The organism is Escherichia sp. KTE52 (assembly GCF_000408325.1).
Lineage (GTDB): Bacteria > Pseudomonadota > Gammaproteobacteria > Enterobacterales > Enterobacteriaceae > Escherichia > Escherichia marmotae.
On record NZ_KE138680.1, the window covers coordinates 1,717,220 to 1,774,890 of the forward strand.

Sequence of the window (57,671 nt, forward strand, 5' to 3'; positions counted from 1 at the left end):
GTGTAGGTCGGATAAGGCGTTCACGCCGCATCCGGCAAGAACAATAATTCTTGATGCAATCACTCTTCGCCGTTAAACCCGGCGCGGTTCAACAGGAACTGTGCCAGCAACGCCACCGGACGGCCGGTGGCGCCTTTTGCTTTACCAGAACGCCACGCAGTACCCGCGATATCCAGGTGTGCCCAGTTGTACTTACGCGTAAAGCGCGACAGGAAACAGCCTGCGGTAATCGCCCCGCCAGGACGCCCGCCAATGTTCGCCATATCGGCAAAATTGGACTCCAACTGTTCCTGGTACTCGTCACCCAGCGGTAAACGCCATGCGCGGTCGCCAGACTGTTCAGACGCGGCAATCAGCTCATGAGCCAGCGGGTTGTGGTTCGCCATCAGGCCAGTGATATGATGGCCCAGCGCGATCACACAAGCACCCGTCAACGTCGCCACGTCAATCACCGCCTCTGGCTCAAAACGCTCAACATAAGTTAACACATCGCACAGCACCAGACGGCCTTCAGCGTCGGTATTCAGCACTTCAACGGTTTGACCGGACATGGTGGTTAACACATCGCCCGGACGATAGGCACGACCGCCAGGCATGTTTTCGCAGCCTGCCAGCACGCCGATAACATTAATCGGCAGTTGCAGCTCCGCGACCATACGCATCACGCCGTAAACTGCCGCCGCGCCGCACATATCGTACTTCATCTCATCCATGCCTTCGGAAGGCTTGATCGAGATACCGCCGGAGTCGAAGGTTAAGCCTTTACCGACCAGCACGATTGGGCGCGCATCTTCCGACGCGTTGCCTTTGTACTCAATCACCGACATCAGCGATTCGTTCTGCGAACCCTGACCAACCGCCAGATAGGAGTGCATCCCCAGCTCTTTCATCTGCTGTTCACCGATAACGCGGGTGATGACATTTTTGCTGTAGCTGTCAGCCAACTGGCGTGCCTGGGAGGCGAGGTAGGCGGCGTTACAGATATTTGGCGGCATATTGCCGAGATCTTTCGCCGCTTTGATCCCTGCGGCAATCGCCAGACCGTGCTGGATCGCACGCTCACCACTGGTAAGTTCACGGCGAGTCGGTACGTTGAACACCATTTTACGCAGCGGACGACGCGGCTCGGTCTTATTCGTTTTTAGTTGATCAAAACTGTATAGCGTCTCTTTTGCCGTCTCGACAGCCTGACGCACTTTCCAGTAGTTATTGCGGCCTTTGACGTGCAGTTCAGTCAGGAAGCAGACCGCTTCCATTGAGCCAGTATCATTCAGTGTATTAATGGTTTTCTGAATAACCTGCTTATACTGGCGCTCATCCAGCTCACGTTCTTTGCCACAACCAATAAGGAGGATGCGCTCGGAGAGCACATTTGGCACATGGTGCAGCAACAGGGTCTGCCCCGGTTTTCCTTCCAGTTCGCCCCGGCGTAGCAGGGCGCTGATGTACCCATCACTGATCTTATCGAGCTGTTCTGCAATCGGAGAAAGGCGACGTGGTTCGAAGACGCCCACGACGATGCAGGCACTCCGCTGTTTCTCCGGGCTACCGCTTTTTACACTAAACTCCATGCACTACGCTCCTGAATCTTAAAGACAACGGCGGTGGCTACAGATAGAATTGCAAGCTTTCGTAACTCATGTCCGCTGTTGCGATGACTTCGTGTTAATCTTAACGTTATTACGGCATTGGCACGTCAGAACAAAATCTGAGGGGCGAATCCGTTGAGTATAATTATCTTAGCGACGATTTCGACGACTCAAGAGAATAAATGACGTTTAAGCCATGAAACAAGCTAAAATCCTGCAAAAGACGAGTTTTTACGGGCGTATTTAAAGTGATAATCATAAGATATCTGGTTCGGGAGACGCTCAAAAGCCAGTTGGCGATACTCTTCATCTTGCTTTTGATCTTCTTCTGTCAAAAGTTAGTGAGGATCCTCGGCGCGGCGGTTGACGGCGACATTCCGGCGAACCTGGTGCTCTCCCTTCTTGGGTTGGGCGTGCCGGAAATGGCGCAGCTTATCCTGCCATTAAGCCTGTTCCTCGGGCTGCTGATGACGTTGGGTAAACTGTATACCGAAAGTGAAATTACGGTAATGCATGCCTGTGGCCTGAGCAAAGCGGTTCTGGTCAAAGCGGCGATGGTTCTCGCGGTATTCACGGCGATTGTCGCGGCGGTTAACGTTATGTGGGCAGGACCGTGGTCATCGCGCCATCAGGATGAAGTGTTAGCGGAAGCGAAAGCTAACCCCGGCATGGCGGCGCTGGCGCAAGGTCAGTTCCAGCAAGCGACGAATGGCAGCTCGGTGCTGTTCATCGAAAGTGTTGACGGTAGCGATTTCAAAGATGTGTTCCTCGCGCAAATTCGACCAAAAGGTAATGCGCGTCCTTCCGTGGTGGTGGCCGATTCCGGACATTTAACTCAGTTGCGAGATGGCTCTCAGGTCGTGACCCTCAATCAGGGAACGCGCTTCGAAGGCACTGCACTGCTGCGTGATTTCCGCATTACGGACTTCCAGGATTATCAGGCGATCATCGGTCATCAGGCGGTAGCGCTGGACCCGAACGATACTGACCAGATGGACATGCGCACACTGTGGAACACTGACACCGATCGTGCCCGCGCGGAACTGAACTGGCGTATCACTTTGGTATTCACCGTGTTTATGATGGCGCTCATGGTTGTGCCTCTGAGCGTGGTTAACCCGCGTCAGGGGCGTGTCCTGTCGATGCTACCGGCCATGTTGCTGTATCTGCTTTTCTTCCTGATCCAGACCTCGCTGAAATCGAACGGCGGTAAAGGTAAGTTGGACCCGACGCTGTGGATGTGGACCGTAAACCTGATTTATCTGGCTTTGGCGATTGTTCTCAACCTTTGGGATACGGTGCCGGTCCGCCGTCTGCGCGCCAGTTTTACGCGTAAAGGAGCGGTATAATGCAACCCTTTGGTGTACTTGACCGCTATATCGGTAAAACTATTTTCACCACCATCATGATGACGCTGTTCATGCTGGTGTCGCTTTCCGGCATTATCAAGTTTGTCGATCAGTTGAAAAAAGCCGGGCAGGGGAGCTACGACGCGTTAGGCGCGGGGATGTATACCCTGCTGAGCGTGCCGAAAGATGTGCAAATCTTCTTCCCGATGGCGGCCTTGCTGGGCGCGTTGCTCGGACTGGGGATGCTGGCACAACGCAGCGAACTGGTGGTAATGCAGGCTTCTGGTTTTACCCGCATGCAGGTGGCGCTGTCAGTGATGAAAACCGCCATTCCACTGGTCTTGTTGACCATGGCGATTGGCGAGTGGGTCGCGCCGCAGGGCGAACAGATGGCGCGTAACTACCGTGCGCAGGCGATGTACGGCGGCTCGTTGCTCTCTACCCAGCAAGGTTTATGGGCGAAAGATGGCGACAACTTTGTCTATATTGAACGAGTAAAAGGCGATGAAGAGTTAGGTGGCATCAGTATTTATGCCTTCAACGAGAATCGTCGTCTGCAATCCGTTCGCTATGCTGCTTCCGCGAAGTTTGACCCGGAACATAAAGTCTGGCGTCTCTCGCAGGTTGATGAATCTGACCTGACCAATCCCAAACAGATAACCGGTTCGCAGACCGTGAGCGGTACCTGGAAAACCAACCTCACGCCGGACAAACTGGGCGTTGTAGCGCTGGATCCGGATGCTCTCTCCATTAGTGGTTTACACAACTACGTGAAGTATCTGAAGTCGAGTGGCCAGGACGCCGGACGTTATCAGCTCAATATGTGGAGCAAAATCTTCCAGCCGCTTTCTGTCGCGGTGATGATGTTGATGGCGCTGTCGTTCATCTTCGGTCCACTGCGCAGCGTGCCGATGGGCGTGCGCGTGGTCACCGGTATCAGCTTTGGCTTTGTGTTCTACGTGCTGGATCAGATCTTCGGCCCACTGACGCTGGTTTACGGTATCCCGCCGATCATCGGCGCACTGTTGCCAAGCGCCAGCTTCTTCTTAATCAGCCTGTGGCTGTTAATGAGAAAATCGTAACTTGATGAACGAATAAAGGGAGCATAAGCTCCCTTTATTATTGTCAGCAAAGTGTGTTTCGTTCATGCCTGAAAAATCAATATATTGCAGTGGTGTAGGCCTGATAAGACCCGCCAGCGCCGCATCAGGCGAAGATAAATCGCACCTGACTTACCTTCTTCTTCCCCCCAGCAAACTCCCCAGCACCCCGCGTATAATCTGGTTCGTCACCTGACGGGCGGCGCTTTTCGCCATAGTCTGTACCACGCCATCTTTCTTTCCGCCGCGCGGTCCGGTAGTGCCAAACAAAATATCCTTCAACCCACCCAGAATACCGTCATCTTCACTTATCTCTTTCCCTTTGGCAGGAGGGTTATTTTGCTGTTCGGTACTGGCCTGCACGCCTTTTTGCAGCATCTCATAGGCGGATTCCCGGTCTACGTCATCTTCATACTTGCCATACACCGGAGAGTGATTAATCAGGCCGTTACGCTCATCTTCCGTTACCGGCCCCATCCGTGAACAAGGCGCGATCACCATCGCACGCTCTACCACAGAAGGACTTCCTTTCGCATCCAGAAAAGAGATCAACGCTTCGCCGGTTCCTAGTTCCTGAATCGCCTTTTCCGTATCAAATGCCGGATTGGGACGCATGGTTTGCGCCGCCGTCTTCACCGCTTTCTGGTCTTTCGGCGTGAAGGCGCGCAGAGCGTGCTGAACGCGATTTCCCAACTGCCCAAGCACGTTGTCAGGGATATCAGACGGGTTTTGCGAAACAAACCAGACGCCCACACCTTTCGAGCGGATAAGTCTTATTACCTGTTCAATCTTATCCAACAACACCTGCGGTGCATCGTTGAACAGCAGATGCGCTTCGTCGAAGAAAAATACCAGTTTCGGTTTATCCAAATCGCCTGCTTCTGGCAGTTGCTCATACAACTCAGAAAGCATCCACAGCAGGCTGGCGGCGTACAGTTTTGGCATCTGGTAGAGCTTTTCGGCGCTAAGAATATTGATAACACCTTTACCGTTGGCATCGGTACGCATCCAGTCTTTGATATCCAGCATCGGCTCACCAAAGAAATGCGTCGCCCCTTGCTGTTCCAGTGTCAGTAATCCGCGCTGGATGGCGCCAACCGATGCGCTACTGATATTACCGTACTGATTCTGGAATGATTTGGCGTTATCACCGATATATTGGGTAATCGCCCGGAGATCTTTAAAGTCGAGTAACAATAGTCCCTGATCGTCGGCAATACGGAAGATGATATTCAGCACGCCGGATTGCACGTCGTTGAGATTTAACAGCCGTGCAAGCAACAGCGGTCCCAGATCCGAGACCGTTGCCCGTACTGGATGACCTTTCTCACCAAAAATATCCCACACAACGACTGGATTCGCATGTGGCTGCCAGTCGTTGACGCCGATATTTTTCAACCGAGCGAGCAGTTTTTCCGAGGTAGTACCTTCTGCCGCAACCCCGGTCAAATCACCTTTTACATCGGCCATAAATACCGGAACGCCTATTTCTGACAGAGATTCCGCCAGTTTTTGCAGCGTGACAGTTTTACCTGTCCCTGTTGCGCCAGTAATCAGTCCGTGACGGTTAGCCATAGCGGGTAGTAAAAACAGTTCTGTGTCCGGCGTGCGGGCAATTAAACGCGGTTCGCTCATGAGATTTCCTCCAGTTCCCTGCCTGGAGTATAGACACGGTTGAGCGCTTTTCACCACTAAATTCAGCCGATTGCGAGATATCTTAAAGGCCGGTAGAAGTGACCCGGCAGAGCGATCAGAGGTCGACACGCTGACTGATTTGCAAACCTTTATCTTACGCGGCGCTACCCAGCGCAACCACGCGACCAATCACTTCATGACAGGCAACCAGTGGGTACTGTGAGAATCCCCACTTGTTGTCGAGCATCGACAGGCCAGAATGGCAAATCCCGCAGTAATCCACCTGTACTTCGCCGTCTTGTGGCTTCAGTTCACCGGGATCGTACTCATAGAGCTCCAGTTCCCCGCCAGCCTCTTTTGCAGCATAGCTTTTTATCATCGACATGCTTTTGCCCTTCTCTGGTATTGCCCGGGAAGTGTAGAGTATGGTCGGGCGGGAGGCCTGGAGTGTGACAAAGGTTACACATTACTGAGAATGGTGCTGAAATTTTCAGCACTTAGCAAAGTGGGTGCAAGCTGACGCTTGCATGGCGGCGCGTGACAGGTATAATCCACAACGTTTTCCGCATACCTCTTCAGTGCCGAAGTGGCGAAATCGGTAGACGCAGTTGATTCAAAATCAACCGTAGAAATACGTGCCGGTTCGAGTCCGGCCTTCGGCACCATTAGTACTTCCAAGATCATCCGAGAAAGTCAAAATATCCTTTTAAAATCAATGCTTGCAGCGATCTTTACGTCCTGCGTCTTCCGAGGTTGTCCGTTGAAATCCGGATGTCATTGGGGGCATCTTAACTTCGATTAGAAATGTGCCCCCAAAATGAAGCTCAACGCCAGACAAGTCGAGACCGCAAAGCTAAAAGACAAAACCTACAAAATGGCTGATGGTGGCGGTTTGTATCTTGAGGTTTCTATCAAAGGCTCTAAATATTGGCGTATGAAATACAGACGCCCCTCCGACAAAAAAGAGGATCGTCTTGCTTTTGGTGTTTGGCCGACCGTGACGCTTGCTGAAGCTAGAACGAGAAGGGATGAAGCGAAAAAGTTGCTGGCACACGGCATAGATCCAAAAGCAGTACGAAAAGAGGCCCAAGCAGAGAATGCTGGTACTTATAATTTTGAAACTATTACCCGTGAATGGCATGCCAGCAACAAACGTTGGAGCGAGGATCATCGGGGGCGCGTTCTTCGCTATCTAGAGCTTTATATCTTCCCTTATATTGGCTCGTCTGATATCCGACAGCTTAAAACTAGTCATCTTCTAGCTCCGATAAAAAAGTTGATGCCAGTGGTAAGCATGATGTAGCGCAGCGTCTTCAGCAACGTGTCACTACTATTATGCGCTATGCCGTACAGAACGATTATATAGACTCGAATCCTGCAAGTGATATGGCTGGAGCGTTATCGACATCTAAAATGCGGCACTATCCGGCGCTACCCTCACATCGTTTCCCTGAGTTCTTGGCGCGTCTTGCTGCATATCGTGGTCGTATGATGACGAAAATTGCGGTTGAGCTTTCTTTACTAACTTTTGTTCGTTCAAGCGAATTGCGTTTTGCTCGTTGGAAAGAATTTGATTTTGATAACGCTATTTGGCGTATTCCGGCAAAACGTGAAGAAATTAAAGGTGTGCGTTACTCGTATCGCGGCATGAAAATGAAAGAGGAGCATATAGTTCCACTTAGCCAGCAGGCGATGATGTTGTTAGTACAGCTTGAGCAGATTAGGGGTGATAAAGAGCTTCTTTTCCCGGGAGATCATGACGCAGCTAAGGTTATGAGTGAAAATACGGTAAACAATGCATTGCGTGCGATGGGATATGACACAAAAACGGAAGTCTGTGGTCATGGTTTTAGGAATATGGCACGTGGTGCGTTGGGGGAGTCGGGGCTATGGAGTGATGACGCGATAGAACGTCAGTTGAGTCATTCTGAGCGTAATAGTGTTAGGGCAGCTTATATTCATACCCCTGAACATTTGGATGAAAGGCGATTAATGGTTCAATGGTGGGCTGATTATCTTGATGCAAACAAGATTAAACCTATTAGTCCATTTGACTACGCAAAACTTCATGCTTAATTATTTATGCAGATAGAAAGCCAATCTGACTCTATGACTGGCTTTCTTTACGAATTAGCTAACTACGATTTGACCTTATTTCTCTTTGGCGCATAAATCGAGTGTGTTTCCATTTAATATAGTGTCATACATCTCTTGAAGTATATCTTGACTTGTATTTTTATCTGTAAATCTAAATACAGATGCGGCTACATATTCAGGTAATATTTCAAATGAAAGCCATTTGCGTTTTAATCGTTCAGCAACACTTCCAGTTGTATTTGAACCGCCAAAAATATCTACAACAAGATCACCCGGCTCTGTTAACATTGTAATGAAAAACTCCGGCAATTTAGATGGGAATCGTGCTGGATGCCCCTTAACGCCAATTTTTTTACAACTCGATAAATATCCACCGTTAGATTCGGAGTTGGGAATTTGCAATAAATTTGGAGGTATAGCACCGCCATTATCTTTGCCAAAGCTGCTGCTTATATCATGCCCTGATGGACGCATTTTGGGGGAATAATATTTATTAGGGTCTTCAATAAGTTTTTTCATCCTATCACTATAGGGAACAAGAACTTTAGTTATATCTGACTTTGGCCATTCGGTTTTGCTAAACCACCAAATTGTGTTAACAGAATCTTTAACACGCAGCTTTCTTTTGTTAACCCACTCAATAGGACTTGGTAGTTTTGAAGGGTTAAACCAATAGAAGTCCTCAGCCAGATGGAACCCAACCTCATCAATCATCCTGATCAAAACCCGGAAGTTGTAGACACTTCTAACAGGCACTCCTTTCATGTAAGCACCACCAAAATCGACGACAAAGCTACCATCATCTTTTAGCTTTTTAAAAATCAGCTCGCCGAATTTTAAAAACCAATCGATGTACTGCTCTTGATCGTGATTACCATATTCTTTCTTACGCTGTAATGCGAAAGGTGGGCTTGTCATCACTAAATTTAAGCTGTTGTCTGGCATCGATTTAAGCATTTCAAGCGAGTCAGCAATGTACATTGCACCCAAATCTGTTTTGTACGCAGGTTTTTTATTGTCAAATGTCATAACTGCTACTCATAGTCTGTAGATCTATTGTCATCAAGGCTGCATTGTCTCGCGAATGGAACGAAAGATAAACCCCTCAAGAGCAAGAGTGATTTTTGCCCATAACATCAGAAAGTTAAGGGAGAGACAAGGGTTGTCTCAAGAAGCCTTGGCTGACTTAGCAGGCTTGCATAGAACTTACATCGGATCAGTAGAGCGATGTGAAAGAAATATTTCCATTGATAATATCGACCGAATTGCTTCAGCCCTTGGCGTCTCTCCCAGTTCCCTGTTGGAGAATAATCAGGTATGAAATTTGAGTTGCATCAAGATTGGTCAAATTTAATTGCGCTTTGGCCTCAGGTTGAAGAATATCAACGGTTAGCTAATAAGCACGGAATCAATGATATATTCCAAGATAACGGAGGGAAACTCCTGCAAGTTCTTTTACTTCTCAGTCTTAAAGTTCTTCCTGGGCGAGAAGGTAATGATGCAGTAGATGTTACTGGTACTGAGTTTGAATTAAAATCAGTTAATGTTGAGTTAACTAAAAGTTTTTCAACTCACCATCATATGAATCCAACAATAATTGCGAAATATAGGCAGGTTCCATGGGTGTTCGCAATTTATAGTAATATCACTATCCGTTCAGTTTATTTACTCATGCCCGGTGATTTGGAAGTCTTCTATGATAAATGGGAGAGACAATGGCATGAAAGAGATGGTAAAGACATAAACAATCCTAAAATACCGGTTAAGTATGTTATCGAGAATGGTAAATTGCTTTGGTCAAACGCTACGCCAGAAGAATTACTTTGGACTCCTGAAATCGAAGAGCAAATCGATCTTGGCGGATTTGAAGCGGATGCTTAATAAGCTAGTATTAATTTGCAGCGCGCAGTGCTTTCCCCGCCTCGCCCGCCCGCTTTGCGGAGCGGTTTTAATGCAGTTGCACTGACACGCTCAGGCTGCGCCGGGTGCGGCGTGATCTGCAGGAAATGAGGCGGGAAAACGCATGCAAAGCCATGCACCTTATCGATGCATGGCTTTTTTCAGTAAAAACAGGCGGATTTTCGGGGAATTTTACACAGACTGACGTGATGCCAGTTCTGCACTTTTACGGGAAAAAATTATGTTCTGCGCAGGAGTGAATTTTTCACGGCTGTCATCCACCGAAGCCTCGTCAGGCCTGAATCCGATAGCCGTTAAAATGTCGCTATCCTGTGCGGAATAATTAATTTTTTCACCCTTCGCAAGCCAGGACAGGAGGGCTTCACGCAGGGCATCTGTGGCACGCTGTATGGCTCAGTTTCGGGCAACGGCCGTCAGCTCACTGTAGCCCATCAGCTCCGGTGCCAGTGCGGCCGCCAGTGCTGTGCCGTGCTGCTGCATAAAATCATTCAGCCGGTCGCAGATGCTGATGTGCTGAACGGCTTCATGCGAACGAATATAACGACCGGCGGCCTGATTCACCAGCCATTTTCTGACTTCGATAATATTGCGTAATTCGTCCAGCCGGCTGACATTCCTGCCTTCCCCGGACAGAAGCCGCAGATATTCCTGTTCGGCTGCCGCTAGTTCATTTTTGCGCTGAAGCCATGCCGCTTTATTATTCTGGCAGACCTCAAAAGCCTGCTGTAATGACATTGTAGTCACACCCCGTCTCCTGATTAATGGTTGAATGGTGAGCTGTAACAGCCTTTAACTTTTCGGACAACAGCCGGTGCTGTGCTTGCCGGTGCGGGTATGCGCAGAATGACGACAGAAATGGCAGCGCATCATGACAGCAGTCCTCTGGCCTTAAGCTCTGCTGCCTGCTGGTCTATTTTGTCCTGCCACACCTTGCGCTGTGCCGGTGTGCCTGCCACCTCATAATCCATGTGCGGGAGTGTTGCCGCTGACAGTCCGGTTGTAAATAGACCCGTTTTAGTTCCATGCATTTTTTGAGATCCCGGCCAAATTGACCCTGGCCCAAAATCAGTGCAGTGCTAAATCAGAGATCTTCGTCTTACAAAGATTGTTTGGCTGAAATTTTGATGCCACTGGTATCACCTTTTTGCCTATTGATTGGCAGATATTAATAGGTGGCGATAGCAGTAGCATTAATATAGAGGCAAACATTAACGACCTGATGATGCTCTTTCTGCATTGTAAGATTTTACAAAATGCTCTGCCTTTTCAAAGGCAAAAAACTCCATTGTTATTGCATGAATGAAGAATGCAAAGCACATGATAAAAATCGCACCTGCTATTATCGATGAAATATTTATAGCCATTAATATGACATCATGATGATGTGTTATCAGAGATATTACAGAGGATACCATCCAGGCAATTAATATGAAGAAAATGATCATGAATGATATGAACAAAAAGAGGAATGTATTCTTTTTCGTTTCTTTATATCTATCGGATAGTTTGCATTCTCCACTATCAATAAATTCCACTGTACGGGCAATGTAATTAATGCCTTTAGCCATATACAATATTTTTGATGGGTCGGATGAGATCATTATAAAAACAATATCCTGGTACTTTGCGTAACGCCATCCTGTGAGCTGACAAAACCAATATTCTACCAAACGATGGTTGCAGTTTTCTTTCGTATATTCATTTAAAAAATTAATATGTGCTTCCTCCTGACCTTTGTGTTTCCCTAAAAATGCTTCAAGCAATATAATTAATACTTTCCCAAATGACTCTAGCAATGACATGGCTGTCTCCTGACTTCATCTCTATTGTTAAGATAATGAATGGTGTTCTCATTTGATTGTAAAAGCAATGGATATATAGGAATTGATATAAACATGAAATGCCATATTAGAAACTATAATTAAAGCCAATGTTTCCAGTCCATGGCGATTCCACCCCATCACCTTTCTCATAATTTATGCTGGCGTAAATATGTGTGTGCGGCGTGGTAGCCGCGCTGATGCCAGCCTGGCAACTTCCTCTTGTTCCGGCAATATCGTTATTGAAATTATCATCATTAACTTTGGCCGGATTGTTATGTACAAACTCTTGCTCCAGTGTGACTCTCAGCCATGGAACGAACTGCATACCATGATGAGTTGCCATCTTCTGGCGCAACCTAAACCCAACTTGCCCCAGCGCGGATTTAGCAGTGCCGGGAGCTCAAAAAATGCATGGAACTAAAACGGGTCTATTTACAGCAAACCTCACCCCCTAAAAACCTCTTTCCGATGCCACTCCACAAACCCCTCAAAAGGGTAATTTTTACGCACCTGCGGCAACGCAATAGTTTTCCCGTCAAAATCCCAGAATAGTTTCTCAACGATCCCTCCGCCGTTTACCGCATCCGAGACCAGTACCCGCATATTTTCATCCAGGCCAATCGATCCTTTATCAAAGGCTTTATGGTGAATTGCGCAAAGCGCCAGACCATTGGGGATTTCACAAGGGCCGCCGTGCTGTTTCCATTTTATATGCGCCGCTTCCAGCGCGACGGTGGTGTCATCGTGGCGCATATTAAAGCCACCTTTCGCACCAATACCGTAAAATAGCTTCAACAAATTTGTCAGAAATAATCCCCCGACGGGCTGCTGAGCTGAAATGACTGCTGCGTAGCACCGTCGTCCAGTTTTCTGGTGTTCGGTACGCTGAACCGTAATATCCCGTGCTAAAATCGTCCGGATCTTCATCTGGCTCGTTCGTCAGCCCTCTTTCAGCTTGTTGCTGGAAGCCGACGAAAATAATATTGGCTAAGGCATTATTTTTATAATTGCCATAAATCGTTTCATACGCATGAGAGTAATTTTCTTTCCAGTACCAGGTGGTATCGCCGCAAAACCACGGAGCGGCAGCAATATTATTAAGCTGAGAACGATACTGTTTCAAATCCTCACGAAAGGCCTCAACCATATGATTAAAGTATTGAGGATGTAACGCGTAGTCACTGGTCATTAAGTCAAATTCGCCCTGCATCCAGCATACGCCGAGGAATTTATTCTGCGGATTCTTTGACAGTGCCGTTCGTGTTCTGTTGACTAAATCCTGATACAGCGGAGTATCTGCTCCCCAACGACATGAATCATGGCTGGCTCCGTGCTGTTCTGAATATGCCCCTTCGCTGCCCGTGGTAAAAGCCGATCCACCGCGGCAACAGGGAACGATAAGAACGCCTGCATTATCAGGAATGAAGGGCAGTAATTTCCGCGCAATATGTAGTGTCTGGCCAACGGTGCCGTACTGTGTTTGATGATTCGTTGCCAGAGGATGGTGATAACCCTGCATATCCTGGACATCGTGTGGGCAGTGAGTCAGTGGAATAATGTCATTAAATTGACATAACGGGCCACCGGGATGCGTCTGAGTGAATCTCGCCAGTTGTTTTATTCTGGGATGAGGCGCATCTTCACTGTCTGGTAACGGGAGTCCTTCGCCATACGCCATAGCATTAGACTGACCGGCAACGGTAAGAACATAGTAATAATCGGGCGATATTATTGCGTTCATATAAATGTCGCGTAATTAAAATGATGAATTGATATCAGGGCTCCTTTACTGGAGCCCTGAAAAGTTAGTTTTGCACAGTCACTTTATTATCTTTCACAGAGAGTAACACTGAATCCGCCACAGCTTTGCCGCCCGTAGTTTCACCGCCAATAATCAATAAGCTATTATTCCAGGGTAATGATACTCCGTAGGCCCGACCTTGCGACAGTTCGCCAGATTTCTCCCATTTCCCGTTATGCCAAAGATGGATATCAGCGCTATACGATTTTTTCAGGCCTTCATGCGCATAGTTCTTACCGTTCTGGTAATTTTCCCGTGAACCTTTAAATCCGGCTCCTCCGGCAAATATAAGAGAGTCATTGCTAATACCAGCAAAACCGCCAGCTACGCCATCCGGTGAGGAGACGGGAGAAAGTTTATTCCATTTTATGTTATTGCCGGTGAAATCAAGCTCAAATACAGCATCAGTTCGCAATCCTGGTTTTGCCTCGCCATTAATAAGCCAGGTTTTATCACCTTTATTTGCTACCGCCGCTCCAGCCGTACCGTACCAGGGAGATTCACCAGCATAACTCCATTGCTGTGTAGAGGGTTCAAAAGACAACAGAAACTTATTGAAGAAATAATCTTCTGCTTTTTTGTCAAAATAGTTGGCGTTGATTTTATCTATAGTCTTTGAATCTTTTCCAGCCTCATTGAGATCTTCAAAATAGCCATTGAAGATATTCTGGTTAACACCGCCAGTAACATAAGCCTTGCCGTTGTGTACAAAAGTCACATGACCCGCCATGCCCATCGGTGCGTGTGACATCAATTTAACCCAGGTATTGGTTTCGGGATTATATTTGTGTACGTCGTTGAACACCTGAGTTAACCCATCTCTGTTTTTACCAACACCGCCAAATACATACAAATTACCATCAATAAATGCAGAGGTTGCTTGATCTCTCGGGCCAGCCGGGAATTCCGCCAGGGCTATCCATTTCTTATCTTTGGCTTGCGTATCCAGCTTGTACCATGCTGCTCCTGCGCTACCTAAACCAATGTAGACAGTGTTGTTATCAATCACTCCAGTACCGCTTTTAAAAGGCACAGGGGTTTCTGGTAATACAGACGCGTTTGCGGCAAATGAAGCCATTATGATAGCAAGTGCCATTATTTTTTTATTCATTGTGACTGTCTCCTGTCTACTACAGTTTAAATGACACACCAATGCGATAACTGTTTTCAGATAAATTATCTCTACCGTTGTAAACACCCTGACGGTCAAGGTAGTCATATTCTATGTATGGCGTAATATCTGGCGTCATATGGTATTGTAGAACAAATGCATTTTCCGTCGCCCATTTCTTATGGTTTGCATAGCGATAATCGTTTTGTTTGCTGTATAGCGTTGTTTGCCAGGCGAAGGTGAAATCACTATTAATATGGTAAGTGACATATCCATCCCAACGATGAACGTTATCACGAGACATATCGCCGGATAAGTCTTGCTGTCGGTAGGCTTTCCAGTCGTAACGATAGCGAATGCCAAAATTGAGATCTTTTGTCGCATCCCAGGACAGTTTTACGTAAGGTCCGTAGCGTGTACCGTTGCTGCTAAAATGGGTTAACATTCCCGGGCGCACAGTCCATTGATCATCAAGTTTTATTGCGTAATTAACTTCGACCTGAACATCATTGAGTGCGGCATTTTCTTTTTTATTATCATGAATAGTGTTCCAGGTATTACTTTCAAGACTTGCCCACCATCCATTTTGCCATCCCTCACTGACTTTGAGTCGAGTTTCATAAGCATGGCTCCCACTACGATATCCACCACGGACGTCCAGTGTTGCAGCCTGAGAAATTAATGGCGACGAAAAGCAGAGTAATAATACGCCAGAAAGTATTTTAGCCTTTTTCATAAATTTCACTCATTTGTAGGATACAGAAAGTAATACAAAGCCCGCATAAACAATTAGCATTTATGTCGTGTAATATTTTTTGCCAGGCTTATAGTGTCTTTGGCAGCGGATAGCTGTATTTTATATTTTTTGTATAAGGTCTCCTGTGAAAATTTCACTTTCCACATTATTTAAATATACAGAGGACCAGATTAAATACCTGAGTATAAAATCTCTTCTGATGTTTAATTGATTTGAATGTTCGTAAGCTATATCACTTACTCAATCCATTTTACCCAGAGTCATAAAATAGATTGTTTGTTGATCTCATTTTCATACTCCTTTCAGACTGAAGTGCGTTTTCATCACCCGATGAGAAAGAACTGAAGTGATGTTTGTCATAGATTGCGAGATGCCCAGCTTCATTTACTGTCTTGGTGAACCTTTATACCTGTTATACCAGATCAAAAATCACACAATCCATACAACAAAACCAGATTTGCAATTCGTGTCACAAAATATGTCGATATTTTTCTAAGAAGAAGATGCTATGTGAAGCCAGATGACCACTTGCGGAGCTCTTCATAAACCAAAGGTTTTTCTTTAATTATTTGTTTTATATGTTATTTATTTTTAGTTCAAACAGGAGGCGATTTGCAAGATAACTCAGCGGGCATGGTAAAGATAAGTGTCTATCCGCCATCAGACTGGGCATAATTCTCATCATGAAATATGTTTCCTGCTTTGTGGCACGTAGCTGGGAACTCCCGGAGTTGTTCCGGGCAGGCTTGTTGATGTTCAGCACGCATCGGTATTTTCAGGATGATGTTTCAATCCGTTTGTTGCCGTATCACCCGGCGAATAGCTGTGAGTCAGGAAGGTTTAAGTCGTAGTGACCAAAGCTATCTTTAGCAACGAATGCAGATGGAAAAAGCGTGTCCTGGCTTTCCTCATATCTCCGGGAAATACACAGTATGAAAAAGGGATGTAACAACCTCACAGCATGAGTTTACGAACCAAAGGATAATAATGGCTAGGAAACTAAGCATTAGCATGATAATAGCCACCTAAAAATTACCGGTTTCTATGAAATAGCAATTATGCGGAAAAACAGAGTTGACTAATAATGTTATGTGTGAGATGGCTGACAGAAGCAATATTAAATTTTTATGATGATTTGCTTGTTACAGAAGATATCACATGATATATAGATAAGAATAGTTATATTGATCATGAGGTTTATTATTGGATTTCGTCTTACGCTGATAAATATATTAATGAACATAGCATACAAGAGCATATAGCGTTTGTATGGCAAAGTTATTATAAGTAACTATCGCCACTCCATTTTAGTTCATTCAAAAGAGCTGATCCACTTGCGTTAGTCATTACACAAACGTTCGCTTTTATAAACATAATCAGGGCTAAATGTTGGGCTGATAATAACCCAGTACAGCTAGTGCGTGTCTGCAATTATAAGGGAAAACGATGAAGAATAAGGCTGATAACAAAAAAAGGAACTTCCTGACCCACAGTGAAATCGAGTTACTTCTTAAAGCAGCAAATACCGGGCCTCATGCTGCACGTAATTATTGTCTGACTTTACTTTGTTTTATTCATGGCTTCCGGGCGAGTGAAATTTGTCGATTGAGAATTTCAGATATTGATCTTAAGGCAAAGTGTATATATATCCATCGATTAAAAAAAGGCTTTTCAACGACACACCCGCTCTTAAACAAAGAAGTTCAGGCTTTAAAAAACTGGTTGAGTATGCGTACTTCTTATCCACATGCTGAGAGCGAGTGGGTGTTTTTGTCACGCAAGGGGAATCCTCTTTCTCGTCAACAGTTTTATCAAATCATCTCTACTTCAGGTGATAATGCTGGATTATCACTAGAGATTCATCCTCACATGTTACGTCATTCATGTGGTTTTGCTTTGGCGAATATGGGAGTAGATACACGGCTTATCCAGGATTATCTTGGCCATCGTAATATTCGTCATACTGTCTGGTATACCGCCAGTAATGCAGGGCGTTTTTACGGTATCTGGGATAGCCCCAGAGGTCGGCAACGCCATGCTGTTTTATAAAAACGGATGAGATACCATGGATGGTGTTAAAAACTACATTATTCTTACGATGTATCAATAATAATTAACCATTTATTAATTGATGTTATTGTAAGTATAATCATTAATTATCAGAATAAACATTGGTTTAACCACAGCCATACAAACCACAATGGTTTTATTTTTTTAAAATAAACAAACAAAATCATTCATAAATTTACACATCACCTAAGTTCTTACCTCATTGTGTTTTTTTTCTTTATTTTTTAAGCAACTGGAAGTTAATTCTGTTTACTCTATTGTTATATTGAATTAAATCAATGAAAATAGATTTTGTCACATCAGTGATATTTTATTTTTGTATGATATTTAATGTGAACGTCTGATAATCGCTCAATGTCGTGTGTGATTATCTTTTTATCTATTGGGCTAATTTTAACCGATTGAGGTTTTCCTATAGGTATTCATTCAAATATAACCCAGTTCAGGAGTACTACTATTGTGAGTAAACGTCGCTATCTTACCGGTAAAGAAGTTCAGGCAATGATGCAAGCGGTTTGCTATGGGGCAACGGGAGCCAGAGATTATTGTCTTATTCTGTTGGCATATCGGCACGGGATGCGTATTAGTGAGCTACTTGATCTTCATTATCAGGATCTTGATCTCAATGAAGGCCGGATAAATATTCGTCGGCTGAAGAACGGATTTTCTACTGTCCATCCACTACGTTTCGACGAGCGTGAGGCTGTAGAACGCTGGACCCTTGAACGTTCTAACTGGAAAGGTGCTGACCAGACCGATGCCATATTTTTTTCTCGTCGTGGAAGCCGACTTTCTCGCCAGCAGGCCTATCGCATCATTCGTGATGCGGGTGTTGAAGCTGGAACCGTGACGCAGACTCACCCTCATATGTTAAGACATGCTTGCGGTTATGAACTGGCCGAGCGCGGTGCAGATACTCGTTTAATTCAGGATTATCTGGGGCATCGAAATATTCGCCATACTGTGCGTTATACCGCCAGTAATGCCGCACGTTTTGCCGGATTATGGGAAAGAAATAATCTAATAAATGAAAATTTAAAAAGAGAAGAGGCTTAATGTAACCTATTGATAAAAAAATAAAAAATTAGATTAATACAAGACAATTGGGGCCAACTGTCCATATCATAAAAAAGTTTTGTGTTTTTTCTCAAGCATAAAAATATAAAAAATCGACGAAAACCAGCTAACCATTTGATATGTAAATTATTTCTCTTGTAAATTAATTTCACATTGCCTCCGCGTTACGTAAAGATAGCGTTTCTGACTCTCGAAGCAACTTCCTCATTCTTCTCTTCAAAAACCACCTCAGATAGCATAAAAATCTATAAAATCAATTAAATAAAGTTCATTAATCCAACGAGTAAACTAAATAAGTAAGCGAGCGATGCTTTCCTCTATGAGTCAAAATGGCCCCAAAATGTTTCATTTTTTGGGGGAAAACTGTGCAGTGTTGGCAGTCAAACTATCTATCTGAACAAAGTGTACAGAACGACTGCCCATGTCGATTTATACGTAGATTTAAAAAGGAAAGCAGTATGAAAATTAAAACTCTGGCAATTGTTGTTCTGTCGGCGCTGTCCCTCAGTTCTACAGCGGCTTTGGCCGATACTACTCCCACGACGGTAAATGGTGGGACCGTTCACTTTAAAGGGGAAATCGTTAATGCTGCTTGTGCGGTTGATGCTGGTTCTGTTGATCAAACCGTTCAGTTGGGCCAGGTTCGTACTGCTACTCTGAAGCAGGGTGGAGCAACCAGCTCTGCTGTCGGTTTTAACATTCAACTGAATGATTGCGATACTTCTGTTGCAAGCACAGCCGCTGTTGCCTTCTTGGGCACAGCGATTAACAGCAACAATCCTACAGTACTGGCTCTGCAGAGTTCTGCTGCAGGTAGCGCAACAAACGTTGGTGTGCAGATCCTTGACAGAACAGGCAATGCGCTGACGTTGGACGGTGCGACATTTAGCGCACAAACAACCCTGAATAATGGCACTAACACCATTCCGTTCCAGGCGCGTTATTATGCAATCGGCGAGGCAACCCCGGGTGCTGCTAATGCGGATGCAACCTTCAAGGTTCAGTATCAATAATCCACTCAGGTTTTAGGGAAATAATTATGGGCAAGGATGCCCGCCCCCTGCGCGATAAAAATAACGATGAAAAGGACGAAATTATTTCTAGTAGCGTCGTTACTGCCGATGTTTGCACTGGCCGGAAATAAATGGAACACCACGTTGCCCGGTGGAAATATGCAATTTCAGGGCGTCATTATTGCGGAAGCTTGCCGGATTGAAGCTGGTGATAAACAAATGACGGTCAATATGGGGCAAATCAGTAGTAACCGGTTTCATGCGGTAGGGGAAGATAGCGCCCCGGTGCCGTTTGTTATTCATTTACGGGAATGTAGCACGGTGGTGAGTGAACGTGTGGGCGTGGCGTTTCACGGTGTCGCTGATGGCAAAAATCCGGATGTGCTTTCTGTGGGTGAGGGGCCGGGAATTGCAACCAATGTTGGTATTGCCTTGTTTGATGACGAGGGAAACCTCGTACCGATTAATCGTCCACCAATACACTGGAAACGGCTTTACTCAGGCGCGACTTCGCTACATTTCATTGCTAAATATCGCGCAACAGGGCGTTGGGTTACTGGCGGCATGGCTAATGCTCAGGCCTGGTTCTCCTTAACCTATCAGTAATTGTTCAGCAGATATTGTGATAACAGGAACAGGACAGTGAGTAATAAAAACGTCAATGTAAGAAAATCGCAGGAAATAACATTCTGCTTACTGGCAGGTATCCTGATGATCGTTGCAATGATGCTTGCCGGACGCGCTGAAGCGGGAGTGGCATTAGGTGCGACTCGCGTAATTTATCCGGCAGGGCAAAAACAAGTTCAACTTGCCGTGACAAATAATGATGAAAATAGCACTTATTTAATTCAATCATGGGTAGAAAATGCTGATGGTGTAAAGGATGGTCGTTTTATCGTGACGCCACCTCTGTTTGCGATGAAGGGAAAAAAAGAGAATACCCTGCGTATTCTTGATGCCACAAATAATCAATTGCCGCAGGATCGGGAAAGTTTGTTCTGGATGAATGTAAAAGCGATTCCGTCAATGGATAAATCAAAATTGAACGAGAATACGTTACAGCTCGCGATAATCAGCCGCATTAAACTCTATTACCGCCCGGCTAAATTAGCGTTGCCACCCGATCAGGCCGCAGAAAAATTAAGATTCCGTCGCGGCACAAATTCTCTGACGCTGATTAACCCGACACCCTATTACCTGACGGTAACAGAGCTTAATGCCGGAACTCGGATTCTTGATAATGCATTGGTGCCTCCAATGGGCGAAAGCACGGTTAAATTGCCTTCTGATGCCGGAAGCAGCATAACTTATCGAACAATAAATGATTATGGTGCACTTACCCCAAAAATGAAGGGCGTAATGGAATAACGCAGGGGGAATTTTTCGCCTGAATAAAAAGAATTGACTGCCGGGTGATTTTAAACCGGAGGAATAATGTCATATCTGAATTTAAGATTTTACCAGCGAAACACGCAATGCTTGCATAATCGTAAGCCTTGTCTGGCTGGTTTTTTTATCCGGCTCTCTGTTGCCTGTGCATTTGCTGCACAGGCACCTTTTTCATCTGCCGAACTCTATTTTAACCCGCGCTTTTTAGCGGATGATCCTCAGGCTGTTGCCGATTTATCGAGTTTTGAAAATGGACAAGAATTACCGCCGGGAACGTATCGTGTCGATATCTATATGAATAATGGTTATATGGCGACACGAGATGTCACGTTTAATACGGGGGAGAGTGAACAAGGGATTGTCCCTTGTCTGACACGCGCACAACTCGCCAGTATGGGGCTAAATACGGCCTCTGTTTCCGGTATGAATCTGCTGGCGGCTGATGCCTGCGTACCATTAACTTCGATGATCAATGAAGCCACTGCGCATTTAGATGTTGGCCTGCAGCGGCTTAACCTCACGATCCCGCAGGCATTTATGAATCAGCGTGCGCGTGGCTATATTCCACCAGAGTTGTGGGATTCAGGTATTAATGCCGGATTACTCAATTATAACTTCAGTGGAAATAGTGTGCAGAATCGGATTGGGGGTAACAGCCATTATGCATATTTAAACCTGCAGAGTGGGTTAAATATTGGTGCGTGGCGTTTACGCGACAATACTACCTGGAGTTATAACAGTAGCGGCAGTTCATCAGGTAGCAAAAATAAATGGCAACATATCAATACCTGGCTTGAGCGAGACATAATTCCGTTACGTTCTCGCCTGACGTTGGGCGATGGTTATACCCAGGGCGATATTTTCGATGGTATTAACTTTCGCGGCGCACAGTTGGCCTCAGATGACAATATGTTACCCGATAGCCAGAGAGGATTTGCCCCGGTGATCCACGGTATTGCACGTGGTACTGCACAAGTATCTATTAAACAGAACGGGTATGACATTTATAATAGTACGGTGCCACCGGGGCCTTTTACTATTAATGATCTCTATGCCGCAGGTAATAGTGGTGACTTGCAGGTAACGATTAAAGAGGCCGACGGCAGCACACAGATCTTTACCGTACCCTATTCGTCAGTACCGCTCCTGCAGCGTGAGGGACATACACGTTATTCCATTACGGCTGGAGAGTACCGCAGTGGTAATGCGCAACAGGAAAACCCCCGCTTTTTCCAGAGTACGTTACTCCACGGCCTCCCGGCTGGCTGGACAATATACGGCGGTACTCAACTGGCGGATCGTTATCGTGCTTTTAATTTCGGTGTCGGGAAAAACATGGGGACATTGGGGGCTCTGTCCGTGGATATGACGCAGGCTAATGCCACACTTCCCGATGAAAGTCAGCATGACGGACAATCAGTGCGTTTTCTTTATAACAAATCGCTCAATGAGTCAGGCACGAATATTCAGTTAGTGGGTTACCGCTATTCGACCAGCGGATATTTCAATTTCGCTGATACAACATACCGCCGAATGAATGGCTACAACATTGAAACGCAGGATGGTGTTATTCAGGTTAAGCCGAAATTCACCGACTATTACAACCTCGCTTATAACAAACGCGGAAAATTACAACTTACTGTCACTCAGCAAGTTGGGCGCACATCAACACTTTATTTGAGTGGTAGCCATCAGACTTATTGGGGAACGAGTAATGTCGATGAGCAATTCCAGGCCGGATTAAATACCGCATTCGAGGATATCAACTGGACGCTCAGCTATAGCCTGACGAAAAACGCCTGGCAAAAAGGACGAGATCAGATGTTGGCTCTTAACGTCAATATTCCTTTCAGCCACTGGCTGCGTTCTGACAGTAAATCTCAGTGGCGACATGCCAGTGCCAGCTACAGCATGTCACACGATCTCAATGGTCGGATGACCAACCTGGCCGGTGTATACGGTACGTTGCTGGAAGACAACAACCTAAGCTACAGCGTACAAACCGGATATGCCGGAGGTAGCGATGGGAATAGCGGAAGTACAGGCTACGCAGCGCTGAATTATCGCGGCGGTTATGGCAATGCCAATATAGGTTACAGCCATAGCGATGATATTAAGCAGGTCTATTACGGAGTCAGCGGTGGGGTATTGGCCCATGCCAATGGCGTAACGCTGGGGCAGCCGTTAAACGATACGGTTGTGCTGATTAAAGCGCCTGGAGCAAAAGATGTAAAAGTCGAAAACCAGACAGGTGTTCGTACCGACTGGCGCGGTTATGCCGTGCTGCCTTATGCCACTGAATATCGGGAAAATAGAGTGGCACTGGATACCAATACCCTGGCTGATAACGTCGATTTAGATAACGCGGTCGCTAACGTTGTTCCCACCCGTGGGGCAATCGTGCGAGCAGAGTTTAAAGCGCGCGTTGGGATAAAACTGCTCATGACGCTGACCCATAATAATAAGCCGCTGCCGTTTGGTGCGATGGTCACATCAGAGAGTAGCCAGAGTAGCGGCATTGTTGCGGATAATGGCCAGGTTTACCTCAGCGGGATGCCTTTAGCGGGAAAAGTTCAGGTGAAATGGGGAGAAGGGGAGAATGCTCACTGTGTCGCAGATTACAAACTGCCACCTGAGAGTCAGCAGCAGTTATTAACCCAGCTATCAGTTGAATGTCGTTAAGGGGGCGTGATGAAAAGCAAACCTTTTTATCTTCTGTGCGCTTTTTTGTGGCTGGTTGTCAGTCACGCTTTGGCTGCGGATAGCACGATTACTATCCGGGGCTATGTCAGGGATAACGGCTGTAGTGTGGCAGTTGAATCAACCAATTTTACCGTTGATTTGCTGGAAAATGCGGCGAAGCAATTTAACAACATTGGGGCGACGACTCCGGTCGTTCCTTTTCGTATTTTGCTGTCACCCTGTGGTAATGCCGTCTCTGCTGTAAAGATCGGATTTACCGGTGTTGCAGATAGCCATAATTCCAACCTGCTTGCACTTGAAAAGACTGTGTCAGCGGCTGCGGGACTGGGAATACAGCTTCTGAATGAGCAACAAAATCAGATACCACTTAATGCCCCATCGTCCGCGATTTCGTGGACGACCCTGACGCCGGGTAAACCAAATACGCTGAATTTTTACGCCCGGCTAATGGCGACACAGGTGCCTGTCACTGCGGGGCATATCAATGCCACGGCAACCTTCACTCTTGAATATCAGTAACTGGAGATGCTCATGAAATGGCGCAAACGTGGGTATTTATTGGCGGCAATGTTGGCGCTCGCAAGCGCGACGGTACGGGCAGCCGATGTCACCATTACGGTGAATGGTAAGGTCGTCGCCAAACCGTGCACAGTTTCCACCACCAATGCCACGGTTGATCTCGGCGATCTTTATTCTTTCAGCCTGATGTCTGCCGGAGCGGCATCGTCCTGGCATGATGTTGCGCTTGAGTTGACGAATTGTCCGGTGGGAACGTCCAGAGTCACCGCCAGTTTCAGCGGGGCGGCTGACAGCACCGGATATTATAAAAACCAGGGAACCGCGCAAAACATCCAGTTAGAGCTACAGGATGACAACGGCAACACATTGAACACCGGCGCAACCAAAACTGTTCAGGTGGATGATTCCTCTCAATCTGCGCACTTTCCGTTGCAGGTCAGAGCATTGACGGTAAATGGTGGTGCCACCCAGGGAACCATTCAGGCAGTGATTAGCATCACCTATACCTACAGCTAACCCGAAGAGATGATTGTAATGAAACGCGTTATTACCTTATTTACTGTACTGCTGATGGGCTGGTCGGTAAATGCCTGGTCATTCGCCTGTAAAACCGCTAATGGTACGGCTATCCCTATTGGCGGCGGCAGCGCCAATGTCTATGTTAACCTTGCGCCCGCAGTGAATGTGGGGCAAAACCTGGTTGTGGATCTTTCGACGCAGATCTTTTGCCATAACGATTACCCGGAAACCATTACAGACTATGTAACACTGCAACGAGGTTCAGCTTATGGCGGCGTGTTATCTAATTTTTCCGGAACCGTAAAATATAATGGCAGTAGCTATCCTTTTCCTAGCACCAGCGAAACGCCACGCGTTGTTTATAATTCGAGAACGGATAAGCCCTGGCCAGTGGCGCTTTATCTGACGCCTGTCAGCAGTGCGGGCGGAGTGGCGATTAAGGCTGGTTCATTAATAGCCGTGCTCATTTTGCGCCAGACCAACAACTATAACGGCGATGATTTCCAGTTTGTCTGGAATATTTATGCCAATAACGATGTGGTGGTGCCTACCGGTGGTTGTGATGTTTCTGCGCGAGATGTCACCGTCACTCTGCCGGACTACCCCGGCTCGGTGCCGATTCCTCTTACTGTTTATTGTGCGAAAAGCCAAAACCTGGGGTATTACCTTTCAGGTACAACCGCAGATGCGGACAACTCGATTTTCACCAACACGGCGTCGTTTTCGCCAGCACAGGGCGTCGGCGTGCAGTTGACGCGCAACGGTACGATTATTCCAGCGAATAGCACTGTGTCATTAGGGGCAGTAGGGACTTCAGCGGTAAGTCTTGGGTTAACGGCAAATTACGCACGTACTGGAGGGCAGGTGACTGCAGGTAATGTGCAGTCAATTATTGGTGTGACTTTTGTTTATCAATAAAGAAATCACAGGGGTTGCCAATGCGAGTACGCAATATTTGCCTGATGGCTATCAGGCTTACAAAACCTGTATGTTAGCTTTTTGTAGGCCAGATAAGACGCGCCAGCGCCGCATCTGGCATAAACAAGGCGCACGTTGCCAACCATCCGAACTGAGCCTGCCAATGGCAGGCTCTGATATTCCTTTACGCCACCATACTGATAATCAACACAATAATCAGCCCAACCACGGAGTTGACCAGCTCCAGCAGACCCCAGGTTTTCAGGGTGTCTTTTACTGACAGATCAAAATAACCTTTGAACAGCCAGAAAGAGGCATCGTTAATGTGGGTGAGGGTGTTGGAACCCGCGGCAGTTGCCAGAACCAGCAGCGCCGGATTTACACCAACCAATTGACCGGTTGCTGGATCAAGAATTGCGGCACTGATAATCCCGGCGGCGGTCATCGCTGAAACGACACCCTGACCAGTCGCCAGACGAATCAGCACGGTGATCAGCCACGCCATGATGTATGGAGAAATGTTGCCGTGCGACATCAGCATGCCGATGGTGTCACCAATGCCTGTGTCGATAATGGTTTGCTTCAGCACGCCGCCTGCACCGATGATCAGAATCACCATCGCAATACTTTTTACCGCGCTTTCAAAGGCGTTCATCACCCACTGCATGTCGTGGCCGCGTGCGGTGCCAAAGAGTACGAACGCAACCACCATCGCGATAAACATCGCAATTGGGGAGGAACCAATAAAGTTAACCACTTCCCATGCCGGTGTGTCTTTTACTAACCAAATATTAGCGATGGTGGTGGAGATCATAATGATCGCCGGGATCAACGGCACAAGAATGGAAATGCCGAAAGAGGGCAGGTTATTCATATCTACCGGTTGATCCGCTTTCAGGAATGACGGCGTTGGGCGCTCAAGATTACCGAGAAACTTCGGCAGGATCAGCCCCGCACAGATAACGCTGGGAATAGTCACCAGCACGCCATAGATGTAAACCATCCCCATATCTGCGCCGTAAGCATTGACCAGCGCCACCGGACCCGGCTGCGGTGGGAACAGTGAATGTGCGGTGGTTGCAGCCGCTACTGCCGGGATAGCCAGTTTCAGGAAGGGAATTTTAGCTTCGGCGGCAATCACGATCACCAGCGGTGCCAGCATGATAAAGGCCACTTCATAGAACATCGCCAGACCGAAAATCAGGCCGATGATGATCACCGATATCTGAACATAGCGCAGGCCGAGACGCGCCAGCAGCGTGTGCGCTATCTGGTGAGCCGCACCAGAGTCAACCATCAGCTTACCGATGACCGCACCGAACACCACGATGATCGCCAGTTCCCCCAGCGTGTTGCCAAAGCCCGCTTTCATGGTGTGCAGCAGCGACATCAGATCCATACCCGCCAGCATCCCAACGGACAACGCTGCCACCAGCAAAGCCACCATCGAGTTGATCTTGAACTTCAAATTCAGTACCAGCATCAGGCCGATGCCGAATACCACCCAAAGAATGTTAAGCACATGCATAACGTTTTACCTTACCTGGTTGAACCATTGCTATTTTGGGCGACATGTTATGCAAATTGGTCAACCATTGTTGCGATGAATATCACATCCCCCGATCAATAACCGCTGAATACCCTTTGCTGTAATTTGCATCAACCTGTGTGAGAGTGGATTTCTTGTGATGTGGTTAACCAATTTTAGAATTCGGGTTGACATGTCTTACCAAAAGGTAGAACTTATACGCCATCTCATCCGATGCAACGCCACGGCTGCGGTCTGGTTGTTCATCCGGATACCTAAACAACTCCGGGGTTCCGCGTCTCTTCGCTGTGGAACCCGCTATGTGAAAGAGGAAATATCATGGAACAGACCTGGCGCTGGTACGGCCCTAACGATCCGGTTTCTTTAGCAGATGTCCGTCAGGCGGGCGCAACTGGCGTGGTTACCGCGCTGCACCATATCCCGAACGGCGAAGTATGGTCCGTTGAAGAAATCCTCAAACGCAAGGCTATCATTGAAGACGCGGGCCTGGTGTGGTCTGTCGTGGAAAGCGTGCCAATTCACGAAGATATCAAAACTCACACTGGCAACTATGAGCAGTGGATTGCTAACTATCAGCAGACCCTGCGCAACCTGGCGCAGTGCGGCATTCGCACCGTGTGCTACAACTTCATGCCGGTTCTCGACTGGACCCGTACTGACCTCGAATATGTGCTACCGGACGGCTCCAAAGCACTGCGCTTCGACCAGATCGAATTTGCTGCATTCGAAATGCACATCCTGAAACGTCCAGGCGCAGAAGCGGATTACACCGAAGAAGAAATTGCTCAGGCAGCAGAACGCTTCGCCACCATGAGCGATGAAGACAAAGCGCGTCTGACTCGTAACATCATTGCGGGTCTGCCGGGCGCGGAAGAAGGCTACACCCTCGATCAGTTCCGTAAGCACCTGGAACTGTACAAAGATATCGACAAAGCCAAACTGCGCGAAAACTTTGCTGTCTTCCTGAAGGCGATCATTCCGGTTGCGGAAGAAGTTGGCGTGCGCATGGCTGTTCACCCGGACGATCCGCCGCGCCCGATCCTCGGCCTGCCGCGCATCGTTTCCACCATTGAAGATATGCAGTGGATGGTTGACACCGTAAACAGCATGGCGAACGGTTTCACCATGTGTACCGGTTCTTACGGCGTGCGTGCTGACAACGATCTGGTTGATATGATCAAGCAGTTTGGTCCACGTATTTACTTCACCCATCTGCGTTCCACCATGCGTGAAGAAAACCCGAAAACCTTCCACGAAGCGGCGCACCTGAACGGTGACGTTGATATGTACGAAGTGGTGAAAGCGATCGTTGAAGAAGAGCACCGTCGTAAAGCGGAAGGCAAAGAAGACCTGATCCCGATGCGTCCGGACCACGGTCACCAGATGCTGGACGACCTGAAGAAGAAAACCAACCCTGGTTACTCCGCTATTGGTCGTCTGAAAGGCCTGGCCGAAGTTCGCGGTGTCGAACTGGCGATCCAACGCGCTTTCTTTAGCCGTTAATACTCACCGGCATGGCTTCGCGCCGTGCCGGTTCCTTCTTCCTTGCCGTCACTCTCTGAAGACGGATTCTGGAGTTTACGATGACTACTATTGTTGACAGCAATCTGCCGGTTGCCCGCCCGTCATGGGATCATTCTCGTCTGGAATCACGCATTGTGCATCTCGGTTGCGGGGCGTTCCACCGCGCGCACCAGGCGCTGTATACCCACCATTTGCTGGAAAGCACCGACAGCGACTGGGGGATCTGCGAAGTTAACCTGATGCCAGGTAACGACCGCGTGCTGATCGAAAACCTGAAAAAACAGCAACTGTTGTATACCGTGGCGGAAAAAGGCGCAGAAAGCACCGAGCTGAAAATTATCGGTTCGATGAAAGAAGCGCTGCACCCGGAAATCGACGGTTGCGAAGGCATTCTGAACGCGATGGCGCGTCCGCAGACGGCAATTGTTTCCCTGACGGTCACGGAAAAAGGCTACTGTGCCGACGCGGCAAGCGGTCAGTTGGATCTCAATAACCCGCTGATTAAGCACGATCTGGAAAACCCGACCGCGCCGAAGTCTGCAATTGGTTACATCGTAGAAGCCCTGCGTCTGCGTCGTGAAAAAGGGCTGAAAGCTTTTACGGTGATGTCTTGCGACAACGTGCGTGAAAACGGTCATGTGGCGAAAGTCGCAGTACTGGGACTGGCTCAGGCTCGTGATCCGCAACTGGCGGCATGGATTGAAGAGAACGTGACTTTCCCGTGCACAATGGTTGACCGCATTGTTCCGGCGGCTACTCCTGAAACATTGCAGGAAATTGCTGACCAGTTGGGCGTTTACGATCCGTGTGCCATTGCCTGCGAGCCGTTCCGTCAGTGGGTGATTGAAGATAACTTCGTCAATGGTCGCCCGGACTGGGATAAAGTCGGCGCACAGTTCGTTGCGGACGTTGTTCCGTTCGAAATGATGAAACTGCGTATGCTTAACGGCAGTCACTCTTTCCTGGCGTACCTCGGTTACCTCGGTGGTTATGAAACCATCGCTGATACCATGACCAACGCGGATTATCGCAAAGCGGCCTTTGCTCTGATGATGCAGGAACAAGCGCCGACGCTGTCGATGCCGGAAGGTACAGACCTGAACGCGTATGCGACGCTGCTGATCGAGCGTTTCAGCAACCCGTCTCTGCGTCATCGCACCTGGCAGATTGCGATGGACGGCAGCCAGAAGTTGCCGCAGCGTCTGCTGGATCCGGTTCGCTTGCATTTGCAAAACGGCGGTAGCTGGCGTCATCTGGCACTCGGTGTCGCGGGCTGGATGCGTTACACCCAAGGGGTTGATGAGCAAGGCAACGCCATCGACGTGGTCGACCCGATGCTGGCGGAGTTTCAGAAGATCAACGCGCAATATCAGGGGGCGGAACGTGTGAAAGCTCTGCTGGGTCTGAGCGGTATTTTTGCCGATGATCTGCCGCAGAACGCGGACTTTGTTGGCGCGGTGACGACTGCATATCAGCAACTGTGCGAACGTGGTGCGCGTGAGTGCGTGGCTGCTCTGTAACTGACTGATTACCCTACAGACTGACTGGTCAATCAAATTTATATTTGGTTGACCAGTTTTCGTTTTTTTGCCCACCTGTACGTGCCAACTTCCAGTGCAAATGGTATAGTTTGAGATTAACGGGTGCCGTAAAATTGCCCGTTGTAGGCCGGATAAGGCGTTCACGCCGCATCCGGCAAAAATTTGATTAACCGCACCTAACGGACACAACACCATGAAATCTGCCACCTCTGCGCAAAGACCTTACCAGGAAGTCGGGGCAATGATCCGCGATCTGATCATTAAGACGCCGTACAATCCTGGCGAACGGCTGCCGCCGGAGCGTGAGATCGCAGAAATGCTCGACGTCACGCGTACTGTGGTACGTGAAGCATTGATCATGCTGGAGATCAAAGGGCTGGTAGAAGTACGCCGTGGTGCCGGTATCTATGTTCTTGACAGTTCCACCAGTAAGAGTGCGGACAGCGCAGATGTTAACGCCTGCAACGACGCTGGTCCTTTTGAGCTGTTACAGGCGCGCCAGTTGCTGGAGAGCAACATAGCCGAGTTTGCCGCCTTGCAGGCAACACGGGAAGACATTGTGAAAATGCGCCAGGCATTGCAGCTTGAAGAACGCGAACTGGCTTCCAGTGCGCCGGGCAGCAGCGAAAGCGGTGACATGCAGTTTCACCTCGCCATTGCCGAAGCAACCCATAACAGTATGCTGGTGGAGTTGTTCCGTCAGTCCTGGCAGTGGCGGGAAAACAATCCGATGTGGATCCAGTTGCACAGCCATCTGGATGACAGCTTATACCGCAAAGAGTGGCTGGGCGATCACAAACAGATCCTCGCGGCGTTAATCAAAAAAGACGCCCGTGCGGCGAAGCTGGCAATGTGGCAGCATCTGGAAAATGTGAAACAGCGTTTGCTGGAATTTTCCAACGTCGATGATATCTATTTTGATGGTTATCTCTTTGACTCCTGGCCATTGGATAAAGTTGACGCCTGAACCCTTATTTCTGGTGCAAAGTTGAGCTGCTTTGCACCGGGTCTTGTAGCCATGTAATAACATATATTATTAATAATAAACTATGAGTAATTTAATAATTACTTATTACATATCTTTTATAAATGTTATATCTCTATTTAAATCTGAGTAATCATTCGGAATAATCAAAATATATTGATTTGTTTCTATCTGATTTAGTGATTTTTATCAAATTATATCTTTTTAAATAAAAAGTAAGTGGATCTTCATTTCTGTTCAGGGTCTTATACTTCGCGGGCAAGAATTAGGCCTGTATCAGTCACGGACGTAATGAGCAAAAAGGAATGACTATGGAAAATGAGCATCAACTCAGTGGTATCCTGCCGTCAGGGCAAGATATCGATGCTGCTAAACGTCAGGAGTGCGCAAAATGATGCGCCAATTACTTCAGACCGTATTACCTGAAAAAACAGGAAGCAATACATCATTGCTGCGTGATTCCGTATGCCAGGATCTCTTTCAACTTTTTAATTCTCCTCATTCACCGCTACCAACATTACTTGTTTCTGGCATGCCTGAGTGGCAAGGGCATAATAAGTGCGACAAACGTCTCCAGAGTTGGTATTGCCGCCAGTTGCGTTCCGCTCTTTTATTTCATGAACCACGTATTGCAGCATTGCAGGTGAGTCTGAAAGAAGTATATTGCCACGATCTGGCAATCAGTCTGGAGATGATGCTGTACCACGACGATGAACCGCTAACATTGGAATTGATCTGGCAGCATGGCGGTTGGTGCAGTGCGATGTTGGGGAAAGTCAGCTAAATACAATCTCCTGCGTTTTACTCAGTCAGCCACCCGTGCGGGCATTCTACGTCTATTCGGGCGGCTGACAACCGCTTATGCAGTTTCAAACGTTCCTTTCACACACGCCTTGCCGTCTTTGACCATCAGTTTGCCGCGAGCGTATACCTGCGCAATGCGCAGCTTCGGTGTCAATACCAGCAAATCCGCGTCATTACCTGGCAGGATTTCACCTTTCCCGGTCAGGTTAAGGAAACCGGCTACGCTACTGGTGAGCGGGCGCAGGGCATCGCTGATACTGAAACCGTAGTCTTTAACCAGCACCTGCACGGTTTCCAGCAACGTCTCAAAACCCGCAACGCCGATATGGGTTAAATTCCCTTCGTCGTCGAAGAAGGGTTGGCTGCCGTTGCCGTCAGAGCTAAGGGTGACGCGTGCCAGCGGAATACCCGCCTGAACGGCGCGGGCAATACCTTCGGCAGGGGCGACCGGTTCGTCAATGCTGCTGGTAATGTCGATGGTGCCACCCTGGCGCGCGAACTCCAGCGCCTGCTCAAACAAAGGCACGTTGCGGTTAACATGCGTCGGCAGCAACTTACTGATTGGCACATCGCAGTTTTCCAGGAGGTCATAGATGGGCTGTAACGCCTTTTTGCTGTCGCCCATGTGGAACACGGTGACGCCAGGCTTACCGCCGAGCAAGCCACCAACGCGGGATTCTGCTGCCATATTGGCCAGATGGTAAACATCCGGCGCGGCGGAGCGGTGATCAGAGATGGCACATTTCACGCCAATCACGCGATCGATAATCGCCACATCCTTTTCCACAGAACCCGTAATGGTGCGGGAAGGTACATGATAAGCACCGGTCAGCATCCAGGCGCTGATGCCTTCTTCATTGAGTGCTCGGGTCTTGGCGAGTAGGGATTCCGGATGGCGAGAGATAGAGTCAGTGCCCAGCAGGCCAACTACCGACGTGACGCCCGCTTCCGTCAGGCGGCTTAATGCCACTTCCGGCGTGCGTGTTGTGGGGCCAGCTTCACCGCCGCCGCCAATCAAATGGACGTGTTGATCAATAAAACCCGGACAGAGGATCTGCCCGCTGAGATCGACAACCGTGCAGTCCGGTACGATATCAGAAGGGATATTGCTGGCAACGGCGATAATCTTGCCGTTAGCGATTAACACATCGCAAATACCCCGATCCTCCGGCGCATACAAATGCGCTCCCTGCAACAGGGTAAAACCGGCTGCGGAATAATCAATCATGGTAACTCCTTGTTAAACAATAAGCTGCATAACCCAAATCGACAGCAATGCGTTAATCACGCAGACCGTAATGATATGCGGGTAATATTTGGCATTCACTTCGGCTGTCTCCAGGCAGCGACCGACATTTTGCACCGGGTTGCCCATTAAATACATCGCGAGCAGTAAAACGGTGACATCATGATCGGTTAATGCGCCCGCGGTCGCCTGGCTGGCAGCAACGCCGACCGCGTCGTCCATACTCATCAACGTGGCTAAAAGACAGTTGCCGCTTCACCGGGCATTCCCACAACGTTTTTGTGACCGTGTGTTGCTACGTGTTTTTTGCAGAGTGGAAAAATAGGATTGAGTTGCAGAAAATTCATAAACACAGTGACAATAACGATGAGTAAGTAAAGGCAGAAAATACAAGGATGAATGCAAAATGGCAAAGTACAGTGAAAAAGATCTGGCGGATACGAGTAAGTTTTTAAGTTTTGTCCTCCGACATAAACCAGAGGCGATTGGCATCGTGCTGGATCGTGAAGGGTGGGCGAATATCGATAAGCTCATACTCTGTGCACAAAAAGCGGGCAAGCGGTTAACGCGTGCATTACTGGATTCCGTGGTCGCCACCAGTGATAAGAAGCGCTTTAGTTATTCCAGTGATGGTAGGTGTATTCGTGCTGTTCAGGGGCATTCGACTTCGCAGGTCGCTATTGCCTTCACCGAAAAAACACCGCCACAATTTCTCTACCACGGTACGGCAAGTCGTTTCCTTGAGGCGATAAAAAGTCAGGGATTAATTGCAGGGGAGCGTCACTATGTGCATCTCTCTGCTGATGAAGCGACAGCTCGCAAAGTAGGAGAAAGACACGGAGCGCCGGTTATCTTAACCGTCAAAGCACAGGAAATGGCGAAACGAGGAATACCTTTCTGGCAAGCGGAAAACGGGGTCTGGCTGACATCAACCGTTGCGGTTGAGTTTCTTGACTGGCAAGGGAAACAGCCCTTATGAAGTCACCACTTGCAGCTTAAACAATTGCACTGTGCAGATCAGCGCCGCAATAAACAACGCCGCTGCGCCACAGAGAGTGGCACTGGCGAGAGCCGATGTTCCGTTGCCGAGCAAACTGGTCAGCGCCGGGCCAAGAATTTGCCCAATGCCGTAAATAAGCGTCACAAAGCCTAACAGGTTGAGGTTTCCCGGCACACTAAGCTGGCGGGCGATGGTCATCACCAGCGAGGTGGTGCCCATAAAGGTGCCGCCAAACCCAACACTACTGATGATGAGTAATAAAGGCGAGCTGCTGGCGAGGGTTAACAGTACGCAGATCGCTTGCACCAGTAAGTTCGCTGTCAGGCAAGGTAACGCTCCCCAGCGTTTTGCCGCCCACAGCCAGCTAAAGCAACCCGGGACAATCGACAAGCCAACCAGCGTCCAGAGATGGGCGGTTAACAATGGCGAGCCTGCATCTTTCGCCATCAGCGGCAGGTAAGTGGCGACGATGATATAACCAAAACCTGCCAGACCATACAGAATCGCCAGCAACCACCAACTCATCATCTGTTGATCGTTTTTTGCCAACGGCGCAGGCGCGATGAGGTGTTTTTTCGACGGGATCAATAGTGCCAGAACAATCAATATAATGGCAGAAAGCGCTCCGGCTCCTTGCCACAATGTTTGCGAGGAGAGGGTAAAATGCAGTCCCGCCAGCACATATTCATTGCCCAGCGCGATACCGACGCCAACGCCAGAAAACAGCGCCGCAAGCACAAAGGGATGGCGGGTATGTTGCATAATCAGCGTCGAGCCGAATATCAGCATTCCGGCGCTGGCGACACCCGCCAGAAAGCGAATCAACAACACCAGAACAAAAGTCGGCAACCATGCCATCGCGAGGATCAATAATCCGGTTGCCAGGGCGCAAGCCAATAAAAACGGGCGCAGACGCGACGGCAGATGAAACGCGCCGAATGAAAACAGCATGCTGCCTGCCAGATACCCTGCGTAGTTGCCGCTGGCAATCCACGACAGTTCGCTAAATGAAAACGTTCCTTCCGCCAGCATGACAGGTAGCATTGGCGTATACAGAAAGCGGCCTAACCCCATCCCTAAGGTCAGAACCAGCATCCCAAAAAACGCGGTGCTGAAAGAGAAGCGTTCTACGGGATGCAATGAAGGGGACATGTTTTACCTTATTTGTATTTTTTTTGTTGTTAACAAGTTAATAACAAAAAAGGAAAACATGCCAGCCTGTTAATGTGATGATGTAGGGGTAAAGCGATAAAAAAGATTGGGTTCGCCAACGATATAGATATTGCCAGTGGCGTCCATCGCTATCCCTTCGGCCTGTTTGATGTTATGTGACAAACCCCGGCTACCTTTGGTAAGCGACATCTCACCGATGACCTCGCCTGTTTGGGTGACTTCCTGGAGTGCGCGAGACTCATGAGACAGCACCAGAAGTGTATTTTTTTGTGGGTTAAATTCCGCGCCAGACACGTCGTCTAAAGTAAATTGCCGTTGTAATGATTTATCCTTGCTAATGTGCAACTCGTCACTACGTAATAGTCCGGTAACTTTATAGATCTCAATCGGGTTTTTCTCTTTAAAAAACCAAAAAGTGTGGTCCTGGCGAGAATAAGCCAGTCCTTCAAAACCACTATTGGTCGGCGTTTCCTGCAGCGGGATTTTTATTTTTTTGAGGATTTTCACCTCTGAGTTTTCATTAAGAGAAATGACATAAATGGCATAATCGCGCTCATCGCTAATGACAAACTGATTATCGCCAATGTATTCGATCGTCTCGAGATCTTTCACAAAATCCAGAGGAATAGTGCGGATCAAGTCGCCATTGGTGGTCATTTCAACAATTGCCGCGGGCTTGTTGATAGTGCTAAACAGGGTATTGCTCTGTGCCGACCAGGTCAGCGAGGAGATATTATTCGTTACACCTTCAATTTTTTTGCCGTCAATGGTGGCGTGGTAATTCTGAAATGATGTCGCATGATTGCTTTTACGGGCGCAAGATTGCACAAAGAAAAAACTCACGACTACGATGGCAAAAAGAATAGCAATACCCGTGATGCGTTTATGTAACGAAAAACTTTTTGTCATGGCATTCCCTTTAAGGCAAATCAATAAGATATCGAGAAGTATACGTAGCGATCTTAATGAATCCTTAACGCGGAGTTGAATCGTAATCTGCAATACACAGCCAGCTCCCATCCTGCTGATAATAAATTGACTCTGTTTGACCTGGGATAACCCATTGTGTTTCCTCACCAGCAGGACACCTCAACCAGATGCATAGCCCACAGCCTCCACGTAACTCACGGGGAATATCCGAGACGCGAAAAGCCATGCCCGCTGCTTGCAGCGCCTTGCGCGTTTGCACGACGCCGACCGTTGAATGAAATAAAAATAAGAATTCCGTCATGCCCGTTTTCTCTGCCGCTGACCAATCACCGCTGCGCCAATTGCGCCAGCGAATTGTGCATCAGGATGGGTATGTACTGGCATTCCCAGGTGAGTTTCCAGCATCCGGGAAAAGACCTGGCAATGGCTGACACCGCCAGTAAACAGAATCGGCGCTTCACAGGAGAGACGAGCAATGAAATTGGCGCTGCGGCGCGCCATAGCGTTAATCACTCCGGCGAGAATCGCTTCCGGCGCTACCCCGGCAGAACGCAGACTGATCACTTCTGATTCGGCAAACACCGTACACATACTGCTGATGGCGTGCGGTGGCACATTTTCGGTAATACAGTCGAGTTCCTCGATGCTGGTGCCCAGCGTACGCGAAATCACTTCCAGAAAACGTCCGGTTCCTGCCGCACATTTGTCATTCATCAGGAAGTCACACAGATTACCGTCACCATCAAGTTGAATCACTTTGCTGTCCTGGCCGCCGATGTCGATCACCGCGCGCGTTGCTGGCGCAAGAAACCGCGCTCCCAGCCCGTGGCAGGAGATTTCCGTCACCTGTTTATCGGCAAAATCCACCAGTTGCCGCCCGTAACCGGTGAGCGTCAGAAACGGCGTTGTCTCTAACCCTTCGCGCAGAGTTTCCCAGGCTTCTGTAATTGCTATTGCCGGGCGAAATGGTGTTGGAACGAGGAAACGGCGCATAATTACGCCGTCTGCCAGTAAGATCCCTTTGGTGGCGGTAGAACCGGAATCAATGCCTATCGAATACCTCACAGCCACCTCTTACAGCATCTCAATAAAGGCCGCGACGCGGGTACTGAGCTGCCCGATATCCGAAGTGGAGTAGTCCGTTTCAATGGCGATATAAGGAATGTTGTGCTGCTGGCGCACGTGACGTTTAATCGCCAACGATTCCACCGCGTAGGTATGACACGCCTGCAAAATCACGTCTACCACGCCATCGACCTGATACTCCTCCACCATCTGGCTGAGCATTTTCAGACGTTGATCATTCGGAGAAACACAGGAGCAGCCAATCGCCAGATACTTGTTGGCCAGCGCATCATAGACATCGCCCGTTTCCGCCACACATTGCTCAGTCGCTTTTGCCCCCGTGCAGTTTTCATAACCGACCACCCAGCCGCCGTTCTCTTCAATCGCGCGCACCACTTTCTCTGCTGCGCCGCCAATTGGGCAGCCGGTAATTAAAATGCGTGGACGCGGCTCCAGCCGCTGACCTTCTTCCCATTGCTGACGAACGCGGGCGGTCATTGTATCCAGTTCATTGATCAATGCGTCTTTATCGAAACGGAAGGTTGCGCCGTAAACGACTTTCAGAATGTCGCTGCCGCTAAGCGCCGGGGGATTTAACTGCCCCAGATGATAGAAGTTCGCCAGTGCACGGCGTTCGCGATTTTTCAGTGTAATGGCATCGCGCAACGCGTCTTCTGTGATCTCTTGTCCGAAACGTTCTTCCACTACCTTTTGCAAGCGCAGCATTTCAGCTTTCCACAACGCGCGCGAAGCCTCGTCCTGCACACTGTTCGGCAGTTGCATCACATGCACGGGTTTAAACTCCGCCATGTACTCGTACATTTTCTTTTTGCCGTCGCAGGTAGTTTCACCGACCACCAGATCAGAAAAGTAAAAGTAAGGGCATTTATCAGTTTTGCCGAAGCCGTAGCTACTTTTAATCAGCGGACAGAGGTTGCGCGGCAGATCTTTCTCCGCTTCTTCAATGGTTTCATCAGAGGTGGAACAGAGCGAGACAACAACCGCCCCGGCGGCCATTGGGATCTCCTGCGGCATAAACGTGCAGTAGGTGCCAACCAGCGGAATGCCGCGCTCTTTGAGATCCATGACGGTGAGAAAGCCTTTTTGGCGAGCTTCGGAGAACTGATCGAAAATGGCGGGTAGATCGGTGACAAGTGACATGATTTTCCTTCCCCGTAACACGGGAGATGATGAAAAGAGGCCACATTATTACCATGTTTTTAGTGTGGTTTATTTGATCTCTCTCGCGGTTAGCCTCTTAGCGTATTTTCATTGATCTCTAAAAATTGCCGATGGATAACAAGGTCGGGATTTGCGATAAAAGATACAGTATCAACCCGATACAACCCCCAACCAGCGTGCCGTTAACGCGGATAAACTGGAGATCTTTGCCGATGTTTAACTCGATTTGCCGTGACATATCGCGCGCATCCCAGCTTTTTACCGTGTCAGTAATGTGTCGCGTCAGGAATGCCGAAAACTCAGGCGCGACGCGGTGCGCGGCCTGTTCGAGATGACCATTTAACGACGCCCGCAAGGCGTCATCGGCAATTAACGTCTCCCCAAACCACTGACCTGCCCGCGCGATACGCTCCTTCACGCGAGAGTCTTCGCTGTTGATATCCGCTTTCAGCCACTGCCGTAAATCCCCCCACAATTCACTGAGATAGCGGTTAAAGGCTTCATCTTCTTTCAGATACGCTTTGATATTGTCGGCGCGCGCCGCCATTTCGGGATCGTTTTTTAGCTTATCGATCAACGCAAAGGTGGCGCGATCAAACGCATGGCGGATCTGATGAGCGCGATCGCGGCTGATATCATCAAGCAAAGAATTCACGGCGTCAGAAACCAACTCTGCGCTATGTTCACCCAGCCATTCGGTAGGCAAAATTTTGGCTTTTAGCGGGTGTTCACTCTCCAGCCAGCGGACAATCTGCTGGGCGATAAACTTGCGCGATTTATCACGCTGGAGCAGGGCAATCAACTGTGCGATCAGCGTATCGAGCAGCACCTGATGACGATCGTTTTTGGTCATGCTCTCCAGCATCAATGCACTGGTGCCGGAAAGATCCACTTTATCAATCGCCCGATGCACCGCGCGCTTAAGCAGACGCTGAATACGTGCATCATCGGTCAGTTCGAGAAAACCACTCATGATCTGCAACAGATGCTGACCGACACGGCGGGCGTTTTCCGGCTGGCTGAACCAGTTGCCAATCAATAATGCCGGTTCATGACGACGAATCAGCGCGACCAGCGATTGGGTATCAAGAAATTTTTCCTGCACGAACTGGCCGAGGTTTTCGCCAATCCGGTCTTTATTTCGCGGAATAATCGCCGTATGGCGAGAAATAATCGGAATCGGCACGCGGCGAAACAACGCCACCACCGCAAACCAGTCTGCCAGCGCGCCGACCATTGCCGCCTCTGCGATAGCCTTAACACCACTCACCCAAAAATTGGCGGGTAGAAAAAGCGTAACAACAAAGGTCGCAGCGGCGACGAGCAGCAAAGAGAGCGCCAGCATTTTGGCGCGTCGGAGTTCAATGATTTTATTCATATCGTAAGGATAGAGCCTGGCGGTAGATTCACGCAAAAATCGAGATGCCTTCCAGAAAAATGTATCGCTTGCAGGAGAACCAAAATAGCCTGGAAAGCGCCTCGGGGAATGGGAAATTACCAGGTGAGAGTCGGTTTATTAATCGCTAAAGTCAGGCCATCTCTTTTATAGGTGATGGCTCGCCATGACAAACTTCACGACCAGCACGCCGCATGACGCATTATTTAAATCCTTTCTCTCCCACCCTGACACCGCGCGGGATTTTATGGAGATCCACTTACCCAAAGATTTACGTGAACTGTGCGATCTCGACACCTTAAAACTGGAATCAGCCCGCTTTGTCGATGAAAAATTGCGGGCGCTACACTCCGATATTCTGTGGTCGGTAAAGACCCGCGAAGGTGATGGCTATATCTATGTGGTGATTGAACATCAGAGCCGCGAGGATATTCATATGGCCTTTCGTCTGATGCGATATTCCATGGCGGTGATGCAGCGCCATATAGAGCATGATAAACGCCAACCGCTACCGCTGGTCATCCCTATGCTGTTTTATCACGGTAGCCGTAGTCCTTATCCCTGGTCTTTGTGCTGGCTGGATGAATTTGCCGACCCGGCTACCGCACGGAAACTTTATACCGCCGCGTTCCCGCTGGTGGATGTCACCGTGGTGCCGGACGACGAGATTGTACAGCATCGCAGAGTCGCCCTGTTGGAGTTGATCCAAAAGCATATTCGCCAGCGCGATCTGATGGGGCTTATCGATCAACTGGTAATATTACTGGTTACAGAGTGTGCTAATGACAGCCAGATAACTGCGCTGTTAAATTACATTTTACTGACTGGTGATGAAGCGCGTTTTAAGAAGTTTATCAGCGAACTTACCCGTCGAATGCCACAACAAAGGGAGCGAATAATGACGATTGCAGAGCGAATTCATCATGATGGATGGCTGTTGGGGAGGGAGAAAGGGAAAGAAGAAGGGGAACAGCGCCTCCTCCGATTGTTGTTGCAGAATGGGGCAGATCCTGAATGGATACAAAAAATCACCGGACTTTCGGCAGATCAAATGCAGGCATTAGAGCAGCCCTTGCCTGAAAGCAAGCGCGATCCATGGATCGAGTACTAATCAGAGACTGATGGCATACGAAAAACTGCCTGATGCGCTACGCTTATCAGACCTACATTTTATCTGCAATCTATTGAATTTACGATATTTGTAGGCTGAATAAGGCGTTCACGCCGCATCCGGCATGAACAAAGTGCACTTTGCCTAAATCAGGCTGGAACGTGGCGATGACCCGGCAGAGATAAAACGAGTTACACGCTATTCGTGAGAGGAAATTCCAGCGCTTCGCTACTATTTCGTATTTATTCCATTGCCCGATACACGGCCTCGCCAATGTGCTTTAGCGCTTCGCGATAAGTTTCGCTGAGCGGTAAAGCGCAGTTGATGCGCAGACAATTACGGTATTTGCCGGAAACTGAGAAAATCGAGCCTGCCGCTACCTGGATTTTCATGCGGCACAGTTGCCGCGCGACGCAGACCATATCGACCTGTTCAGGCAGTTCTATCCACAGTAAAAATCCGCCTTTCGGGCGTGTAATACAGATTTCGCAGGGAAAATATTCCCATATCCAGCAGGTATAAAGCGCCATATTGCGCTGATAGTTCTGCCGCATCCGCCGGATATGGCGATGATAGTGACCTTCCAGCACAAACGTTGCTGCCGCCATTTGCGTGGACGGTACATTAAAGCTGCTGGTGGCTGGGTTTTATGTTGCGCAACAAAATAGCCCGAACGTGGTTGCGGAGTGATGAGCTTCATCGTCACCAGCGTCTGATACGCCTGCTGCACGCTACTGATGCTGACGCCGTGCCCCTGACTTAAGCTGCGCACCGACGGCAATTTCTCCCCGTGACGATACAGCCCTTGCTCAATCTAACGTTAATTCAGAATGGCCGGATAACAAAGTGTATCCGGCCTTCATAATTAATTTAAAGCACTCATATGATGTTCTTTAAAATTCTCTGCCTGTGCCAGCACACCCATATAAACATCATCATTCGCTACTGGCGGGAATTTATGCTTGTGTAGAAGCAGAATAAGTTCAACTTTTAGTTTCGCTTTAATATCATCGCGTTTACTCCAGTCAGGATATTTCGATGTGTTGTCAACCACGCTTTTCATCTCTTTTGCCAGCGACAGCATTTTTTCATCGTCATAGGTGAACTGATATTTATCGCGCATATGGGCAAGAATGTCGTAAAACGCTTTTTCTTCAATATCAATACCTAAATTGGCCCAGGTGCCCATTTCGGTTTTAATATCATAGATAATATCGGTCATTTCCTGGCTGAATGTATCAAATTCTTCACCGTTGAGTACATCATCTTCTCGTCGCTCATTATAACGATCTATAATCGCCTGGAAGCGGCGGGTGAAGTTAATCCCTTGCAACTGGTTCACTTTTTTGAAGTCGCTGATCGCTTTCTCCAGTAATTTTTGCAATAACTGGATCTTCGTTGCCGGAAGTTTGATCTTGTTAATTCGTGCCAGATAATCTTCGTCAAAAATATCGATAGATTCCGCTTTTTTGTCGCCAAGAAAATAAATTTCTTCTACGCCATCAGCTTTTAACGCTTCTGCAATCATTTCACGAACGCGTGCATTCATCTGGGTGACATCCGGTGCGTCACCTTTCGTCAGCTTGAAAACAATTGAACGAACAGCAAGATAATAGTGAATATAGTCACGTTCTGTCTGTGATAGTGCTTCGCTGCCACAGCAGACGTCGTAGGCGGCTTTCATGCGTTTAACCAGTCCCATAAAACGACGTTCAACTTTCTGGGTGCGCAGAACAAATTCCGCTGCGCGGTTGAGGCAGGATAATTGCGCTTGTGGTTCACCACTAAAATAATCCCGGCTGTCAAATTCGTAAAAGACTTGCCCCAACAAATCGAGATGGTTTTTAACTTCTATAACCGATTGCTGAATATCTTCAAAGTTGGTGGCATCAATGCGGGAATACATTGCCAGTGCCTGGTTCATCTGACTCTTAATTCCGATGTAGTCCACCACTAACCCTTTACTTTTGCCTTCCAGTTTACGGTTAACGCGAGAAATGGTCTGGATAAGGTTATGTTTTTGTAAGGGTTTATCAATATAGATAGTATCCAGTTCCGGGACGTCGAAACCGGTCAGCCACATATCAACAACAATGGCAATTTTGAAATTCGATTTAGCGTTTTTGAACTGCTTATCCAGCTCTTTACGATATTCTTTTGTGCCCAGTAAATCATAAAGCGCCTCGTCGTCATCTTTACCGCGCGTCATGACCATTTTCACCATTTCAGAAGGCGGTAACTCTTTCTGCTCCTGTTTCGTCAGGACGACGCCATCGGGTGCTTGCTTCACCTCAAACCAGGCGGGGCGAATAGCTTTAAGCTGGCGGTAGAAATCCCAGGCAATTTCACGGCTGGCACAAACAAACATGGCTTTGCCTTTTACGGTGGAACCTTCGGCTACGCGTTTTTCATAATGTTTAGCAAAATCTTCCGCGAGGGCTTTTAACCGATCTTCATCACCCAGAACCGCATTCATGGTTGCGGTGGCTTTTTTGCTTTCGTCGATTTGCCACTCATTGGTGCCTGCGTTTGCGCACTCTTCGTAATACTTTTCGACTTCTTCCAGTTTGCTGGAGTCCAGGATCACTTTAGCCGCACGGCCTTCGTATACGATGCGCACAGTGATTTCATCCTGAACGGATTCGGTCATGGTGTAACTGTCGATCACCTCACCGAAGACATCGAGCGTCGCGTCAATCGGTGTGCCGGTAAAGCCAACATAGGTGGCGTTTGGCAGTGAATCGTGCAGATATTTCGCAAAGCCATAAGTTTTGCGCACTTTTCCGCTTTCTTTATCGACGATGACTTTCTGGTCGAGGTTAACCTGGCTACGATGTGCTTCGTCCGAGATGCAAATGATATTGCTGCGTTCAGAAAGGAGTTCGGTGTCTTCGGTGAATTTATGGATCGTTGTCAGGAAGACACCGCCACTATTGCGTCCCGCTAGCTGATTACGCAGATCTTCACGGCTGGTAACGGGAACGATGGTGTCGTCGCCAATGTAATTTTTGGCGTTGCACATTTGCGCAGAAAGCTGATCGTCCAGATCGGTGCGGTCGGTGATCAAAACAATGGTCGGGCTGGCAAACTCCACGCTCTTCATCAAAAGACGCGTTAAAAATTGCATGGTGTAACTTTTGCCACAGCCCGTTGCGCCAAAGTAGGTGCCGCCTTTACCGCTACCGAAAGGTTTACGCGCTTGCTTGATGCTGTAATAGAGTTTGCGGGCGGCATAGTACTGCGGATAACGGCAGCAAATTTTAACTTCATGCTTGGCTTTATCCGGGAAGCAGATAAAGTTTTTAATCACATCCAACAGACGTACCGGGTGAAACAGCCCCTGAATCATTGAGTGCAATGACGGAATTCCGTCCTGTTCACGGTTTTCATTACCGGTGACTTTGCGCCATGAGTAAAAGTATTCATAGGGCGCAAACAGATTGCCCATCCGGTTATTTACGCCATCGCTAATAATGCAGAGCGCGTTGTAGATAAACAGTTGCGGAATATCCCGGCGATAGCGTTTGCAGAGTTGCTTCCAGGCATCGCCAATACTGGCATCCTGCTCGCGCACCGCGCTTTTAAATTCAAAGACGACCAGTGGCAGACCATTGATATAGAGAATGCCGTCAGGAATACGAGTCTGATTATCTTTACCGGAGATTTTAAGCTGGTTAACAATCTTAATCCGGTTAAGCGGCGGATTAATATAGGAAGGCGGGAGTTCCGCCGCCTGTTGCAACGGGACATCTTCGGCGTCAAATATCTGGCGCAGTGCGGCAGGTAGATGCCGGGTGTCGAGCAATTCAATATAGAGATCTTTTTGTTGCCGATCGTCGCGTTTGAACAGAAAACCATTTGCCAGCCAGCGACAAAATGTTTTGTTGCTTTCATAAAGATCGGAAGCAGGAAGCGTGGTGAACTGTTTGATCAGTCGCTGAATCTCTTCTTCAGTAATGCCATCAGGCTGGTAGCGTGCCGCTAAATAATGACGGAGATCGTCTTCGATAATGACCTGATCGAGACTCGAACGTGGGACATTATCGCCGATCAGGTGTTGATATCCCTGATCCTGTAACAGTTCAATGATCGCTTGTTCTAATTTTGCTTCACTGAAAGAGAGACTCATATCGCGCTCCAACCCTGGCCAATTTCTGGTAAGCATTCCTGTATCAGTAGAAAACCTTACCAGAAAGCCCCTGATTTTACAGGGGCAAAATGCGTTATGCGGCTTCTGTATCGGTGGTGAGATCCGGAAGATCTTCCAAGGATAGCTCGCCGGAGATAAGTTTCGGGAGCAGGGTGTCGCGGAGGTTGGTTAGTGAGTCTATCTCTTTTGTATTTTGAACAACCTTATCAAAGTGGTTGCGAGTTATACGTGAAAACTCGGTAATTATATCCGAAGAAGGAATAAGTAATTTAATTGTTTTAAAAGCTGATTTACTTATTTCTGCAAAAGTCGTTCCTCCGGCCATTCCTTTGATATCATCCATAATATTGTCAAGCCAGTAGATGGTATACTCTGGTGATAAATGTTTAGCAGAAGGAATTGCAATATATCCTTGATTTATAGCCATTGGAACTTTATTGATCGCTAAATATCCAATAGGAGCTCGTGATGACATCAATACTGTATCTATAGGTAAAAGCCCTGATGATATTTTGGCTAGTCCTAATGGCGTAATCTTTTTAGTCGTATCAAGCAAAACTTTGCTTTCATTTCCCGTCAAATCTTTTGGTGAAGTCCAGTGAATAGTTCCATTATTCCAGAAATCTTCATTGGCTGTACTTGGTGTTGAACCACCTTTAACAATAAACTCTTCACCTGCCATGGATATATTCCAACCCTTTGGCACCCAACCCAACTCCGTTTCTTCAAATTCACTTGGGAAAAGCGAGCGGATTTTCGCCGGAAGCGGTTTAAAATCTGTACTATTACGTACTTTTTGACGCAACTTGGCACGAGATTGCAGAGCCTCCGGGATTGGATTTCCTGCATCCAGAGCGTTATCAACCACCGGATCAAAATCCACAAACCAGGATTTGAACAGGGTTTGGGACATTTGTTCTAAGGTTATATTATTTTTCTGACAAATTTCAATTTTATTTGTGATTGATAAAAGTACTTTTTTTATCTGTGACTGATAAATTTTGTTCGGACAGAAAAAAGGATAATGACTAATAGCATCAAATGTGATTTGAGGAAAAGTACCTGAACGAGATTCTGCGATATGTTGGAAGTCAGCTAATGTTTGTGGATTTGTTAACTGAAGGTAAAAAAACTCCAAATCCATTATTTCTTGATTGATTTCTAAAACCATAAACTTTGTTGAAACAACAAAATTATTACAGTCGTCAAAATCAACTAACGCAAATCTATTATTATTGGGGCGAATTTCAGAAAATAAAATATCTCCTTTCTTAATGGCTTTTTTAGCCTGCCCCGGTAATCCTTTAGAACTAATCAAATTCTTATGTAGAAACTTGCCAGATAAAACATCACTGGTATTTATGAATACTACCTTTTCCTTATTATTAAAAATAAAACGCCGTGAAGCATTACATGCAAATTCTGATAGTTTTAATTTAGGCAACTTACTCCCCATAACCCAGCGCCTCCAGATTCTGGCGAATCGCACGATCCAGTTCTTCCGCCTGCTTCATCTGCTCAAACAACGTCTTCGACAATTCGCGCATTTTTGTCTCGAACGCTACGCCGTCTTCTTCCTGCTCGGCTGCACCCACATAGCGGCCCGGTGTCAGAACGTAGTCGTTATCTTTAATATCTTGCAGGGTCGCAACTTTGCAGAAGCCAGCCAGGTCTTCATATTTTTCCAGCTTGCTGTCACCACGCGCAATCCGTGCAGCCAGTTCTTCCGGCGTACTGCGCCAGGCATGGTAGGTATCGGCGATGGTGGCAATATCTTCCGTCGTTAACTCTTTAGTTGTGCGGCTAATCATAGTGCCGAGGTTACGCGCATCAATAAACAGCGTCTCGCCCTGACGATCACGATAACCTTTGGCCGGATCGGCAGCCTTCGATTTGGTCATAAACCATAAACACACCGGGATCTGCGTGGTGTAAAACAACTGACCTGGCAGAGCGATCATGCAGTCGATCAGATCATTTTCGATCATCTGTGCACGGATCTCGCCTTCACCGCTGGTGTTAGAACTCATCGAACCGTTTGCCAGCACAAAACCTGCTGTACCGTTAGCCGACAGCTTGGAGAGCATATGCAAAATCCAGCCGTAGTTGGCGTTACCGGTTGGCGGCATACGATAACCGGCAAAACGTGGATCTTCGGTTAATTCGGCTTCATTACGCCAGTCTTTCAGGTTGAACGGCGGGTTCGCCAGAATGTAGTCGGCTTTCAGATCCGGGTGCTGGTCGTTAAAGAAAGTGTTTGCCGGGCGTTCGCCAAGGTTTGCTGAAAGACCGCGAATAGCGAGGTTCATTTTTGCCAGTTTATACGTCGTGGCTGTCAGTTCCTGACCATACAGCGCGATATCACGGCTTTTACCCTGGTGGCTCTCGACAAATTTCACCGACTGCACGAACATCCCCGCCGAGCCGCAGCACGGGTCATAAATTTTGCCCTGGAAGGGTTCGAGCATTTCAGTTAACAGCGTAACCACACATTTGGGCGTGTAGAACTCACCACCGCCTTTGCCTTCGGTTGCGGCAAACTTACCGAGAAAGTATTCGTAAACGCGTCCGACCAGGTCTTCTTTCGATAACGTTTCAACGTCAGTTTCGTGTGCCAGCGTTTCGATGTTGTCGATGGTATCAATCAGTGACGCCAGCTTTTTGGTTTCCAGATTCTGACGGCTGAAGTAGTTGTCTGGCAGCGCGCCTTTCAGGGTTGGGTTACGTTTCTCAATGGTCGAGAGGGCGGTATCAATACGAACCGCAATATCGTCCTGTTTGGCATTTTGTTTGATAAACGACCAGCGCGCCTCTTCCGGCAGGTAGAAAATGTTGTCCTGCTGGTAGAACACTTCCATCTCAAGGAAGTCTGCTTGCCCATCGGCAATCATTTTTTTGCGGCGTGCTTCAAACTTATCGCTGATGAATTTCAGGAACACGAGGCTTAACACCACGTGCTTGTATTCGGAGGATTCAACGCTACCGCGAAGCTGGTTTGCGGTATCCCATAATGTTTCTTCAAAGCCTTTTTTTGCTTTGGCTTTTTTAGTTGGTGCTTTGGCCATGATGAACTCTGTTCAGATAAATTGGGTCGCTATTGTAATGGTAGAGGCGGCAGATTTCGCCCTTTAATCCATCTCCAGCTCATCAAACAACTGCAAATCTACATCCAGCAATTCCACTGCATTGCTGCGGCGAATGCCGACGTTATTTTCGATTAACAGTTCCAGTAAGCGATCGCCATCGATAAGCGTAATGGGCGCTGCCCCCGGAAAGAGCGCCGCTTCTGCACATTTTGCCGCAAATTTCCCGGTGGTGATGAGCGTACCGCGAATGGCTTTGTGGTAAGGCAACGCCCCGCGCAACTGGTCGATATACGGGCGAGTGATAGTGTTCTGCATTCTTTTGACCTGCACCACTTCGGTAATGGTGGTGATGCCGACCTGCACCTGACCAATCACGTCCACACCTTTATCGCCTGAGGCTTTGGTCACTTCGACCTGTTCGTAGCCCATTGCCTCCAGTAATTGGCCGACCAGTTGCTCAAACTTGTACGGGTTCATCGTGCTGATTTGTTCGCGCAACAGCTCTTTTTGCTGCTCGTTGTAGCGTTTCACTGCTTCCAGCAGCTCTTTACGGGGATCACTTTTTCGTGCTGGCAACGCTTTTCCAAGCCAGGCGCGCCCGGTGTCGGTAATGCGATAGCTCATGCCTTCACGGTTAACCATGTCACGGTCGATAAGGTTATAGAGACGGGAGTAGAGCGTGCTTTTTACCGAACTGGCGGAAGCGAATTTCGAATGCTGATGCAAAAAGGCCTGCCATTCCGGCAATAAATCGGCGCGGCGCGACATTTCGCGGCCAGCCAGCAGCTCAAGCAGTTGCAGAATGCCTTCCTGATCGTCCAGTGAACGCAGCGTTTTTTCGTCATCTTGCAGGAATTTTTCCCCGCGCGAGGTGGGCTGCCAGGTATCATCTGGCGTGCTTTCCATCAGCTCAAACTGAGGATAGTTGAGGAATAAGTAGCAGCCGTAGCTGTGGCGCGGGTTCAGAATATGATTATCAGTATCCCAAATACGACGGGCGATGTCGGCATCTTCACCCGTTAAGCGTTCGCTGATCCACAGGTCGGGTTCTGACCAGTCAACGGGTTTTTGCGGCGTACCGGTTTGCTCGTGAATGGCGGTAATCATATTGCGCACCGCTTTCAGAGAATAGCCTGATACGGCTTTCATCATAGCCTTAACTTGCGCATAGGTAGGAAAAAGCGGAGTAATAACTTTGTAGTTTTTCACGGTAATCCCTTAACGACAGCGAGGTGCTTAGTGTGCCACGTCAGGCGAGAAATTCTATTGGATGAATCAAGTCCAACTCACACATTGTCAATTTCATGGTTGATTATCCAGAACGTGATGCTATTTCCAACATCAACGCTATAATTACAGAACAATTGTAGATACATTTTTGTATATACAATTAGGGATGGCAATTATGCCAATGGAGTTTGAATGGGATGCAAACAAGGCCAAAAGTAATCGGGTGAAACATGGCATCCGCTTTGAAGATGCGGTGTTAGTGTTTGATGATCCACAACATTTGTCACAGCAAGATCGCGTAGGAAACGGTGAGTATCGCTGGCAGACTATCGGCCTGGTACACGGCATCGTAGTTATTCTGGTTGCGCATATCATCCGTTTCGAAAGCGGAAATGAAATTATTCGAATCATTAGTGCACGAAAAGCAGATCGTAAAGAGAGGAGTCGCTATGAGCATGGTTAAACATAAACGAGGGACACCCTCTACACTCGATGTGCAGCATGAGGCCGAACTGAAGGCTCTGGCGAATAAATCCGACGAGGATATTGATTACAGTGATATCCCTCCTTCCAGCGATGAGCAATGGTCAAACGCCGAACGGGGTAAGTTTTATCGGCCATTGAAAACCCAGGCTTCGGTGCGTATTGATGCTGATGTGATGGAATGGCTGAAGCGGCCAGGTAAAGGCTATCAAACCCGCCTGAATGCAATTTTACGTGAAGCGATGCTGCGCGATCAGAACAAAAAATAATTCAGGCCGCCAAGTGGCGGCCATCATCCCAACTTACTTCCTCAACCCCGCAAACGCTGCCCTTATCTCTTCCTCCGGCAACTGGATCCCAATAAACACCATCGTGCTATGCGGTTTTTCATCGCCCCACGGGCGATCCCAGTCGGCGCTGTAGAGGCGCTGGACGCCCTGGAACAGCAGGCGGTTAGGTTCGCCGTCAATCCACAGCATCCCTTTGTAACGCAGCAGTTTATCCGCCGACTCCAGCAGCAGGTTTTCCATCACCCGGGAAACTTCGCTGATATCTACCGGGTAATCCAGTTCCACCACAATCGACGAAATATCGTTTTGTTTATCCGCGATAAAGTGGAAACGCGGTTTGGTGCTGACAACGTTCTCTTCCAGCATAAAACCGTTGGTGTTGAACAGCAGACCCAGGTCGATGTCGCCGTGGGTGACGGTGTAGACCGGCGCGCGGGCGTTGATGCGCGCCAGACGTTCACGCAGTTTTTCTGCTTCGCCTGCGACGTCGGTTTTGGTCAGCAGAATACGGTCGGCGTAGCCAACCTGTGACTGGGCGATAGTGAACTGGTTCATCTGCTCATCGGCATGTACCGCATCCACCAGCGCAATCACGCCGTCCAGCAGGTAACGCTGGCATAAAATCTCATGGGAGAAAAAGGTCTGAATAATCGGGCCGGGATCGGCCATGCCGGTGCATTCAATGACCAGACGATCGAACTGAATATTGCCCTTGTCGAGATTATCCAGTAGGTCGAGCAGCGCATCTTCCAGTTCGTTGGAGCGGGAACAGCAGATGCAGCCGTTGGTCAGCGTTTTGATCTGCGTGGCGCGGTCGCCAATCAGTTGATCATCGACGGAGACTTCGCCAAATTCGTTTTCAATTACGGCAATCTTATAGCCGTGCTGTTCGTTAAGAATATGGCGTAGCAGGGTGGTTTTGCCCGCGCCTAAAAAACCGGTGAGTAGGGTGACTGCAATCGGGTTCATGCTCTCTCCATTAACAACAGCGCATACCGCCTTTACCATCGCCGCCGTAGCGCGCGTTCTGGCGTTCGCGGAAGAATTCTTCATAGCTCATGTACGGCTTGTCGGGATGGTTGGTCTTCATATGCTCGACGTAGTTGTCGTAGTCTGGAATGCCAATCAACATCTTCGCCGCCTGGCCGAGATATTTTTTTGCCTGTCCTAAGTTACCAAACATTTTGCCTTCCAGATATGCGTAAAGCCCGGAAGAGCCGGGCCGGGGATTTGCCGGATGCGGCGTAAAACGCCTTATCCGGCCTACGATAGACACTTTGTAGGCCGGATACGCGCAGCGCATCCGGCAACCGGTTAGTGATGCGAAGAGATCTTCACGCCGCCTTCCGGGATTGGAACGTACGGCGTTTCTTTGTCAGTACGTTTGTCACTGTTACGCACCTTCAGCCAGGTTTTGAAACCGTAGAAGATGATGCTGTACACCACAATCAGGAACAGAATACTCAGGCCTGCGTTGGTGTAGTTGTTCACAACGATGTGGTTCATGTTGGCAATCTGCTGTGCCGTCAGGTCAGTACCGTTAGCAATCTTCTCTTTGTACTGGTTTGCCATGTAGAAGAAGCCTTCCATCTGCGGGTTGTTGCTGAACAGCTTCAGACCCAGCGCCCAGGTAGTGCAGATAAGCAGCCATACTGCCGGGATAACGGTAACCCAGATGTATTTAGTGCGCTTCATCTTAATCAGCACCACAGTGCTCAGTACCAGCGCCACGGCTGCCAGCATCTGGTTAGAGATACCGAATAGCGGCCACAGGCTCTTAACGCCGCCCAGCGGATCGACCACACCCTGATACAGCAGGTAGCCCCACAGACCCACACAGCCCGCAGTACCGATGATACCGGCAACCAGAGAGTCGGTTTTTTTCAGGAACGGGATGAAGTTGCCCAGCAGGTCTTGCAGCATAAAGCGGCCAGAACGCGTACCGGCATCCAGCGCGGTCAGGATGAACAGTGCTTCGAACAGAATACCGAAGTGATACCAGAAGCCCATGTCAGCCATCGGCAGCACTTTGTGGAACACGTGAGCGATACCTACCGCCAGCGTCGGCGCGCCACCCGCACGGTTCAGGACAGAAGGTTCACCAATGTCTTTCGCAGTTTGCAGGATCTGTTCCGGCGAAATCACGAAGCCCCAGGAACTGACAGTTGCCGCCGCGTGTGCGGTAACGTCTTTCAGTTGTGCCATGATGACAGGCGCGTTCTCGCCACCCATTTCATGCAGGTTAGGCATGGTGATGCCGAGACCCGCTGGCGGGGTGTTCATCGCGAAGTAAAGACCCGGTTCGATGATGGACGCAGCAACCAGCGCCATAATCGCCACGAAGGACTCCATCAGCATTGCTCCGTAGCCAATGAAACGCGCGTCGGTTTCGTTAGCCAGCAGTTTCGGCGTCGTACCGGAAGAGATCAGCGCGTGGAAGCCAGATACCGCACCACAGGCGATGGTGATGAACAGGAACGGGAACAGAGCGCCTTTCCACAGCGGGCCAGTACCATCAATGTACTGAGTCATCGCAGGCATTTTCAGTTCCGGGTTCAGCACCACGATACCCAGCGCCAGGCCGACGATAACGCCGATTTTCAGGAAGGTTGCCAGATAGTCGCGCGGTGCGAGGATCAACCACACCGGCAGCAGCGCGGAAACAAACGCATAGCCAATCAGCGCGAAGGTAATGGTGGTGTCTTTAAAGGTCAGTGCCGGACCCCAGTAAGGGTCGTGAGCAATCACGCCGCCGAAGTAGATAGAGGCAACCAGCAGCACAATACCAATGACAGAGACTTCACCTACACGCCCCGGACGAATAAAGCGCATGTAGATACCCATAAACAGCGCAATCGGTACGGTTGAGCAAACGGTGAAGACACCCCACGGACTTTCGGCCAGGGCTTTAACCACGATCAGCGCCAGTACCGCCAGGATGATGATCATGATTAAGAAACAGCCAAACAGCGCGATAGTCCCAGGTACTGACCCCATCTCTTCTTTGATCATCTCACCGAGAGATGCGCCGTTACGGCGAGAAGAGATAAACAGCACCATAAAGTCCTGAACCGCACCGGCCAGCACCACGCCTGCCAGCAGCCACAGCGTGCCCGGCAGGTAGCCCATTTGCGCGGCGAGAACCGGCCCCACCAGCGGACCAGCACCGGCGATAGCGGCGAAGTGGTGACCAAACAACACGTAACGGTTGGTCGGAACGTAGTTCAGACCGTCGTTGTTAATAACCGCAGGCGTCGCGCGCGTGGGGTCGAGTTTCATCACCTTCTGGGCGATGTACAGACTGTAGTAGCGATACGCCACCAGATACACCGACACAGAGGCGACCACGATCCACAGGGCACTGACGTGCTCCCCCCGACGTAATGCAACTACCGCGAGGCAGAATGCACCGATGATTCCGAGAATCACCCAGGGTATGTGCTTGAATATCTTTTTAGTATCCATAGTAAAACCTGGCATGTATTGATTAATAGTTGGCCGAAGCCGTTCTAGGTTTGCGTTGCGTTTGAGGAGGTAAATAGACCGCTATCCTGCAGTGATGTTGCCAGAGTTACGCGCGCGTAAAGTAAGGTAAATAACTGAGCGGTTATATTAGGGATGTAAGCGGTCAGTTTTGCAGTTGAGCGGTATTGGGCGAGGTTTACGAAGGTTATTTATGTGATGATGATCACACCCAGGGCGAATTTTATCTCCCGGTTGTGTTACTCATATAAAAATTATATTTATTCTATATATATTAAATAACAATATAAAACCACACTTCCCAACCGGTAATATTGTTTTGGCCAATAATATTAAACTATTGGCAAATATTCTCATGTTCAAAATAGATACAATTAGTGTGAAAAAATAAGAAAAGAAAATGTACCAATGCGTGGCTATTGTATTTTTGAACAAAAATAAAAAAAGTGAGGTAAATTTAGCCAGTTTAAAGCCGCTACCTATAAAGTTTTCTCATTCCAGGCCGAAAATCCTGCTATCGGTCAACAGGAAAAGAGAAACCATGCTAAAACGTATCAGGATCGTGACCAGTGTACTACTGGTTTTGGCCATTTTCGGCCTTTTACAACTAACATCAGGCGGTCTGTTCTTTAATACCTTAAAGAAGGACAAAGAATACTTCTCCGTTTTACAAACCATTCGCCAGCAGCAATCTACGCTGAATAGCAGTTGGGTTGAGTTGTTGCAGACGCGTAACACCCTCAACCGCGCGGGCATCCGCTACATGATGGATCAGAACAATATTGGCAGTGGTTCAACTGTTGCCGAGCTGATGCAGAGTGCCACTCTTTCACTGAAACAAGCGGAAAAAAACTGGGCAGATTACGAAGCACTACCGCGTAACTCGCGTCAGAGCACAGCGGCTGCTACTGAGATCAAACGCAATTACGATATCTATCACAATGCACTGGCGGAGCTGATCCAGTTGTTAAGTGCGGGCAAAATCAATGCGTTTTTTGACCAACCTACACAGGGATATCAGGACGGGTTCGAAAAGCAGTATATGGCGTATATGCAGCAAAACGATCGTCTCTATGACATCGTCGTCACCGATAATAATGCTTCCTATAACCAGGCAATGTGGGTGCTGGCGTGCGTGCTGATCGTCGTACTGGCGGTGATTTTCGCCGTCTGGTTTGGTATTAAAACGTCGCTGGTGGCACCGATGAATCGCCTGATCGACAGCATTCGCCATATTGCTGGCGGTGATCTGGTGAAATCGATTGAGGTGGACGGTTCCAATGAAGTGGGTCAACTGGCAGAGAGTTTGCGTCATATGCAAAGTGAGCTGGTACGTACCGTAGGCGATGTGCGTAACGGCGCGAATGCTATCTATAGCGGGGCCAGCGAAATCGCCACCGGCAACAATGACCTCTCTTCGCGCACCGAGCAACAGGCTGCTTCGCTGGAAGAGACGGCAGCCAGCATGGAGCAACTGACCGCGACAGTGAAACAAAATGCCGAGAACGCGCGGCAGGCCAGCCATCTGGCATTAAGTGCTTCTGAAACAGCACAACGCGGCGGAAATGTGGTGGATAGCGTGGTACAGACCATGCGTGATATTTCTACCAGTTCGCAGAAAATTGCCGACATTATCAGTGTTATCGACGGCATTGCTTTCCAGACTAATATTCTGGCCTTGAATGCGGCGGTCGAAGCGGCACGCGCGGGTGAACAAGGTCGCGGTTTTGCGGTAGTTGCGGGAGAAGTGCGTAATCTGGCTCAGCGTAGCGCTCAGGCGGCGCGTGAAATTAAGACTCTGATTGAAGACTCGGTTGGCAAAGTGGATGTTGGCTCTACGCTGGTCGAAAGTGCCGGGGAAACGATGGCGGAGATTGTCAGCGCCGTGACCCGCGTGACCGATATTATGGGTGAAATTGCCTCTGCTTCTGATGAGCAGAGTCGTGGTATCGATCAGGTTGGTTTAGCGGTTGTCGAGATGGATCGGGTAACGCAACAGAACGCTGCGCTGGTGGAAGAGTCTGCCGCCGCTGCCGCCGCGCTGGAAGAGCAGGCCAGCCGCCTGACTGAAGCTGTGGCTGTATTTCGTATTCAGCAAGAGCAACAGCGTCAGCGCGAAGCGTTGGCAGTAAACAGTGTGGCACCGGTTGCGCCGCGCAAAATTGCCGTTGCCGATAGCGGGGATAACTGGGAGACGTTTTAACACAATGACGCCGGATGAGTGCTTCATCCGGCGTTTTTATCGTTATACCAGGAACAGCGAAATTGCCGGGATATATGTGACCAGCAACAGCATCAGCAGCAGGGCTACCAGCAGTGGCAGAGATTGCTTAAAGAAATTACCTACAGAAACTTGCGTGATATTACACACCAGCAGCATCACGGTGCCCACCGGCGGCGTGAACGCGCCAATCGACAGGTTGAAGATCATGATGATACCGAAATGTACCGGATCGATACCAAAGTGTTCGACCACCGGTTTCAGTAGCGGCACCAGGATCAACAGAATGGCGTTTCCTTCCAGAAACATCCCCAACGTCAAAAGCAATACGTTGATAATCAAAAGGAACATATATTTGTTTTCAGTCAGCGAGGTGACGAAATTCGCCACCGCGACGCCAGCATGTTCCATTGAGAAAATCCAACCCAGGGCGGCGCTGGCCATAATCACCAGCATCACCGACGCCGTGGCGCGTGCGGTTTCACCGAGAGCTTTAACTACGTGGGAAACTTTCATTTCACGGTAGATGAAAAAGCCAATCGCCAGAACGATTAATACCGCTGCGGCACCTGCTTCCGTCGGGGTGAAGATATTCGCCCGAATGCCGCCGACTACGGCAAAAATCAGAAACAGCGCTGGCCACGCCTGACCGAGAGAGAACACCACTTCTTTGCCCGTTGGCCAGCTTTCACGCGAGGGTTTGGCGTTTGTTCTGCGGGCGACGAGGTAGACGGTAAACATCAGCACGACCGCACACAGCAAACCAGGCACCAGTCCGGCGATAAACATTTTGCCGATAGAGACATCCGCAACCAGACCGTAAATAATCAGGGCAATTCCCGGCGGTATGATTGGCGTGACTAACGAACCGCCAGCGGTAATGGCGGCGGCAAAGGCACGGTTGTAACCTTTGCGTTCCATTTCCGGCACCATCATGCGCGATAACATTGCTGCATCTGCAAGGTTAGAGGCACTGACACCGCCCATCATGGTGCTGACGAGAATATTCGCTACGCCCAGACCACCGCGCATTTTCCCCACCAGGACGTTGGCAATTTGTAAAATGCGTTCTGCAATGCCGGTGTAGCTCATTAGCGTACCCAGCAAAATAAAAAACGGAATAGCCAGTAGTGAAGGACTTTGCGTCGGGGCGATTAGCCTCTGGACGGCAATTTCGATCGGCACGCTGGAGAAGAATAAAAAGTAAGCGATGATGCCAATAAACATCGCCAGATAGACCCGAATGTTAAGAAATAAACAGACGATCATTAGCGGGATAATCAATAACCAACTCATTGTTTTTCGTCTCCGCTATGGGGTTGCTTTATATCGGTGATTAACCAGTAAAGGGTATAGAGAGCAGTTGCCAGCGCGCCGACGGGGACCGCCAGATCGATCCAGAACCAGGAAACTTTCAGTATTTGTGTCACTTTAAACTGCGCCATTTCCGCCAGCCGGTAGCCCAGCCAGGCCATATAAAGCAATACGCAGAGGGAGAGAAGGGCGACCAGAACAGCAATCACTCGTCTGATGGTGGCTGGCAGCATATCCATTACAAAAGGGATGGTCAGATGTGCCCGGTCGCGCTCTGCCACGATACCACCTAGCATCACCACCCAAATCATCAGCATCCCGGACATCTCTTCTGTCCACTGAATCGGTTGGCCGATGAAATAGCGCATAAATACTGCTCCAATTGTCATCACAACCAGAACAAACAGCGCAAAGGCAGCGCTAAACTCTGCCAGTTTGCCGAAAAAACGCATGAAACCTCCTGTAAGGGCTTGTCCTGCTTTTGTGAAAAAAGCAGGACGATTAGCATCGATACTTAT

At 48.4% G+C, this 57,671-nt stretch carries 48 protein-coding genes, 1 tRNA gene and 8 pseudogenes (1 of these 57 cut by a window edge); 25 read left to right on the forward strand and 32 right to left on the reverse strand.

All coding sequences use genetic code 11. The features are described from left to right. Positions 1-59: 59 nt before the first annotated feature. Positions 60-1,571 carry a leucyl aminopeptidase gene (gene pepA / locus A1SC_RS03650; protein WP_000397162.1) on the reverse strand — a complete coding sequence of 504 codons (1,512 nt, stop codon included), beginning with the start codon at positions 1,569-1,571 and terminating at the stop codon, positions 60-62. Positions 1,572-1,724: 153 nt separating this feature from the next. Between pepA and ytgA the strand changes: the two genes are divergently transcribed. The 3 genes from ytgA (at position 1,725) to lptG (ending at position 4,020) form a co-directional block, all read left to right on the forward strand. Further along, entirely contained in the window at positions 1,725-1,775 is a 51-nt protein-coding gene (gene ytgA / locus A1SC_RS25685; protein WP_211180521.1) for a protein YtgA, read from the forward strand. 62 nt (positions 1,776-1,837) lie between these two features. After that, positions 1,838-2,938, forward strand: coding sequence for an LPS export ABC transporter permease LptF (lptF, locus tag A1SC_RS03645; protein ID WP_000584138.1), 1,101 nt, complete (start codon positions 1,838-1,840; stop codon positions 2,936-2,938). After that, a complete protein-coding gene (gene lptG, locus A1SC_RS03640; RefSeq protein WP_001182249.1) occupies positions 2,938-4,020 on the forward strand; it encodes an LPS export ABC transporter permease LptG in 1,083 nt (360 codons plus the stop codon). Before lptF ends, lptG begins: the two co-directional genes overlap by 1 nt. Positions 4,021-4,170: 150 nt before the next feature. On the opposite strand, the gene A1SC_RS03635 is transcribed toward lptG, so the two are convergent. Further along, positions 4,171-5,673, reverse strand: a complete 1,503-nt coding sequence (locus A1SC_RS03635) for a helicase HerA-like C-terminal domain-containing protein (protein ID WP_001294846.1) — start codon at positions 5,671-5,673, stop codon at positions 4,171-4,173. Between the two features lie 157 nt (positions 5,674-5,830). Beyond that, positions 5,831-6,058: pseudogene (locus A1SC_RS03630) on the reverse strand (alcohol dehydrogenase catalytic domain-containing protein); the annotation flags it as partial. Positions 6,059-6,253: 195 nt separating this feature from the next. Here A1SC_RS03630 and A1SC_RS03625 point away from each other — a divergent pair. Together A1SC_RS03625 and A1SC_RS0122390 are read left to right on the forward strand one after the other, a co-directional pair. After that, positions 6,254-6,338 (forward strand) — tRNA-Leu (locus A1SC_RS03625). 152 nt (positions 6,339-6,490) lie between these two features. Continuing rightward, a pseudogene (locus A1SC_RS0122390) lies at positions 6,491-7,749 on the forward strand (tyrosine-type recombinase/integrase). Positions 7,750-7,824: 75 nt separating this feature from the next. Here A1SC_RS0122390 and A1SC_RS03620 read toward each other — a convergent pair. After that, positions 7,825-8,799, reverse strand: coding sequence for a DNA-methyltransferase (locus tag A1SC_RS03620; protein WP_000141850.1), 975 nt, complete (start codon positions 8,797-8,799; stop codon positions 7,825-7,827). A 55-nt stretch (positions 8,800-8,854) separates the two neighbouring features. On the opposite strand from A1SC_RS03620, the gene A1SC_RS24115 reads away from it, so the two are divergent. Together A1SC_RS24115 and A1SC_RS03615 are read left to right on the forward strand one after the other, a co-directional pair. Next, positions 8,855-9,091, forward strand: coding sequence for a helix-turn-helix domain-containing protein (locus tag A1SC_RS24115; protein ID WP_010376679.1), 237 nt, complete (start codon positions 8,855-8,857; stop codon positions 9,089-9,091). After that, complete coding sequence (locus A1SC_RS03615) at positions 9,088-9,651, forward strand: PDDEXK family nuclease (RefSeq protein ID WP_001517663.1); 564 nt, start codon at positions 9,088-9,090, stop codon at positions 9,649-9,651. The genes A1SC_RS24115 and A1SC_RS03615 overlap by 4 nt, the downstream gene beginning before the upstream one ends. A 210-nt stretch (positions 9,652-9,861) precedes the next feature. On the opposite strand, the pseudogene A1SC_RS0122400 reads toward A1SC_RS03615, so the two are convergent. The 7 genes and pseudogenes from A1SC_RS0122400 to nanC all read right to left on the reverse strand — a co-directional run bounded on the left by A1SC_RS0122400 (position 9,862) and on the right by nanC (position 15,161). Further along, positions 9,862-10,425: pseudogene (locus A1SC_RS0122400) on the reverse strand (phage polarity suppression protein). A gap of 473 nt (positions 10,426-10,898) precedes the next feature. After that, positions 10,899-11,492, reverse strand: a complete 594-nt coding sequence (locus A1SC_RS03610) for a hypothetical protein (protein WP_016262823.1) — start codon at positions 11,490-11,492, stop codon at positions 10,899-10,901. A 106-nt stretch (positions 11,493-11,598) separates the two neighbouring features. Continuing rightward, positions 11,599-11,892, reverse strand: a pseudogene (locus tag A1SC_RS03605) (autotransporter outer membrane beta-barrel domain-containing protein); the annotation flags it as partial. 65 nt (positions 11,893-11,957) lie between these two features. Further along, a pseudogene (locus tag A1SC_RS03600) lies at positions 11,958-12,284 on the reverse strand (HNH endonuclease); the annotation flags it as partial. Beyond that, complete coding sequence (locus A1SC_RS03595; protein WP_016262824.1) at positions 12,268-13,254, reverse strand: sialate O-acetylesterase; 987 nt, start codon at positions 13,252-13,254, stop codon at positions 12,268-12,270. The pseudogene A1SC_RS03600 and the gene A1SC_RS03595, both read right to left, overlap by 17 nt. A gap of 64 nt (positions 13,255-13,318) precedes the next feature. Beyond that, positions 13,319-14,425, reverse strand: coding sequence for an N-acetylneuraminate epimerase (locus tag A1SC_RS03590; protein WP_016262825.1), 1,107 nt, complete (start codon positions 14,423-14,425; stop codon positions 13,319-13,321). 19 nt (positions 14,426-14,444) lie between these two features. Then, positions 14,445-15,161 (reverse strand): N-acetylneuraminic acid outer membrane channel NanC, encoded by a 717-nt coding sequence (gene nanC, locus A1SC_RS03585; RefSeq protein ID WP_000709387.1) that lies wholly within the window; start codon positions 15,159-15,161, stop codon positions 14,445-14,447. A 1,467-nt stretch (positions 15,162-16,628) separates the two neighbouring features. Between nanC and fimB the strand changes: the two genes are divergently transcribed. The 9 genes from fimB to fimH all read left to right on the forward strand — a co-directional run bounded on the left by fimB (position 16,629) and on the right by fimH (position 25,390). After that, positions 16,629-17,231, forward strand: a complete 603-nt coding sequence (gene fimB / locus A1SC_RS03580; protein WP_000790567.1) for a type 1 fimbria switch DNA invertase FimB — start codon at positions 16,629-16,631, stop codon at positions 17,229-17,231. A gap of 480 nt (positions 17,232-17,711) precedes the next feature. Continuing rightward, positions 17,712-18,308, forward strand: coding sequence for a type 1 fimbria switch DNA invertase FimE (gene fimE, locus A1SC_RS03575; protein ID WP_016262826.1), 597 nt, complete (start codon positions 17,712-17,714; stop codon positions 18,306-18,308). Between the two features lie 479 nt (positions 18,309-18,787). After that, positions 18,788-19,342 carry a type 1 fimbrial major subunit FimA gene (gene fimA / locus A1SC_RS03570; RefSeq protein WP_016262827.1) on the forward strand — a complete coding sequence of 185 codons (555 nt, stop codon included), beginning with the start codon at positions 18,788-18,790 and terminating at the stop codon, positions 19,340-19,342. 66 nt (positions 19,343-19,408) lie between these two features. After that, positions 19,409-19,948, forward strand: coding sequence for a type 1 fimbrial minor subunit FimI (locus A1SC_RS03565; protein WP_000831509.1), 540 nt, complete (start codon positions 19,409-19,411; stop codon positions 19,946-19,948). Positions 19,949-19,984: 36 nt separating this feature from the next. After that, positions 19,985-20,710, forward strand: coding sequence for a type 1 fimbria chaperone FimC (gene fimC / locus A1SC_RS03560; RefSeq protein WP_001517673.1), 726 nt, complete (start codon positions 19,985-19,987; stop codon positions 20,708-20,710). Positions 20,711-20,776: 66 nt separating this feature from the next. Then, positions 20,777-23,413 (forward strand): fimbrial usher FimD, encoded by a 2,637-nt coding sequence (gene fimD / locus A1SC_RS03555; RefSeq protein ID WP_016262828.1) that lies wholly within the window; start codon positions 20,777-20,779, stop codon positions 23,411-23,413. A gap of 9 nt (positions 23,414-23,422) precedes the next feature. Next, a complete protein-coding gene (fimF, locus tag A1SC_RS03550) occupies positions 23,423-23,953 on the forward strand; it encodes a type 1 fimbria minor subunit FimF (RefSeq protein ID WP_000837649.1) in 531 nt (176 codons plus the stop codon). A 12-nt stretch (positions 23,954-23,965) separates the two neighbouring features. Further along, positions 23,966-24,469 carry a type 1 fimbria minor subunit FimG gene (gene fimG / locus A1SC_RS03545; protein WP_000872022.1) on the forward strand — a complete coding sequence of 168 codons (504 nt, stop codon included), beginning with the start codon at positions 23,966-23,968 and terminating at the stop codon, positions 24,467-24,469. 18 nt (positions 24,470-24,487) lie between these two features. Further along, positions 24,488-25,390: a type 1 fimbria D-mannose specific adhesin FimH gene (gene fimH, locus A1SC_RS03540; protein WP_016262829.1), complete on the forward strand. Its 903-nt coding sequence runs from the start codon at positions 24,488-24,490 to the stop codon at positions 25,388-25,390. Between the two features lie 184 nt (positions 25,391-25,574). Here fimH and gntP read toward each other — a convergent pair whose 3' ends face one another. After that, on the reverse strand, positions 25,575-26,918 hold the full coding sequence (gntP, locus tag A1SC_RS03535) for a gluconate permease GntP (RefSeq protein ID WP_000558241.1): 1,344 nt from the start codon (positions 26,916-26,918) through the stop codon (positions 25,575-25,577). A 339-nt stretch (positions 26,919-27,257) separates the two neighbouring features. On the opposite strand from gntP, the gene uxuA reads away from it, so the two are divergent. From uxuA to iraD, 4 genes are all read left to right on the forward strand, one after another. Continuing rightward, complete coding sequence (gene uxuA, locus A1SC_RS03530; RefSeq protein ID WP_001517676.1) at positions 27,258-28,442, forward strand: mannonate dehydratase; 1,185 nt, start codon at positions 27,258-27,260, stop codon at positions 28,440-28,442. Between the two features lie 80 nt (positions 28,443-28,522). After that, positions 28,523-29,983, forward strand: a complete 1,461-nt coding sequence (locus A1SC_RS03525; protein ID WP_016262830.1) for a fructuronate reductase — start codon at positions 28,523-28,525, stop codon at positions 29,981-29,983. Positions 29,984-30,197: 214 nt separating this feature from the next. Then, positions 30,198-30,971, forward strand: a complete 774-nt coding sequence (uxuR, locus tag A1SC_RS03520; RefSeq protein ID WP_000833695.1) for a Uxu operon transcriptional regulator — start codon at positions 30,198-30,200, stop codon at positions 30,969-30,971. Positions 30,972-31,380: 409 nt separating this feature from the next. Beyond that, positions 31,381-31,773, forward strand: a complete 393-nt coding sequence (gene iraD / locus A1SC_RS03515; protein ID WP_001517680.1) for an anti-adapter protein IraD — start codon at positions 31,381-31,383, stop codon at positions 31,771-31,773. Positions 31,774-31,848: 75 nt separating this feature from the next. On the opposite strand, the gene iadA is transcribed toward iraD, so the two are convergent. Together iadA and A1SC_RS24795 are read right to left on the reverse strand one after the other, a co-directional pair. Further along, positions 31,849-33,021, reverse strand: a complete 1,173-nt coding sequence (gene iadA / locus A1SC_RS03510) for a beta-aspartyl-peptidase (protein ID WP_016249540.1) — start codon at positions 33,019-33,021, stop codon at positions 31,849-31,851. 12 nt (positions 33,022-33,033) lie between these two features. After that, a pseudogene (locus A1SC_RS24795) lies at positions 33,034-33,308 on the reverse strand (hypothetical protein); the annotation flags it as partial. A gap of 137 nt (positions 33,309-33,445) precedes the next feature. On the opposite strand from A1SC_RS24795, the gene kptA reads away from it, so the two are divergent. Beyond that, a complete protein-coding gene (gene kptA, locus A1SC_RS03505; protein ID WP_001151954.1) occupies positions 33,446-34,018 on the forward strand; it encodes an RNA 2'-phosphotransferase in 573 nt (190 codons plus the stop codon). On the opposite strand, the gene A1SC_RS03500 is transcribed toward kptA, so the two are convergent. The 6 genes from A1SC_RS03500 to A1SC_RS03475 all read right to left on the reverse strand — a co-directional run bounded on the left by A1SC_RS03500 (position 34,013) and on the right by A1SC_RS03475 (position 39,767). After that, positions 34,013-35,191, reverse strand: coding sequence for an MFS transporter (locus tag A1SC_RS03500; protein ID WP_000075091.1), 1,179 nt, complete (start codon positions 35,189-35,191; stop codon positions 34,013-34,015). The genes kptA and A1SC_RS03500 overlap by 6 nt on opposite strands. Before the next feature lie 69 nt (positions 35,192-35,260). Continuing rightward, positions 35,261-36,121: an SdiA-regulated domain-containing protein gene (locus A1SC_RS03495; RefSeq protein WP_016262831.1), complete on the reverse strand. Its 861-nt coding sequence runs from the start codon at positions 36,119-36,121 to the stop codon at positions 35,261-35,263. Positions 36,122-36,185: 64 nt separating this feature from the next. Next, entirely contained in the window at positions 36,186-36,443 is a 258-nt protein-coding gene (locus A1SC_RS03490) for a putative Se/S carrier protein (protein ID WP_001517685.1), read from the reverse strand. Next, positions 36,440-37,207, reverse strand: coding sequence for a putative 2-hydroxyacyl-CoA dehydratase activator YjiL (yjiL, locus tag A1SC_RS03485; RefSeq protein WP_001517686.1), 768 nt, complete (start codon positions 37,205-37,207; stop codon positions 36,440-36,442). The genes A1SC_RS03490 and yjiL overlap by 4 nt, the downstream gene beginning before the upstream one ends. A 9-nt stretch (positions 37,208-37,216) precedes the next feature. Beyond that, positions 37,217-38,368 (reverse strand): double-cubane-cluster-containing anaerobic reductase, encoded by a 1,152-nt coding sequence (locus A1SC_RS03480; RefSeq protein ID WP_016262832.1) that lies wholly within the window; start codon positions 38,366-38,368, stop codon positions 37,217-37,219. Between the two features lie 118 nt (positions 38,369-38,486). Further along, the gene (locus A1SC_RS03475) at positions 38,487-39,767 is read right to left on the reverse strand and encodes a DUF445 domain-containing protein (RefSeq protein WP_010378299.1); all 1,281 of its coding nucleotides are present in this window, start codon (positions 39,765-39,767) and stop codon (positions 38,487-38,489) included. A 184-nt stretch (positions 39,768-39,951) separates the two neighbouring features. Between A1SC_RS03475 and A1SC_RS03470 the strand changes: the two genes are divergently transcribed. Further along, positions 39,952-40,896: an Rpn family recombination-promoting nuclease/putative transposase gene (locus A1SC_RS03470; RefSeq protein ID WP_016262833.1), complete on the forward strand. Its 945-nt coding sequence runs from the start codon at positions 39,952-39,954 to the stop codon at positions 40,894-40,896. Between the two features lie 242 nt (positions 40,897-41,138). Here A1SC_RS03470 and A1SC_RS25955 read toward each other — a convergent pair. The 6 genes and pseudogenes from A1SC_RS25955 to A1SC_RS03450 all read right to left on the reverse strand — a co-directional run. Beyond that, positions 41,139-41,537: pseudogene (locus A1SC_RS25955) on the reverse strand (aminotransferase class I/II-fold pyridoxal phosphate-dependent enzyme); the annotation flags it as partial. 77 nt (positions 41,538-41,614) lie between these two features. Next, a pseudogene (locus A1SC_RS26265) lies at positions 41,615-41,668 on the reverse strand (hypothetical protein); the annotation flags it as partial. Between the two features lie 93 nt (positions 41,669-41,761). Next, positions 41,762-45,025, reverse strand: a complete 3,264-nt coding sequence (locus A1SC_RS03460; RefSeq protein WP_016262834.1) for a type I restriction endonuclease subunit R — start codon at positions 45,023-45,025, stop codon at positions 41,762-41,764. 94 nt (positions 45,026-45,119) lie between these two features. Then, positions 45,120-46,502, reverse strand: coding sequence for a restriction endonuclease subunit S (locus tag A1SC_RS0122440; protein ID WP_016262835.1), 1,383 nt, complete (start codon positions 46,500-46,502; stop codon positions 45,120-45,122). Further along, entirely contained in the window at positions 46,492-48,111 is a 1,620-nt protein-coding gene (locus tag A1SC_RS03455) for a type I restriction-modification system subunit M (protein WP_016262836.1), read from the reverse strand. Before A1SC_RS03455 ends, A1SC_RS0122440 begins: the two co-directional genes overlap by 11 nt. A 63-nt stretch (positions 48,112-48,174) precedes the next feature. Further along, positions 48,175-49,341 carry a restriction endonuclease gene (locus tag A1SC_RS03450; RefSeq protein ID WP_016249549.1) on the reverse strand — a complete coding sequence of 389 codons (1,167 nt, stop codon included), beginning with the start codon at positions 49,339-49,341 and terminating at the stop codon, positions 48,175-48,177. Positions 49,342-49,537: 196 nt separating this feature from the next. On the opposite strand from A1SC_RS03450, the gene A1SC_RS03445 reads away from it, so the two are divergent. Together A1SC_RS03445 and A1SC_RS03440 are read left to right on the forward strand one after the other, a co-directional pair. Next, entirely contained in the window at positions 49,538-49,825 is a 288-nt protein-coding gene (locus A1SC_RS03445) for a BrnT family toxin (RefSeq protein WP_016249550.1), read from the forward strand. Then, positions 49,812-50,114 carry a BrnA antitoxin family protein gene (locus A1SC_RS03440; protein WP_000063150.1) on the forward strand — a complete coding sequence of 101 codons (303 nt, stop codon included), beginning with the start codon at positions 49,812-49,814 and terminating at the stop codon, positions 50,112-50,114. The genes A1SC_RS03445 and A1SC_RS03440 overlap by 14 nt, the downstream gene beginning before the upstream one ends. Positions 50,115-50,147: 33 nt before the next feature. Here A1SC_RS03440 and yjiA read toward each other — a convergent pair whose 3' ends face one another. The 3 genes from yjiA to btsT form a co-directional block, all read right to left on the reverse strand. Further along, on the reverse strand, positions 50,148-51,104 hold the full coding sequence (gene yjiA / locus A1SC_RS03435; protein ID WP_001297640.1) for a GTPase: 957 nt from the start codon (positions 51,102-51,104) through the stop codon (positions 50,148-50,150). A 10-nt stretch (positions 51,105-51,114) separates the two neighbouring features. Further along, complete coding sequence (locus tag A1SC_RS03430) at positions 51,115-51,318, reverse strand: YbdD/YjiX family protein (protein WP_000467859.1); 204 nt, start codon at positions 51,316-51,318, stop codon at positions 51,115-51,117. Positions 51,319-51,449: 131 nt separating this feature from the next. After that, the gene (btsT, locus tag A1SC_RS03425) at positions 51,450-53,600 is read right to left on the reverse strand and encodes a pyruvate/proton symporter BtsT (protein WP_016262837.1); all 2,151 of its coding nucleotides are present in this window, start codon (positions 53,598-53,600) and stop codon (positions 51,450-51,452) included. 559 nt (positions 53,601-54,159) lie between these two features. Here btsT and tsr point away from each other — a divergent pair. Then, positions 54,160-55,821, forward strand: coding sequence for a methyl-accepting chemotaxis protein (tsr, locus tag A1SC_RS03420; protein ID WP_016262838.1), 1,662 nt, complete (start codon positions 54,160-54,162; stop codon positions 55,819-55,821). A gap of 42 nt (positions 55,822-55,863) precedes the next feature. Here the strand turns inward: tsr and A1SC_RS03415 are convergent, their stop codons facing one another. The 3 genes from A1SC_RS03415 to A1SC_RS03405 form a co-directional block, all read right to left on the reverse strand. Further along, entirely contained in the window at positions 55,864-57,135 is a 1,272-nt protein-coding gene (locus tag A1SC_RS03415; RefSeq protein ID WP_000118645.1) for a TRAP transporter large permease, read from the reverse strand. Beyond that, a complete protein-coding gene (locus A1SC_RS03410) occupies positions 57,132-57,605 on the reverse strand; it encodes a TRAP transporter small permease (protein ID WP_001210260.1) in 474 nt (157 codons plus the stop codon). The genes A1SC_RS03415 and A1SC_RS03410 overlap by 4 nt, the downstream gene beginning before the upstream one ends. 62 nt (positions 57,606-57,667) lie before the next feature. Continuing rightward, a protein-coding gene (locus tag A1SC_RS03405; protein ID WP_001468480.1) for a C4-dicarboxylate TRAP transporter substrate-binding protein crosses the window boundary here: on the reverse strand, positions 57,668-57,671 show its end. 968 nt of this gene lie beyond the right edge of the window; only the last 4 of its 972 coding nucleotides appear in the window; its start codon lies beyond the right edge, outside the window; its stop codon occupies positions 57,668-57,670.

Excerpts from the sequence above, each read along its gene's own strand:
- A1SC_RS03445 (WP_016249550.1), top strand. The coding sequence starts at position 49,538 with ATGCCAATGGAGTTTGAATGGGATGCAAACAAGGCCAAAAGTAATCGG.
- fimD (WP_016262828.1), top strand. The coding sequence starts at position 20,777 with ATGTCATATCTGAATTTAAGATTTTACCAGCGAAACACGCAATGCTTG.
- A1SC_RS03635 (WP_001294846.1), bottom strand. The coding sequence starts at position 5,673 with ATGAGCGAACCGCGTTTAATTGCCCGCACGCCGGACACAGAACTGTTT.
- A1SC_RS03430 (WP_000467859.1), bottom strand. The coding sequence starts at position 51,318 with ATGTTTGGTAACTTAGGACAGGCAAAAAAATATCTCGGCCAGGCGGCG.
- A1SC_RS03590 (WP_016262825.1), bottom strand. The coding sequence starts at position 14,425 with ATGAATAAAAAAATAATGGCACTTGCTATCATAATGGCTTCATTTGCC.
- fimB (WP_000790567.1), top strand. The coding sequence starts at position 16,629 with ATGAAGAATAAGGCTGATAACAAAAAAAGGAACTTCCTGACCCACAGT.
- A1SC_RS03610 (WP_016262823.1), bottom strand. The coding sequence starts at position 11,492 with ATGTCATTGCTAGAGTCATTTGGGAAAGTATTAATTATATTGCTTGAA.
- yjiA (WP_001297640.1), bottom strand. The coding sequence starts at position 51,104 with ATGAACCCGATTGCAGTCACCCTACTCACCGGTTTTTTAGGCGCGGGC.
- uxuA (WP_001517676.1), top strand. The coding sequence starts at position 27,258 with ATGGAACAGACCTGGCGCTGGTACGGCCCTAACGATCCGGTTTCTTTA.
- A1SC_RS03455 (WP_016262836.1), bottom strand. The coding sequence starts at position 48,111 with ATGGCCAAAGCACCAACTAAAAAAGCCAAAGCAAAAAAAGGCTTTGAA.
- iadA (WP_016249540.1), bottom strand. The coding sequence starts at position 33,021 with ATGATTGATTATTCCGCAGCCGGTTTTACCCTGTTGCAGGGAGCGCAT.
- A1SC_RS03470 (WP_016262833.1), top strand. The coding sequence starts at position 39,952 with ATGACAAACTTCACGACCAGCACGCCGCATGACGCATTATTTAAATCC.
- A1SC_RS0122440 (WP_016262835.1), bottom strand. The coding sequence starts at position 46,502 with ATGGGGAGTAAGTTGCCTAAATTAAAACTATCAGAATTTGCATGTAAT.
- A1SC_RS03565 (WP_000831509.1), top strand. The coding sequence starts at position 19,409 with ATGAAAAGGACGAAATTATTTCTAGTAGCGTCGTTACTGCCGATGTTT.
- btsT (WP_016262837.1), bottom strand. The coding sequence starts at position 53,600 with ATGGATACTAAAAAGATATTCAAGCACATACCCTGGGTGATTCTCGGA.
- A1SC_RS03415 (WP_000118645.1), bottom strand. The coding sequence starts at position 57,135 with ATGAGTTGGTTATTGATTATCCCGCTAATGATCGTCTGTTTATTTCTT.
- fimF (WP_000837649.1), top strand. The coding sequence starts at position 23,423 with ATGAAAAGCAAACCTTTTTATCTTCTGTGCGCTTTTTTGTGGCTGGTT.
- tsr (WP_016262838.1), top strand. The coding sequence starts at position 54,160 with ATGCTAAAACGTATCAGGATCGTGACCAGTGTACTACTGGTTTTGGCC.
- A1SC_RS03480 (WP_016262832.1), bottom strand. The coding sequence starts at position 38,368 with ATGTCACTTGTCACCGATCTACCCGCCATTTTCGATCAGTTCTCCGAA.
- fimH (WP_016262829.1), top strand. The coding sequence starts at position 24,488 with ATGAAACGCGTTATTACCTTATTTACTGTACTGCTGATGGGCTGGTCG.
- A1SC_RS03615 (WP_001517663.1), top strand. The coding sequence starts at position 9,088 with ATGAAATTTGAGTTGCATCAAGATTGGTCAAATTTAATTGCGCTTTGG.
- lptG (WP_001182249.1), top strand. The coding sequence starts at position 2,938 with ATGCAACCCTTTGGTGTACTTGACCGCTATATCGGTAAAACTATTTTC.
- fimA (WP_016262827.1), top strand. The coding sequence starts at position 18,788 with ATGAAAATTAAAACTCTGGCAATTGTTGTTCTGTCGGCGCTGTCCCTC.
- A1SC_RS03495 (WP_016262831.1), bottom strand. The coding sequence starts at position 36,121 with ATGACAAAAAGTTTTTCGTTACATAAACGCATCACGGGTATTGCTATT.
- iraD (WP_001517680.1), top strand. The coding sequence starts at position 31,381 with ATGATGCGCCAATTACTTCAGACCGTATTACCTGAAAAAACAGGAAGC.
- gntP (WP_000558241.1), bottom strand. The coding sequence starts at position 26,918 with ATGCATGTGCTTAACATTCTTTGGGTGGTATTCGGCATCGGCCTGATG.
- uxuR (WP_000833695.1), top strand. The coding sequence starts at position 30,198 with ATGAAATCTGCCACCTCTGCGCAAAGACCTTACCAGGAAGTCGGGGCA.
- A1SC_RS03620 (WP_000141850.1), bottom strand. The coding sequence starts at position 8,799 with ATGACATTTGACAATAAAAAACCTGCGTACAAAACAGATTTGGGTGCA.
- fimG (WP_000872022.1), top strand. The coding sequence starts at position 23,966 with ATGAAATGGCGCAAACGTGGGTATTTATTGGCGGCAATGTTGGCGCTC.
- A1SC_RS03525 (WP_016262830.1), top strand. The coding sequence starts at position 28,523 with ATGACTACTATTGTTGACAGCAATCTGCCGGTTGCCCGCCCGTCATGG.
- A1SC_RS03595 (WP_016262824.1), bottom strand. The coding sequence starts at position 13,254 with ATGAACGCAATAATATCGCCCGATTATTACTATGTTCTTACCGTTGCC.
- A1SC_RS24115 (WP_010376679.1), top strand. The coding sequence starts at position 8,855 with ATGGAACGAAAGATAAACCCCTCAAGAGCAAGAGTGATTTTTGCCCAT.
- A1SC_RS03490 (WP_001517685.1), bottom strand. The coding sequence starts at position 36,443 with ATGACGGAATTCTTATTTTTATTTCATTCAACGGTCGGCGTCGTGCAA.
- A1SC_RS03460 (WP_016262834.1), bottom strand. The coding sequence starts at position 45,025 with ATGAGTCTCTCTTTCAGTGAAGCAAAATTAGAACAAGCGATCATTGAA.
- A1SC_RS03440 (WP_000063150.1), top strand. The coding sequence starts at position 49,812 with ATGAGCATGGTTAAACATAAACGAGGGACACCCTCTACACTCGATGTG.
- A1SC_RS03475 (WP_010378299.1), bottom strand. The coding sequence starts at position 39,767 with ATGAATAAAATCATTGAACTCCGACGCGCCAAAATGCTGGCGCTCTCT.
- A1SC_RS03500 (WP_000075091.1), bottom strand. The coding sequence starts at position 35,191 with ATGTCCCCTTCATTGCATCCCGTAGAACGCTTCTCTTTCAGCACCGCG.
- A1SC_RS03410 (WP_001210260.1), bottom strand. The coding sequence starts at position 57,605 with ATGCGTTTTTTCGGCAAACTGGCAGAGTTTAGCGCTGCCTTTGCGCTG.
- pepA (WP_000397162.1), bottom strand. The coding sequence starts at position 1,571 with ATGGAGTTTAGTGTAAAAAGCGGTAGCCCGGAGAAACAGCGGAGTGCC.
- nanC (WP_000709387.1), bottom strand. The coding sequence starts at position 15,161 with ATGAAAAAGGCTAAAATACTTTCTGGCGTATTATTACTCTGCTTTTCG.
- kptA (WP_001151954.1), top strand. The coding sequence starts at position 33,446 with ATGGCAAAGTACAGTGAAAAAGATCTGGCGGATACGAGTAAGTTTTTA.